At 44.2% G+C, this 57,671-nt stretch carries 51 protein-coding genes, 2 riboswitches and 1 other annotated feature (2 of these 54 cut by a window edge); of the genes, 33 read left to right on the top strand and 18 right to left on the bottom strand.

Going from position 1 to position 57,671, the window contains the following annotated elements:
* Positions 1-331, bottom strand: the 5' portion of a protein-coding gene (gene metR, locus FKN93_RS05060; RefSeq protein ID WP_154167889.1) for an HTH-type transcriptional regulator MetR. The gene continues 581 nt to the left of window position 1, outside the view; the window shows 331 of its 912 coding nt (coding positions 1-331); it begins with the start codon at positions 329-331; the stop codon falls past the left edge of the window.
* A 257-nt stretch (positions 332-588) separates the two neighbouring features.
* Between metR and metE the strand changes: the two genes are divergently transcribed.
* On the top strand, positions 589-2,880 hold the full coding sequence (gene metE / locus FKN93_RS05055) for a 5-methyltetrahydropteroyltriglutamate--homocysteine S-methyltransferase (protein WP_170904611.1): 2,292 nt from the start codon (positions 589-591) through the stop codon (positions 2,878-2,880).
* A gap of 101 nt (positions 2,881-2,981) precedes the next feature.
* On the opposite strand, the gene FKN93_RS05050 is transcribed toward metE, so the two are convergent.
* Positions 2,982-3,149, bottom strand: a complete 168-nt coding sequence (locus FKN93_RS05050; RefSeq protein ID WP_004395053.1) for a hypothetical protein — start codon at positions 3,147-3,149, stop codon at positions 2,982-2,984.
* Positions 3,150-3,444: 295 nt separating this feature from the next.
* On the opposite strand from FKN93_RS05050, the gene htpX reads away from it, so the two are divergent.
* From htpX to FKN93_RS05005, 9 genes are all read left to right on the top strand, one after another.
* Complete coding sequence (gene htpX, locus FKN93_RS05045) at positions 3,445-4,308, top strand: protease HtpX (protein ID WP_158143772.1); 864 nt, start codon at positions 3,445-3,447, stop codon at positions 4,306-4,308.
* A 191-nt stretch (positions 4,309-4,499) separates the two neighbouring features.
* Entirely contained in the window at positions 4,500-4,919 is a 420-nt protein-coding gene (locus FKN93_RS05040; RefSeq protein ID WP_158138566.1) for a nuclear transport factor 2 family protein, read from the top strand.
* Entirely contained in the window at positions 4,916-5,641 is a 726-nt protein-coding gene (locus tag FKN93_RS05035) for an SDR family NAD(P)-dependent oxidoreductase (protein WP_170904610.1), read from the top strand. The genes FKN93_RS05040 and FKN93_RS05035 overlap by 4 nt, the downstream gene beginning before the upstream one ends.
* Positions 5,642-5,656: 15 nt before the next feature.
* A complete protein-coding gene (locus FKN93_RS05030) occupies positions 5,657-6,934 on the top strand; it encodes an NAD(P)/FAD-dependent oxidoreductase (RefSeq protein ID WP_170904609.1) in 1,278 nt (425 codons plus the stop codon).
* The gene (locus FKN93_RS05025) at positions 6,934-7,716 is read left to right on the top strand and encodes a DUF1365 family protein (RefSeq protein WP_170904608.1); all 783 of its coding nucleotides are present in this window, start codon (positions 6,934-6,936) and stop codon (positions 7,714-7,716) included. The genes FKN93_RS05030 and FKN93_RS05025 overlap by 1 nt, the downstream gene beginning before the upstream one ends.
* On the top strand, positions 7,716-8,954 hold the full coding sequence (locus FKN93_RS05020; RefSeq protein ID WP_170904607.1) for a cyclopropane-fatty-acyl-phospholipid synthase family protein: 1,239 nt from the start codon (positions 7,716-7,718) through the stop codon (positions 8,952-8,954). The genes FKN93_RS05025 and FKN93_RS05020 overlap by 1 nt, the downstream gene beginning before the upstream one ends.
* Entirely contained in the window at positions 8,954-9,457 is a 504-nt protein-coding gene (locus tag FKN93_RS05015) for a DUF2878 domain-containing protein (RefSeq protein ID WP_154167899.1), read from the top strand. The genes FKN93_RS05020 and FKN93_RS05015 overlap by 1 nt, the downstream gene beginning before the upstream one ends.
* Positions 9,432-10,019 (top strand): hypothetical protein, encoded by a 588-nt coding sequence (locus FKN93_RS05010; protein WP_249374151.1) that lies wholly within the window; start codon positions 9,432-9,434, stop codon positions 10,017-10,019. The genes FKN93_RS05015 and FKN93_RS05010 overlap by 26 nt, the downstream gene beginning before the upstream one ends.
* Positions 10,016-10,543 carry a DUF3833 domain-containing protein gene (locus FKN93_RS05005; protein WP_170904606.1) on the top strand — a complete coding sequence of 176 codons (528 nt, stop codon included), beginning with the start codon at positions 10,016-10,018 and terminating at the stop codon, positions 10,541-10,543. Before FKN93_RS05010 ends, FKN93_RS05005 begins: the two co-directional genes overlap by 4 nt.
* Before the next feature lie 65 nt (positions 10,544-10,608).
* Here the strand turns inward: FKN93_RS05005 and purB are convergent, their stop codons facing one another.
* The 3 genes from purB to mnmA are packed head-to-tail and all read right to left on the bottom strand — an operon-like array spanning position 10,609 to position 13,792.
* On the bottom strand, positions 10,609-11,979 hold the full coding sequence (gene purB / locus FKN93_RS05000) for an adenylosuccinate lyase (protein ID WP_170904605.1): 1,371 nt from the start codon (positions 11,977-11,979) through the stop codon (positions 10,609-10,611).
* A 56-nt stretch (positions 11,980-12,035) separates the two neighbouring features.
* Positions 12,036-12,653 carry a high frequency lysogenization protein HflD gene (gene hflD / locus FKN93_RS04995; protein WP_004395062.1) on the bottom strand — a complete coding sequence of 206 codons (618 nt, stop codon included), beginning with the start codon at positions 12,651-12,653 and terminating at the stop codon, positions 12,036-12,038.
* A gap of 20 nt (positions 12,654-12,673) precedes the next feature.
* Positions 12,674-13,792, bottom strand: a complete 1,119-nt coding sequence (gene mnmA, locus FKN93_RS04990) for a tRNA 2-thiouridine(34) synthase MnmA (protein ID WP_154167903.1) — start codon at positions 13,790-13,792, stop codon at positions 12,674-12,676.
* 311 nt (positions 13,793-14,103) lie between these two features.
* Here mnmA and FKN93_RS04985 point away from each other — a divergent pair, with 311 nt between their 5' ends.
* The gene (locus tag FKN93_RS04985; RefSeq protein ID WP_170904604.1) at positions 14,104-15,408 is read left to right on the top strand and encodes an inosine/guanosine kinase; all 1,305 of its coding nucleotides are present in this window, start codon (positions 14,104-14,106) and stop codon (positions 15,406-15,408) included.
* 199 nt (positions 15,409-15,607) lie between these two features.
* On the opposite strand, the gene FKN93_RS04980 is transcribed toward FKN93_RS04985, so the two are convergent.
* The gene (locus FKN93_RS04980; protein ID WP_004395065.1) at positions 15,608-16,021 is read right to left on the bottom strand and encodes an H-NS family nucleoid-associated regulatory protein; all 414 of its coding nucleotides are present in this window, start codon (positions 16,019-16,021) and stop codon (positions 15,608-15,610) included.
* A gap of 461 nt (positions 16,022-16,482) precedes the next feature.
* Positions 16,483-16,710: riboswitch (Lysine riboswitch) on the top strand.
* A 114-nt stretch (positions 16,711-16,824) separates the two neighbouring features.
* Here FKN93_RS04980 and FKN93_RS04975 point away from each other — a divergent pair.
* The 9 genes from FKN93_RS04975 to hisIE all read left to right on the top strand — a co-directional run bounded on the left by FKN93_RS04975 (position 16,825) and on the right by hisIE (position 25,896).
* A complete protein-coding gene (locus FKN93_RS04975; protein ID WP_158138558.1) occupies positions 16,825-18,414 on the top strand; it encodes a Na+/H+ antiporter NhaC family protein in 1,590 nt (529 codons plus the stop codon).
* A gap of 133 nt (positions 18,415-18,547) precedes the next feature.
* Positions 18,548-18,684: a sequence feature (His leader region), on the top strand.
* A gap of 40 nt (positions 18,685-18,724) precedes the next feature.
* Positions 18,725-19,621: an ATP phosphoribosyltransferase gene (gene hisG, locus FKN93_RS04970; protein ID WP_154167907.1), complete on the top strand. Its 897-nt coding sequence runs from the start codon at positions 18,725-18,727 to the stop codon at positions 19,619-19,621.
* Positions 19,622-19,625: 4 nt separating this feature from the next.
* Positions 19,626-20,924 carry a histidinol dehydrogenase gene (hisD, locus tag FKN93_RS04965; RefSeq protein ID WP_154167909.1) on the top strand — a complete coding sequence of 433 codons (1,299 nt, stop codon included), beginning with the start codon at positions 19,626-19,628 and terminating at the stop codon, positions 20,922-20,924.
* Positions 20,924-21,964: a histidinol-phosphate transaminase gene (hisC, locus tag FKN93_RS04960; protein WP_158143780.1), complete on the top strand. Its 1,041-nt coding sequence runs from the start codon at positions 20,924-20,926 to the stop codon at positions 21,962-21,964. The genes hisD and hisC overlap by 1 nt, the downstream gene beginning before the upstream one ends.
* A gap of 62 nt (positions 21,965-22,026) precedes the next feature.
* Positions 22,027-23,100 carry a bifunctional histidinol-phosphatase/imidazoleglycerol-phosphate dehydratase HisB gene (gene hisB / locus FKN93_RS04955; protein ID WP_170904603.1) on the top strand — a complete coding sequence of 358 codons (1,074 nt, stop codon included), beginning with the start codon at positions 22,027-22,029 and terminating at the stop codon, positions 23,098-23,100.
* A complete protein-coding gene (gene hisH / locus FKN93_RS04950) occupies positions 23,100-23,711 on the top strand; it encodes an imidazole glycerol phosphate synthase subunit HisH (RefSeq protein ID WP_170904602.1) in 612 nt (203 codons plus the stop codon). Before hisB ends, hisH begins: the two co-directional genes overlap by 1 nt.
* Positions 23,712-23,771: 60 nt before the next feature.
* Positions 23,772-24,509, top strand: coding sequence for a 1-(5-phosphoribosyl)-5-[(5-phosphoribosylamino)methylideneamino]imidazole-4-carboxamide isomerase (hisA, locus tag FKN93_RS04945; RefSeq protein ID WP_170904601.1), 738 nt, complete (start codon positions 23,772-23,774; stop codon positions 24,507-24,509).
* The gene (hisF, locus tag FKN93_RS04940; protein WP_154167915.1) at positions 24,491-25,264 is read left to right on the top strand and encodes an imidazole glycerol phosphate synthase subunit HisF; all 774 of its coding nucleotides are present in this window, start codon (positions 24,491-24,493) and stop codon (positions 25,262-25,264) included. Before hisA ends, hisF begins: the two co-directional genes overlap by 19 nt.
* A complete protein-coding gene (gene hisIE / locus FKN93_RS04935) occupies positions 25,261-25,896 on the top strand; it encodes a bifunctional phosphoribosyl-AMP cyclohydrolase/phosphoribosyl-ATP diphosphatase HisIE (RefSeq protein ID WP_170904600.1) in 636 nt (211 codons plus the stop codon). Before hisF ends, hisIE begins: the two co-directional genes overlap by 4 nt.
* A gap of 46 nt (positions 25,897-25,942) precedes the next feature.
* On the opposite strand, the gene FKN93_RS04930 is transcribed toward hisIE, so the two are convergent.
* Positions 25,943-26,626: a pseudouridine synthase gene (locus tag FKN93_RS04930; RefSeq protein WP_170905909.1), complete on the bottom strand. Its 684-nt coding sequence runs from the start codon at positions 26,624-26,626 to the stop codon at positions 25,943-25,945.
* 311 nt (positions 26,627-26,937) lie between these two features.
* On the opposite strand from FKN93_RS04930, the gene FKN93_RS04925 reads away from it, so the two are divergent.
* The gene (locus tag FKN93_RS04925) at positions 26,938-29,166 is read left to right on the top strand and encodes an NADP-dependent isocitrate dehydrogenase (protein WP_158138555.1); all 2,229 of its coding nucleotides are present in this window, start codon (positions 26,938-26,940) and stop codon (positions 29,164-29,166) included.
* 31 nt (positions 29,167-29,197) lie between these two features.
* Here FKN93_RS04925 and FKN93_RS04920 read toward each other — a convergent pair whose 3' ends face one another.
* Complete coding sequence (locus FKN93_RS04920; RefSeq protein ID WP_170904599.1) at positions 29,198-30,529, bottom strand: IS4 family transposase; 1,332 nt, start codon at positions 30,527-30,529, stop codon at positions 29,198-29,200.
* A 132-nt stretch (positions 30,530-30,661) separates the two neighbouring features.
* Positions 30,662-30,883, bottom strand: coding sequence for a cold shock domain-containing protein CspD (cspD, locus tag FKN93_RS04915; protein ID WP_004395077.1), 222 nt, complete (start codon positions 30,881-30,883; stop codon positions 30,662-30,664).
* 694 nt (positions 30,884-31,577) lie between these two features.
* On the opposite strand from cspD, the gene clpS reads away from it, so the two are divergent.
* Positions 31,578-31,898 carry an ATP-dependent Clp protease adapter ClpS gene (clpS, locus tag FKN93_RS04910; RefSeq protein ID WP_040904233.1) on the top strand — a complete coding sequence of 107 codons (321 nt, stop codon included), beginning with the start codon at positions 31,578-31,580 and terminating at the stop codon, positions 31,896-31,898.
* Between the two features lie 39 nt (positions 31,899-31,937).
* Positions 31,938-34,202 carry an ATP-dependent Clp protease ATP-binding subunit ClpA gene (gene clpA / locus FKN93_RS04905; protein ID WP_170904598.1) on the top strand — a complete coding sequence of 755 codons (2,265 nt, stop codon included), beginning with the start codon at positions 31,938-31,940 and terminating at the stop codon, positions 34,200-34,202.
* Positions 34,203-34,374: 172 nt separating this feature from the next.
* Here clpA and infA read toward each other — a convergent pair whose 3' ends face one another.
* The 3 genes from infA to aat all read right to left on the bottom strand — a co-directional run bounded on the left by infA (position 34,375) and on the right by aat (position 36,110).
* On the bottom strand, positions 34,375-34,593 hold the full coding sequence (infA, locus tag FKN93_RS04900) for a translation initiation factor IF-1 (RefSeq protein ID WP_004395079.1): 219 nt from the start codon (positions 34,591-34,593) through the stop codon (positions 34,375-34,377).
* Between the two features lie 84 nt (positions 34,594-34,677).
* Positions 34,678-35,379: an arginyltransferase gene (locus tag FKN93_RS04895; protein WP_154167921.1), complete on the bottom strand. Its 702-nt coding sequence runs from the start codon at positions 35,377-35,379 to the stop codon at positions 34,678-34,680.
* A complete protein-coding gene (gene aat / locus FKN93_RS04890; protein ID WP_154167923.1) occupies positions 35,376-36,110 on the bottom strand; it encodes a leucyl/phenylalanyl-tRNA--protein transferase in 735 nt (244 codons plus the stop codon). Before aat ends, FKN93_RS04895 begins: the two co-directional genes overlap by 4 nt.
* Before the next feature lie 33 nt (positions 36,111-36,143).
* On the opposite strand from aat, the gene FKN93_RS04885 reads away from it, so the two are divergent.
* Both FKN93_RS04885 and aroA read left to right on the top strand, forming a co-directional pair.
* The gene (locus FKN93_RS04885) at positions 36,144-36,599 is read left to right on the top strand and encodes a glycine zipper 2TM domain-containing protein (protein ID WP_040904237.1); all 456 of its coding nucleotides are present in this window, start codon (positions 36,144-36,146) and stop codon (positions 36,597-36,599) included.
* 133 nt (positions 36,600-36,732) lie between these two features.
* Positions 36,733-38,013 (top strand): 3-phosphoshikimate 1-carboxyvinyltransferase, encoded by a 1,281-nt coding sequence (gene aroA / locus FKN93_RS04880; RefSeq protein ID WP_154167925.1) that lies wholly within the window; start codon positions 36,733-36,735, stop codon positions 38,011-38,013.
* 59 nt (positions 38,014-38,072) lie between these two features.
* On the opposite strand, the gene FKN93_RS04875 is transcribed toward aroA, so the two are convergent.
* The gene (locus tag FKN93_RS04875) at positions 38,073-38,324 is read right to left on the bottom strand and encodes a YciN family protein (RefSeq protein WP_158138553.1); all 252 of its coding nucleotides are present in this window, start codon (positions 38,322-38,324) and stop codon (positions 38,073-38,075) included.
* 417 nt (positions 38,325-38,741) lie between these two features.
* Between FKN93_RS04875 and topA the strand changes: the two genes are divergently transcribed.
* From topA to FKN93_RS04855, 4 genes are all read left to right on the top strand, one after another.
* Positions 38,742-41,372, top strand: coding sequence for a type I DNA topoisomerase (topA, locus tag FKN93_RS04870; protein ID WP_004395085.1), 2,631 nt, complete (start codon positions 38,742-38,744; stop codon positions 41,370-41,372).
* A gap of 433 nt (positions 41,373-41,805) precedes the next feature.
* Positions 41,806-43,023, top strand: a complete 1,218-nt coding sequence (gene glgC / locus FKN93_RS04865) for a glucose-1-phosphate adenylyltransferase (RefSeq protein ID WP_170904597.1) — start codon at positions 41,806-41,808, stop codon at positions 43,021-43,023.
* 10 nt (positions 43,024-43,033) lie between these two features.
* Positions 43,034-44,479, top strand: coding sequence for a glycogen synthase GlgA (gene glgA, locus FKN93_RS04860; RefSeq protein WP_170904628.1), 1,446 nt, complete (start codon positions 43,034-43,036; stop codon positions 44,477-44,479).
* Positions 44,480-44,692: 213 nt separating this feature from the next.
* Entirely contained in the window at positions 44,693-45,517 is an 825-nt protein-coding gene (locus tag FKN93_RS04855) for an alpha/beta hydrolase (RefSeq protein WP_004395089.1), read from the top strand.
* A 238-nt stretch (positions 45,518-45,755) separates the two neighbouring features.
* Here FKN93_RS04855 and FKN93_RS04850 read toward each other — a convergent pair whose 3' ends face one another.
* From FKN93_RS04850 to elyC, 3 genes are all read right to left on the bottom strand, one after another.
* Positions 45,756-46,346, bottom strand: a complete 591-nt coding sequence (locus FKN93_RS04850; RefSeq protein WP_170904596.1) for a TfoX/Sxy family DNA transformation protein — start codon at positions 46,344-46,346, stop codon at positions 45,756-45,758.
* Between the two features lie 113 nt (positions 46,347-46,459).
* A riboswitch (cyclic di-GMP riboswitch) is annotated at positions 46,460-46,542 on the bottom strand.
* Positions 46,543-46,747: 205 nt separating this feature from the next.
* Positions 46,748-47,758, bottom strand: a complete 1,011-nt coding sequence (gene purR / locus FKN93_RS04845) for an HTH-type transcriptional repressor PurR (protein ID WP_154167931.1) — start codon at positions 47,756-47,758, stop codon at positions 46,748-46,750.
* A gap of 382 nt (positions 47,759-48,140) precedes the next feature.
* On the bottom strand, positions 48,141-48,947 hold the full coding sequence (elyC, locus tag FKN93_RS04840) for an envelope biogenesis factor ElyC (RefSeq protein WP_154167933.1): 807 nt from the start codon (positions 48,945-48,947) through the stop codon (positions 48,141-48,143).
* Between the two features lie 115 nt (positions 48,948-49,062).
* On the opposite strand from elyC, the gene cmoM reads away from it, so the two are divergent.
* From cmoM to mukB, 4 genes are read left to right on the top strand one after another with little or no spacing between them, the layout of a single operon-like run.
* Positions 49,063-49,857 carry a tRNA uridine 5-oxyacetic acid(34) methyltransferase CmoM gene (cmoM, locus tag FKN93_RS04835; protein ID WP_170904595.1) on the top strand — a complete coding sequence of 265 codons (795 nt, stop codon included), beginning with the start codon at positions 49,063-49,065 and terminating at the stop codon, positions 49,855-49,857.
* Positions 49,854-51,191 carry a chromosome partition protein MukF gene (gene mukF, locus FKN93_RS04830; protein ID WP_161426348.1) on the top strand — a complete coding sequence of 446 codons (1,338 nt, stop codon included), beginning with the start codon at positions 49,854-49,856 and terminating at the stop codon, positions 51,189-51,191. The genes cmoM and mukF overlap by 4 nt, the downstream gene beginning before the upstream one ends.
* Complete coding sequence (gene mukE / locus FKN93_RS04825) at positions 51,172-51,900, top strand: chromosome partition protein MukE (RefSeq protein WP_004395095.1); 729 nt, start codon at positions 51,172-51,174, stop codon at positions 51,898-51,900. The genes mukF and mukE overlap by 20 nt, the downstream gene beginning before the upstream one ends.
* Positions 51,897-56,354 (top strand): chromosome partition protein MukB, encoded by a 4,458-nt coding sequence (mukB, locus tag FKN93_RS04820; RefSeq protein WP_170904594.1) that lies wholly within the window; start codon positions 51,897-51,899, stop codon positions 56,352-56,354. The genes mukE and mukB overlap by 4 nt, the downstream gene beginning before the upstream one ends.
* Before the next feature lie 95 nt (positions 56,355-56,449).
* Here mukB and FKN93_RS04815 read toward each other — a convergent pair whose 3' ends face one another.
* The gene (locus tag FKN93_RS04815; RefSeq protein WP_170904627.1) at positions 56,450-57,430 is read right to left on the bottom strand and encodes an alpha-L-glutamate ligase-like protein; all 981 of its coding nucleotides are present in this window, start codon (positions 57,428-57,430) and stop codon (positions 56,450-56,452) included.
* On the bottom strand, positions 57,426-57,671 hold the 3' end of the coding sequence (locus tag FKN93_RS04810) for an inactive transglutaminase family protein (protein ID WP_170904593.1). Its footprint extends 1,263 nt past the window's final position; 246 of the gene's 1,509 nt are visible here — the last part of the coding sequence; its start codon lies off the right edge, out of view; it ends in the stop codon at positions 57,426-57,428. The genes FKN93_RS04815 and FKN93_RS04810 overlap by 5 nt, the downstream gene beginning before the upstream one ends.

The raw sequence follows: 57,671 nt of genomic DNA, 5'->3' as shown, positions 1-57,671 counted from the left end.
ACGCAGGCATCAACCATTGAAAGCATGAATGACACTCAATCGCCATGTGTAATCGGCCATTAACGTCTTCTTTTAGACTAGCCAGTTCATTTTCGGCTTTCGCCAGTCTCGGCAGTATTTCATCGGCGACTTTCAATAAAATATCTCCTTCAGAGGTAAAGCGCACAGGACGCGTTTTACGCAAAAAAAGTTGCCCACCAATTCGCGCTTCGAGATCTTTAATTTGATGCGATAGAGCCGATTGCGTTAAGTGGAGACTCGTCGCTGTTGCGGTTAGCGATCCTGTCTCACGTAACGACACTAAGGTTTTTAAATGTTTAAGTTCTATCATGCGTCACCGTCATCGTTTTATCTTTATTCTGGTCTATTGCTATTTAACTTACGTTGTTTTTTTGGAGCTGTAAACATCTAGATGGCTATTTGGCATTTAAAGAAGTGAAGTTATCGAACATCAACATGAATTTATTTAATAAACAAGTTGAATAATTGGCGATTGTACCGGCCATGGATTAGCGAGATAGTTTGGACATCCGGACATCTTTGGTGCGATGGATGTCTGCAAAAATGAATTATAAAAGGATAACAACCATGGCAACGACAACACATATTCTCGGCTACCCACGTATCGGTGAAAAACGTCAACTGAAATTCGCTTTAGAGCAATACTGGCGCGGCGACATTACTCAACACCAATTAAAACAAGTTGGTAGTGACATTCGTCAACAAAACTGGCAATGGCAAAAAGATGCAGGATTAAGTTTTGTCACAGCTGGCGATTTTGCTTGGTATGATCATGTGTTAACGACCACCTTGTTACTTGGTCATGTGCCTAAGCGCCATCGTGATGGTTCGCCTGATCTGGATACCTTATTTCGTGTCGGTCGTGGTCAATCGCAAAATAGCTGTGGTTGCAGTGGCAGCGCCGCCTCGGATATGACCAAGTGGTTTAATACCAATTACCACTATATTGTGCCAGAGTTTAGTGCTGATGATAGTTTTGAAGTCAGTTGGCCGCAGCTGTTTGATGAAGTTAATGAAGCGATTAAAGCTGGTCATCAAGTTAAACCCGTGTTGCTAGGGCCATTAAGCTACTTGTATTTAGGTAAAGAGGTCGAAGAAGGATTTGATCGCCTAAGCTTATTACCAAGACTATTAACGGCGTATCAAGCTATTTTGGCTAAATTAGCCAAACAGGGCGTGACGTGGGTACAAATTGATGAACCGATTTTAGCCCTTGAGTTAGAGCCAAAATGGCAAGATGCGTTTAAATTAGCTTATCAAGTTCTGCAAGGAGAGGTGAAACTATTACTCACCACGTACTTTGATTCGGTAGTTGATAGCTTAGATAAAATTATTGAATTACCGGTCAATGGTTTGCACATCGATCTTTCAGCCGCGCCTCAACAGTTAAATACCGTGGTTGAGAAGTTACCTCAAGATTGGGTGTTATCGGCAGGGGTGATTAATGGTCGTAATGTATGGCGTGCAGATTTAGCCGCATTATTAACGTTATTACAACCCGTAAAAGAACAATTGGGTGACAGGCTCTGGTTGGCCAGTTCTTGCTCTTTATTACACAGTCCGGTGGATTTGGATTTAGAGTCAACTCTATCAGCGGAGGTGCGCAGCTGGTTTGCTTTTGCCAAGCAAAAAATTACCGAAGTGGCTTTACTCGCGAAAGCGCTCGATGGCGATCAAGCGGCGATCTTAGCTTGTGATACTTACAGCTTACCGATTGTCGCGCGAAAAAGTGCCCTGCATGTTAATAAGCCTCAAGTGCAAACACGTTTAAAGAGTATTAGCCAAACACTGGCAGAGCGCAGTGCACCATACAGTGAGCGAGCCTATCATCAGCAAGAAGTATTAGGTTTACCATTATTACCGACGACGACGATTGGTTCTTTCCCACAAACGGGCGATATCCGCGCTGAGCGCAGTGCTTATCGACAAGGTAAATTAACTCAAGATCAATACGAGCAAGCGCTTAAAGGGCATATCGCCGATGCGGTGCAGCGTCAGGAAGCATTAGGTTTAGACGTATTAGTACATGGTGAAGCTGAACGTAATGACATGGTGGAATATTTTGCGGAAAACCTCGCTGGCTTTCAAACCACGCAATTTGGTTGGGTACAGAGTTATGGCTCGCGCTGCGTTAAGCCGGCAATCGTAGTGGCCGATATTGAAAGAGAGCAGCCAATAACAGTAGGTTGGTCGACTTATGCTCAGTCATTAACCAGCAAGCAAATGAAAGGGATGCTAACTGGGCCTGTGACCATTTTATGTTGGACATTCCCACGAGAAGATATTTCTCGTCAGCACATTGCTCAGCAATTAGCACTGGCTTTACGTGATGAAGTTGCCGATCTGCAAGATGCGGGCATCAATATTATTCAGATTGATGAGCCAGCGATTCGTGAAGGTTTGCCGCTGAAAAAGCGCGATCATCAAGCGTATTTACAGTGGGCTGTGGAGGCTTTTAAGATCTCTGCGGCGGTGGCGCGCCCAGAAACACAGATCCATACTCATATGTGCTACAGCGAATTTAACGAAATTATTGATTCTGTCGCTGCGTTAGACGCCGATGTAATTACCATCGAAACCTCACGTTCTAATATGGAATTGCTTAAAGCATTTGAGGTATTTAATTACCCGAATGCGATTGGTCCTGGTGTGTATGATATTCATTCCCCTAATATTCCTTCACAACAATGGATAGAAGGTTTACTCCGTAAGGCGGCGGAAAAAATTCCGGTTGAACGTTTGTGGGTTAATCCGGACTGTGGCTTAAAAACGCGTAATTGGCCAGAGGTGGAAGCGGCATTAAACAACTTGGTGCTTGCAGCAAAAGCACTACGTAATGAGTGGCAAACAAAAGCTTAACACTTCGGTTGAGGGATGTTTTTCTGTTGAATATAAAAAAGCCGCCATGGATTTAAATGGCGGCTTTTTTGAGAACGTTCATTTTTTGATGGTTCTCAATCTTATTTATCTTGTGATAGACCGAGTAACGATTGTTGGATATCACTGACTGGTGTTTGCATGGTTGGCTGAGTGGTAATGCCCAATTGCTGTTTTGCTTCTTCAACGGTTAATCCTAGATGACAACACAGTAAATCGATTGCCATTTGGTAGCTATTGACTTCGGCCATGGTGGTAGTTTCCTTTGCTTGCTGTGATATATCCGCTTTTTAGCTGAATCTGCAAATAGTTTGCTTATAGCCATTGACTTAGATCAATCTAATCGCTTTAACTACGCTCCTCAATAAGACCAAAGTCTAACTTTTTACTGATCGGATCTGTTGGTTAATTTCTCGGACATTAAATGTTGCAATTTAGCACTTAACCTTGAATATTAAATCGATAACACTATCTCTATATAAAAGTAAAAGTTGACTGATATATCATCGGTACAATTAATCAAAACATCCTATTTGGAGAGAAGTAATGAAGCGAGTATTTTTATTCTTAGCAACCAACCTAGCCGTTGTGCTGGTGCTCAGTGTTGTTCTGAATATCGTTTATGCAACAACAGGCATTCAGCATGGTAGTTTGTCTGGCTTGCTAGTTTTGGCAGCGGTATTTGGTTTTGGTGGTTCATTTATTTCACTTCTTATGTCAAAAAGTATGGCTCTGCGCTCGGTAGGAGGCAGAGTCATTGAAACGCCACGCAATGAGATGGAACATTGGTTACTGCAAACCGTCGAGCGTCAAGCGCAGCAAGCGGGTATTGGTATGCCGACCGTGGCGATTTATGATGCTCCTGATATGAACGCATTTGCTACAGGTGCCAAGCGTAACGACTCGTTAGTCGCTGTATCGACCGGTCTATTGCACAACATGACTCGTGATGAAGCAGAAGCGGTATTAGCCCATGAGGTAAGCCATATTGCTAATGGGGACATGGTAACTATGACATTGATGCAAGGCGTGGTGAATACCTTCGTGATATTCCTATCGCGTTTTATCGCTAATATTGTTTCTTCTCGCAACTCAGATGAAGGGCAAGGTAGCAATATGATGGTTTACTTTGGTGTCTCTATGGCTTTGGAATTGGTGTTTGGTTTCTTAGCGAGCTTTATCACTATGTGGTATAGCCGCCATCGTGAATTTCATGCGGATGCAGGCGCTGCTCAACTAGTGGGTAAACACAAAATGATTGCCGCTTTAGAGCGTTTGAAAATGAGTCACGAGTCGCAGTTAGAGGGGTCGATGATGGCGTTTGGTATTAACGGTAAGCGTACGGTTATGGAGCTATTGATGAGCCATCCACCGTTAGATAAACGTATTGCCGCATTACGTAACTCATAATCCATTATTTATCATTCATTAACCAGCCTTCGGGCTGGTTTTTCTTTTTTATCGATTGATCGTTTTATCTCTTCATGTCGTATCTCATTTTTATAAAGTTGTACAAATTTTTTTTCGTACAACTTTATAAAATGCACTATCTTATCATTATATTGTACGAAAAATTATTTTGTATAACTACGAGGTTCCACATGGATGTTCAAACGGTTGGTCAATTCTACTGTCAGCTCAGCAAGCATACTTTGCATCGTTTGCCTGAAATTTACCATCAACACGTGGTTTTCGCTGACGCTGCACACCGTATTGAAGGTCTAGAAAGCTTACATCAGTACTTTGTTAACCTTTATCAAAATGTGCAGCGATGTGAATTTACTATTCATGAACAACATCAAATTGAACAAACGGCTTTTCTCGTCTGGACGATGCACTTACAGCATCCTAAGCTTGCCAGTGGTCGAGTGATTGATGTTCAGGGTATGAGCCAGATTAAGTTTCAAGACGATAAAGTCATTTATCATCGAGATTATTTTGATTTAGGTGAAATGCTCTACGAGCAATTACCGCTGCTGGGTAGCTTAGTTCGCGCGGTGAAACGGAGGTTAGGCCAATGAATGGTGTCTTGATCACCGGAGCCAGTTCAGGCATAGGTTTGCAGCTTGCTAAAGATTATGCTCAACAAGGTTGGTCGGTGATTGCTTGTGGGCGTAATTTGACGGCATTGCAAACATTACAAGCCGAGTATCCCACGATTGAAATTCTGATTGCCGATGTCACTGATCGTCATGCCACACTCAACGCTTTATCTTCTTTGACGGTGGTTCCAACCCTTTGGATTCTCAATGCCGGAAGTTGTGAATACATTGATGATGGCGTCATGGACTCTGCATTATTAGGCCGCGTTTTTGAGGTTAATGTACTGGGTATTGCGCACTGCATTGAGGGCATTCAACCTTATCTAACTCAGGGACATCGAGTGGCTTTTGTTGGCTCTATCGCCAGTGAGCTTCCCCTGCCAAGAGCGGAAGCTTATGGTGCTTCAAAAGCAGCAGTCAACTACTTGGCTCGAACGTTACGATTAGATTGGCAAGCCAAGGGGGTAGAGGTTACGACCATCTTCCCGGGTTTTGTCACTACACCTTTGACCGATAAAAATACCTTTCCTATGCCGATGATCATTACCGTCGAGCAAGCCTCTTTGGCGATCAGGCAAGGACTGGCCAAAGGTAACCAGAGCATATATTTTCCTGCGGTATTTACTTGGATCATTCGTTTAATTGCGGCACTGCCTTACCGCTGGCAGCACGCTATTGTCAAACGATTAGTTGGCGCATAGAAGGACAACATAACAATGAAAATTGCCATTATTGGAAGTGGTATATCAGGGCTCACTTGTGGGCATTACTTGCATCAACAGCATGATGTAACGATTTTTGAAGCGAATGATTATATTGGTGGGCATACCGCCACAGTAGATGTTGAACTGAACGGCCAGTCTTATGCGATTGATACGGGGTTTATCGTGTACAACGATCGCACGTATCCAAACTTTATCAAAATGATGAATGAGATTGGCGTACGTGGCGTCGCAACACAAATGAGTTTTAGTGTACGTAATGATGCCAATGGCCTTGAGTATAATGGCCATACCATCACGACGTTGTTTGCTCAGAAGCGTAATTGGTTTAAGCCAAGTTTTTATCGTTTTATCCGCGAAATATTACGCTTCAATCAACTCGCTAAAGCCGCGGCGGCTGATGCAGAGCATAGTGTTCAAACTCTCGGAGAATTTTTGCATCATCATCAATTCTCTGATTATTTTTGTGAGAATTATATTTTACCGATGGGAGCGGCGATATGGTCCTCTTCATTGGCCGATATGCGTGCTTTTCCTTTGACGTTTTTTCTGCGTTTTTTCCTCAATCATGGCTTATTAGATATTACTCATCGTCCTCAGTGGTATGTGATTGAAGGGGGCTCTCGAGCGTATATTGAACCGTTAACCCAAGGATTTCGCGATAAGATTCGTCTCAATGCTCCTGTTGAGTGGTTGCGACGGAGCGGACAAGGTATTGAACTGCAAGTGCATGGCAAAATTGAACACTTTGATGAGGTGATTTTTGCTTGTCACAGCGATCAAGCCTTGGCTTTATTATCGGATGCTAATCATCTTGAGCGTGAATTACTCGGCGCGATGGGTTATCAAGCCAATGAAGTGATTTTACACACGGATACCAGCTTATTACCAAAGCGAAAAGCGGCTTGGGCATCGTGGAACTATCGCTTGGCAGGGGACGTGGATCAAGAGACCCGTTTGCCGGCTTTAACTTACAATATGAATATATTGCAGCATATTGATAGCTCAGAAACGTTCTGTGTCACCTTAAACAGCAGCGAAAGTATTAATCCCAATAAAGTGCTGCGTAAATTTACGTATCATCATCCGGTATTTAACCGTGCCGCGATTGCTGCCCAGCAACGCAAAGCAGAGATCAGTGGGGTTAATCACACCTGGTTCTGTGGTGCCTACTGGCATAACGGTTTTCATGAAGATGGTGTTAAAAGTGCATTAGATGTTGTAACCCGCCTTAGCGCGCAGACCAATACGGCTCAGCAAGGGGCTGCGTAATGCACAGTCAAGATAACGCGGTAAGCAGTGCCTTAATGGTTGGACATGTGCGTCATCGGCGTTTATCGCCAGTGGCGCATGATTTGACCTACCCACTCTTTATGCCTGCGATTGACCTCGATCAGTGGTCTGAGCTTCAGCAAAACGTGTGGGGGTTGGGTGAGAAATGGTGGCATTGGGCACGTTTTCGTCGTCAAGATTATCTTGGTCAAGGTGATTTGAAAGCTGCGGTGCAAGATAAAGTTCATGAACTCACTGGTGAGCGTATCGAAGGTAAAGTATTGGCAGTGGTCCATTTACGTTACCTCGGTCTCTATTTTAGTCCAGTCAATTTTTATTACTTATATGACCATCAAGGAGAATGGCGTTATTTATTGGCAGAGGTCAGTAATACGCCATGGAATGAGCGTCACTACTATGCGTTACCGGCAGAGGCGGGGGTGGATAATCAGCATTGGCAACATGATAAAGCCTTCCATGTTTCACCATTTAACCCAATTGATCAGCAGTATGTTTGGAAGCTAAAGCCGCTCAATCAAGGCTTAATGGTGCATTTAGAGTGTCATCGTCAGCATAAAGAATTCGATGCGACGCTGACCTTAAAAGCGCGGCCTTTTACGTCTGCTCAATTACTTAAGCTATTAATGAAAACGCCAATCATGACAATTAAAGTGATGGTGGGAATCTATTGGCATGCGTTGAAGTTATGGATAAAAGGAGCACCTTTTTATGCTCATCCAGATTCATCGTCAGTAAACAAAAATAATAAGGAGAAACGCTAATGTCACACTCTTCTTCTTTGGATATGCCCAAGACGCTAACTGTGTTACAAAAAGGGGCGCGGGCAATGGTATTCAAGTCTCTCAACCTAATGCAAATTGGCTGTTTAACCATCAAAGAATCGTTCAATGAAGTGGGTATTGAACAGTTTGGTCCAGCCCAAGAGGGGCAGATCCACGCGACGGTAGAGGTTAAACATCCTCATTTCTATGCTCGTTTACTCAAAGGTGGCAGTATCGCCGCCGCAGAAGCCTACATGGATGGCTGGTGGGATAGCCCCGATTTAACCGCAGTGATGGAATTAATGGCGCGAAATTTAGCCGCGCTCGATAAGCTGGAAGCGCAAAGTAGTATTGTGATGCGCTGGCTCAATCAAATGGGGCACTGGTTAAAGCGTAATTCCCTTGGTCAAGCTAAGCAAAATATTGAAGCGCATTATGATCTTGGTAACGATCTGTACCAAACCTTTTTAGATAAAAGAATGCTGTACTCTAGCGCACTTTATCTAAACAGTACTGACAGTTTAGAGCAAGCACAACTGAATAAAATGGAGCGTTTGTGTCAGCAGTTGCAATTGCAAGCCAGCGATCATGTGTTAGAGATCGGGACAGGCTGGGGAGCGATGGCGATTTACATGGCACAAACTTATGGTTGTAAAGTGACCACCACGACCATTTCTGAAGAGCAGTTTGCCTACACACAGGCATTAGTTGAGTCGCTGGGTTTAACGGACCAAATTACCTTATTAAAACAAGATTATCGTCAGCTCACGGGACAGTTTGATAAATTAGTCTCTATTGAGATGATTGAAGCGGTTGGTAAAGCTTACTTAAAATCTTATATCCAACAGTGTAATCAATTATTGAAGCCACAAGGCTTATTGGCGATTCAAGCGATCACGATTACCGATCAACGTTATGACTATTACAGTAATAATGTTGATTTTATTCAAAAATACATCTTTCCTGGTGGTTTTTTACCCTCGATTACTGCCTTAACTCAAATGGCAACTCGGTTTAGCAATTTGGTGGTGCGCAATGTTTTTGATATTGGGTTAGATTATGCGCATACCTTAGCCGATTGGCGTTTGCGTTTTGAAGCGGCGTTACCAGAGGTGCAACGGTTAGGCTACGATGAACGATTTATTCGTATGTGGCGTTATTATTTGTGCTATTGCGAAGGTGGTTTTCAGGCTCGGACGATCAGTACGATTCATATGACCTTCCAGAAAGGTGCTTAATGCGCAAACTACTGCTGCCTTCATTACTGTTTGAAGTTATTTGGTGGTCTGCTGTCTGGGGCCAGACCGACTGGCAATGGTTGACTTTAGTGTTGGTCATCATCGCTTGGCTTAGTATGGCATACACTCAGTTAACCTCACTTTTCCCAGTAATGCTGTTGGCCGGAGCGGGAGTGCTATTGGATATCATCAATGGTGCCATCGGCCTGTTTGTTTTTCCTACGGAGCATCCTATTCCATTTTGGTTGGTTATCTTATGGTGTGGTTTTGCATGGTACGCTCGGTTGCTTATCCCTGCGATTCAACACCACTCGCCACGTTGGATTATCATTTTAGGTGGCTTGGGTGGCGCTGTCAGTTATTGGGCCGGTTATCGATTTGCGGCAGTGGATTTTCAATGGACGGTTCTGACCGTAATGGGCATTTTATTTGTCCAATGGGCAGGGCTCACATGGTGCTTATTAAAGGTGTTTAGTCATGCAAGGAACGCTCAGCGTGTATAAATGGGGTATTCGTATTTCGCTCTTGGTCGTCATGATGTTGTCTATTTCGCTGAGAGCAGAAGCGGATAAACCACAAGGAGAAAGGCAGGAGGTGTGGCGTGATTGGCCAGTGGTTGGACAGGCTACGCTATCGTGGTTATTTTGGGATGTTTATCACTCCCAGCTACGTTCTCCCGATGGTCAATACCAGAAGCAGCCCGGTCAAGAGGTGGCGACTCATCCTTTGGCTTTAGAGATCCATTACCTACGTGCGATTCGTCGTGAACAGCTATTGGAGGCCACCGAAAAGCAGTGGCAAAAACTCGGTTACTCTGCGGCAAACATTGAGTCATGGATGGCCCAGTTAAGTCACCTATTTCCAACGGTAGAAAAAGATCAGCGCCTCGTTTATCTCTCGGACGGTCAGCATGGACAGTTGTGGTATTTTCCAACACCAACAGATAAACACGTTCGTGGCGAGGTGATTGACCCCCAAATGAATGAGGCATTTTTGGCCATTTGGTTATCACCACGGAGTGATTACCCTAGATTAAGAAATCAACTGGTAGGAAAGCGCGGATGAAAAAGTATTGGCAAGCTCTTTGGTTAAGTGTTGCACTGGTGTTGGTCGGCTGTTCAACAGAGATCAATGATTATCAGGATGTAGAGCCAAAGTTTGATCTGTTCAACTATTTTACAGGCACAACCCACGCTTGGGGGATGGTGCAAGATTATACCGATAAACAAACACGACGTTTTGAAGTTTTGATCGAAGGCTCGGTAGAGGGGGATGTACTGACTCTGGTTGAAGACTTTATTTTCGATGATGGTGAGGAGAGTCAACGTATTTGGGTGATCACTCGCACCGGAGAGGGTGAATATCGCGGTAAAGCTGATGATATTATTGGTCAAGCTCAAGGTAAAGAAGTCGGTAATGCATTGCACTGGCGTTACTCATTTTTATTGAGCACCGAGAGCCGTGATATTGAAGTGTTGTTTGATGATTGGATGTATCGACAAGATGATCGTCACATGTTTAACCTCACCAAAATTAAGAAATTTGGCATTGAAGTCGGTAAAATCACCCTATTTTTCCAAAAGCAGTAACGGGGTGCATCAACAAAAAAAAGGACTTCAATGTGAAGTCCTTTTTAGTCTAATCAGTTCACCACTTAGAGTTGATCCGTTAGCTCAATCGCATAACCAATATAGCTCGCTGGTGTCATCTGTTTAAGACGAGCCTTCTCTGCATCAGGCAGTGCTAAGCCATCAATAAACTGGCGCATGGCTTCGCCGTCAACACGTTTACCTCGGGTTAACTCTTTTAGTTTTTCGTATGGTTGATCAATACCGTAGCGGCGCATCACGGTTTGAATAGGTTCTGCCAATACTTCCCAGTTTTTGTCAAGTTCAGCCAAAAGCGCGTCACGATTGACTTCCAGTTTGCTGATGCCTTTTAGGGTTGAAGCATAAGCAATGATCGCATAACCCACACCGACTCCAAGATTACGCAATACGGTAGAATCGGTCAGATCGCGTTGCCAGCGTGAAATCGGCAATTTTTGCGCAAGATGGGTAAAGATGGCGTTAGCTAAGCCTAAATTACCTTCCGAGTTTTCAAAGTCGATGGGGTTGACTTTATGAGGCATGGTTGAAGAGCCAATTTCACCCGCAACAGTTTTTTGCTTAAAGTGACCAAGAGCAATGTATCCCCAGATATCACGATCAAAGTCGATGAGGATAGTATTAAAACGGGCAATAGCGTCAAAGAGCTCGGCAATATAATCGTGTGGCTCAATCTGCGTTGTGTAAGGGTTCCAATTGACGCCTAACGACGCACAGACAAATTCTTCACTGAATTTATGCCAATCAATTTCAGGGTAAGCAGAAAGATGCGCATTGTAGTTACCGACAGCACCGTTAATCTTGGCTAAAATTTCAATATTAGCGATTTGCTTATATTGGCGCTCCATGCGATAAGCGACATTAGCCATCTCTTTGCCCATGGTAGAAGGCGATGCTGGTTGACCATGGGTGCGAGAAAGGAGGGGGATATCACGATACTCTTCAGCTAATTGACGAATAGCATCAATAATACGACGAATATCCGGAAGAATGACCGTATCACGCGCTTCTTTAAGCATCAACGCATGCGAAGTATTATTGATGTCTTCAGAGGTGCAAGCAAAGTGGATAAATTCGTTAACGGCGTGAAGTTCTGGAACTGTCGCGACTTTCTCTTTCAAGAAGTACTCTACCGCTTTCACATCGTGATTGGTGGTCCGTTCAATATCTTTGATACGTTGCGCATCTTGTTCGCTAAAGTTTTCAGCAAGTTGGTCAAGGAATTGATTGGCTGCTTGGCTAAACGCAGGGACTTCTTTAATTTCTGCTGTGGCAGCCAGCTTCTGTAGCCAGCGTATTTCAACGATAGTACGGTACTTGAGGAGACCATATTCACTGAAGATACTGCGCAACGCAATCGTTTTACTTCCGTATCGGCCATCTACCGGTGAAACAGCAGTCAATGCTGACAGTTCCATGTTATTCTCCTGGAGTGTGAGTTAAAAATGAAGGTGAATAAGAGTTAAGCCAAGCGTTATAGTCTTGCTAACAAGATCTGAGCTTGTTCGATCATCTTTTTACGACCAAAAATCAAATGGCGGCGTTTACCACCGACTTGACGCCAAAGCACAGCGCAGCGGATACCGGAAAGTAGCAAAGCACGTACTTTTTGTTGATTCGCGGTTTGTTGCAATACCGTTGGAGTGCCCGTTACTTGAATGCGAGGACCAATAGGACTGATCACATCAAGATAAACACTAGCAAGATTACTGATCATGGTGTCATCAAGCAGATCAAAATGTTCTACTTGACGCTCTAACATCTGCAAACGGTCGCCAAGTTGAGCCATGGCATCGCGTCGCGTATGTAATTTACGTTCTAAAGCCATCAAACTAATCAGATAACGAGTCACCTCACCTCCTGATGGCGTGCTATCAATCCCATTCACTAGACATTGAAGGCCAACTTTTAAATTGGCCTCATTACCGAAAACATCCACGGTATTATTGGGATTAAGGTTGACGATGGCTTGGAGTGAGGTTGCAAACGCGTCTGAATCACAGTGACCGTTTTTTGCCACTTGTTGAACCAAAGCCACGGCTTGGCACATTCCAGCAAAGGCGATAGTACGGTCGTAGTTGGTGTTAGCCACGTAAATACTCCTACAGTTAACTAAGAAATGCGCTGTTCAATAATCCCACCACCGAGGCAGACTTCGCCTTGATAGAAAACGGCAGATTGTCCTGGGGTAACCGCAATTTGTGGTTCATCGAACATCACTTTGATGTTTTGTTCATCAAGCGGAATAATAGTGCAAGCTATATCCGTTTGACGATAACGAGTTTTGACCGTGCAGCGTGTTGGCTCGGTGATGGCTTGACGAGAAACCCAATGTAGCTGAGAAGCCATTAACCCCTGAGATTTTAACAACGGATGATCCGCGCCTTGCACGGCAATCAAAACATTACGTTGTAAATCCTTTTCTGCCACATACCAAGGTTGCTCACTGCCGTCTTTCAAACCACCAATATGTAAGCCTTTACGCTGTCCTAGGGTGTGATACATCAGTCCTTGGTGTTCACCAATCACTTTGCCTTCCGGCGTTTCAATTTTACCCGGTTGTGCAGGTAAATAGCGAGATAAGAAGTCGGTAAATTTGCGCTCACCAATAAAACAGATTCCTGTGGAATCTTTCTTCTTGGCGGTAATGAGACCTTGCTCTTCAGCAATACGACGAACTTCAGGTTTTTCTAGTTCCCCGACAGGGAATAAACTTCTTGCTACTTGTTCGTGACTCAGGGTGTATAAAAAGTAACTTTGGTCTTTATTACTGTCTAAACCACGCAGCATTTGTGGCTTTTCACCTTGAGTTGGGAAAGTACGGCGTACATAATGACCCATAGCGATATAATCAGCGTCGAGGACTTCATCCGCAAACTCAAGAAAGGCTTTGAATTTAATTTCTTTATTACAGAGGATATCCGGATTAGGCGTTCTGCCAGCTTTGTACTCAGCTAAGAAATACTCAAAGACATTATCCCAATATTCTGCAGCAAAATTAATGGTATGCAGATAAATGCCTAGCTTGTCACAGACCGCTTGAGCATCCGCTAAATCTTCAGCGGCAGTACAGTACTCCTCGTTATCATCTTCCTCCCAATTCTTCATAAACAAGCCTTCGACTTGATAGCCTTGTTGTTGTAAAAGATAGGCTGAAACGGAGGAATCCACGCCACCTGACATGCCAACAATCACTTTCTTTTGGCTGTTTGCACTGCGGTTATCTGACATAACGTAATACCACTTAATTAACTTGGGTTCAGATTCTAACAGAAAGAATTTTTCGAGGACAGATCCGCGACCGCAATCACACTTCCCTTGCTGATTATCTGAGCTATTTGCGACCATTTTGTCATGATGGCGGGTGCATCAGGTGAGCGCTGAGACAAAGTGCGAAGCAAAGATTCGCAAAGGTGCATAAGTCAACACAGACAAAAATAAAAACCACAACGAAAACGTTTGCCTTGTTTCTGTTAGTTGCTGTTTTAGTGGAGAGCGAGTTAGAATCGCCCATCTTTTTATTCCCAAGCCGAATTGACGCTATGAAATTTCCTGGCCAACGTAAATCTAAACATTATTTTCCTGTCCATGCTCGCGATCCACTGGTTATCCAAGCGCAAGAAAATAAAAAAATGTCCCGTACACACATTATTGGAATTGATCAAACTTTGGTCGACATTGAAGCGAAAGTGGATTCTGAGCTGATTGAGCGTTATGGACTAAGTAAAGGCCACTCTTTAGTGATCAATGACGAGGCGGCAGAAGCGCTTTATCAGGAATTAAAAAGCAATCAATTAATTAGTAGTGAATATGCTGGTGGGACGATCGGTAATACACTACATAACTATTCGGTACTGGCAGATGATCGCTCTACCTTATTAGGGGTAATGAGCCAAGATATTAAGATTGGTAGCTATGGCTATCGTTATCTTTGTAATACTTCTAGTCGCGTTGATCTTAATTATTTACAAGGTGTCGACGGTGCGATTGGCCGTTGTTTTGCCTTAATCACCGAGGATGGTGAACGAACCTTTGCGATCAGTGAAGGTCAAATGAACCAATTAAATCCAGATAATATTCCAGAGAAAATTTTCCGTACCGCTTCTGCTTTGGTGATTACGGCTTATTTAGTACGTTGTAAAGCGGGCGATCCGATGCCAGATGCGACAATGAGAGCGATTGAGTATGCAAAAAAATACGACGTACCTGTAGTATTAACCCTCGGGACTAAATTTGTTATTCAGGAAGACCCGGAGTTTTGGCAGCGATTTTTAAGTGAACACGTCACAGTGTTAGCGATGAATGAAGATGAAGCGCAAGCCTTAACGGGAGAACAAGACCCACTAGCCGCTTCTGATAAAGCGTTAGATTGGGTTGATTTAGTACTTTGTACAGCAGGTCCTGTGGGTTTATTTATGGCCGGTTACACCGAGGATTCAGCGAAACGTGAAACCTCTCTACCTTTATTACCGGGTTCAATTGCAGAATTTAATCGTTATGAATTTAGTCGCCCAACCAGTCGTCTTGGTTGCGAAAATCCTATCCGAGTTTATTCGCATATCGCTCCTTATATGGGCGGACCAGAAAAGATTAAAAATACCAATGGTGCAGGTGATGCCGCACTGTCGGCTTTATTGCATGATATGGCGGCGAATAAGTACCATAAAGAAAATGTACCTAATTCAAGTAAGCATCAATATCAATTTTTGACATACTCTTCTTTTTCTCAAGTGTGCAAATATTCTAATCGAGTCAGTTATGAGGTATTAGTACAACATTCACCTCGTTTATCTCGTGGCTTGCCTGAGCGAGAAGATAGCTTAGAAGAAGCCTACTGGGAACGATAAAAACACAAACACACAGCGGCAGATTATTTGCCGCAGTGAATAATAAAGGCTCCTAGTAGGAGCCTTTATTGTATGACAGATCAATTCCCTTTTGTTAACGAAATACTCACTAATCGAGAGTTAGGCTCCAAGGTTGATGAATGCGATTATCAGCAGATAAATACCAAGCCGTTAGTTAACAAAGAGGAAATAAAAGAGTTTAGATAGCAAACTCTTCTAATGATTTACCTTCATCCAATGCTTTTTGAATGGCTAAAGGCGTACGTCCTTGACCTGTCCATGTTTTTTCAACGCCATTGTCCATGTATTTATATTTAGCTGGACGTGGTGCACGTTTACCTTGTTTCGTCTTAGCTTTAGTTTTGGTTTCTCCAGCAAGCGCAGAAATTAACGCGCTCACATCAATACCTTCTTTAGCTATTTGTTCAGCAATCGCAGAGAGCTTAGCTTCTTGTTCTGCCATTGCCGCTTTTTCTTGTTCTTCAAGTTCTTTACGCTCTTGTACTACGGTCGTTAATTTATCGAGCGCTTCTTCAAGCTGTTCTAGAGTCAAATCACGAGCATATGCACGTAGGCTACGAATATTTAATAGCGTTTTAGTTAGTTCAGACATTACTGTTTCCTGTGAGATAAAATGGTTTACCGCTTAATATTAAACCTAGTTATTTGTTCTAGCAATATTAGGATGATGATAATAACACGAATATTGAGTAAAAAAAGATTAACAAGCCGAAGATTAATATTATTGGCTTATAGTATAGCCGGTTAATATGACCATATTTGAGCATAACGTTAACCATAAACAGGTTTTTTTCAAGTCTATTTACTATTTTTAGTGATATTCATTGCATAATCATCTGTCGCTATCAGCTTATGCCATCATTAATTTTAAATCGAGAATAGTGCTGCCATAAAAATCGATGATTTCACGGGTTACTGACCAGTAACGGCAAGCGGTAGAGCATCAAAAAGAATTAAACCTTACTATAGGTTGCATTGAGATGGATGATAAGTACAATGCGATGACCTAATGCGGGAGTCATGGATTACTTAAGATGATTAAGTAAGCGGATTTCTCGATGTAGAGGTGCGGTATTGAAAAGTAACTAGGGTTGGGGTGATGCCAATGAATCCAAGTGAAAGGCCTTACCGCCGAAGTAAGTCGTCGATCAACACGGCTTGCTGGGGTTGTTATCGAATAGGGACAACACTGCCATAGTCTAAGTACCGTACGCGTTTGGTGAACATAACCAACCTACCGTTCGGTACTGTGTTGTTAAACTATGGAGCGCTACTGTAGGGTTGGGTGAAGTGTTCGCTTCCCTTTCGCTTAGTTCAACATAAGCTGTGATGATCAATATCGTCCAGTTTGTCTGCAGTAGATCTCTTGCCATTTATTATTGGTTTTTGAAGATCATGAATGTAATTGATTTTGCTTCCTCGCCTTTGTCTTTGTTACCACCCTTGGTTGCATTGGGCTTAGCAATTATTACCCGTCGAGTGTTGTTGTCTCTTGGCGTTGGTATTTTAATCGGTGCTTTACTGCTCGCTAACTATTCCGTCACTGATGCGGTTTCTTATACCAGTGGTCAAGTATTCAGTGTGTTTATCGCTGATGGTGGTATCAATACTTGGAATATGAGTATTGTTGGCTTTTTATTATTATTAGGCATGATGACCGCGCTATTGACGTTATCTGGCGGTACTCGTGCGTTTGCCGAATGGGCGCAAGTTCGCGTAAAAAGCAAACGTGGAGCTAAATTATTAGCGGCTTTTCTTGGTGTATTTATTTTTGTCGATGACTATTTTAATAGTTTAGCGGTCGGTTCTATTTCAAGACCAGTCACGGATCGTTTTTATGTATCACGTGCCAAACTGGCTTATATTTTAGATTCGACGGCTGCGCCAATGTGTGTCGTGATGCCCGCTTCCAGCTGGGGTGCATACATCATGACGATTATCGGTGGTATTCTCGTCTCGCATGGTATTACTGATTATTCACCGCTTGGTGCTTATTTACGCCTTGTACCAATGAACTTTTACGCTATCTTCGCCTTGCTTATGGTATTTGCGGTAGTGTGGTTTCAAATGGATATTGGCCCGATGCGTCGTCATGAAATTAATGCGTCGCAAGGTCGAGGATTTGATAACGATCAGGACAATGATAGTCCCGCTGCTCATCAATTAAATGAAGAGTTAGACATCCCGGAAAGTGAAAACGGTAAAGTGTTGGATTTGGTGTTACCGATTGTGCTGCTGATTATCGCTACTATTGGTGCCATGCTCTACACCGGTGGACAAGCTTTAGCAGGTGAGGGGATGGCTTTTAATATTCTCGGAGCCTTCGAAAATACCGATGTAGGCACCTCATTAGTTTATGGTGGCTCTACGGGATTATTGGCGGCATTAGTAACGGTATTCAAACAAAAAATGCCATTACGAGACACATTGATGACGATGTGGATTGGTGCTCGTTCGATGTTTGGTGCGATCTTGATCCTTATCTTTGCTTGGACGATTGGTTCCGTGATTGGTGACATGAAAACCGGGGCTTATTTGTCTTCATTGGTGCAAGGCAATATTAATCCTCACTGGTTACCAGTGATGCTCTTTTTATTATCAGGTGTGATGGCGTTTTCAACCGGAACCTCATGGGGGACCTTTGGGATAATGTTACCGATTGCCGGAGACATGGCTGCGGCGACTGACATTGCATTGATGTTGCCGATGCTTAGTGCGGTATTGGCGGGAGCGGTGTTTGGTGACCATTGCTCACCGATTTCAGATACGACCATTCTCTCTTCAACAGGAGCACGTTGTAACCATATCGATCACGTTGCAACCCAATTGCCTTATTCACTTTCAGTGGCCTTTATTTCTGCGATTGGTTTTGTGGTGTTAGGGATGACGGCTTCGGTCCTAGCTTCTCTGGCGGCTTCAAGCGTGGTGTTTATCATCGTTTGTTTTATATTATCGTGGTTATCTAAAGCGAGAATGGTTCGTTAATCGCGAGCATTGACGATAAATTAGAAAAATTTGCAATTTGCAGTTGCAAATATGGTCAAGCTTAGTTAGTGTTGAAAACAGTCGAATTAAGCCATAGAAAGATAATCAGTATGCGTAATTTTGTAATGAATATTCATCACCATCATCATCCCTAGCCAGTCTTTCGGGAGATGTACGCATACCCGGGAGGCAGGATGCTCCCGGTGGTTAAATCAAAGTATATTTAGATTTTAAACCCTTGGGAGAGCACTCTTCCAAGGGTTTTTTTACGGTTTGATTTTAACGCGATAAATAACAAAGGAATGAACGAATGCCAACACAACGCCTAAGAATTGCTATCCAGAAGAAGGGTCGCTTAAGTCAAGAGTGCCAAGATTTATTGAAAAAATGTGGGGTGAAATTCAACATCATGGGCGAGCGACTCGTAGTTCACTCGCTGAATATGCCGATTGATCTCCTGCTCGTTCGAGATGACGATATTCCCGGATTGATCATGGATGGCGTGGTTGATTTAGGGTTTGTCGGTGAAAATGTCCTCGAAGAGACTCGCTTAGATCGCCGCGCGCTGAATCAGCCAAGCCAATTTGTCAGCCTCCGTCGGATGGACTTTGGTGGATGTCGTCTGTCGATCGCCATGGATAAAGATCAAACCTACACTGGCCCGCAAGACTTGAAAGGTAAACGGATCGCGACGACTTATCCGCAATTACTCAAAGCCTACATGGATGAACAGGGAATCGATTTTAGTACCTGTATGTTAACTGGCTCAGTAGAGGTCGCTCCTCGCGCAGGTCTTGCTGATGCGATCGCCGATTTAGTCTCAACGGGAGCCACTTTAGAGGCAAACGGATTAAAAGAAGTAGAAGTGATCTTCCAATCCAAAGCCATGCTTATTCAACGTTCAGGCGATTTCACGGCCGATAAAGCGGCATTGATTGATAAATTGCTGACTCGCATGCACGGCGTGCAACAAGCCAAAGAATCAAAATACATCATGTTACATGCTCCGGTTGAGCAGCTCTCCAAAATTACTGCGTTGTTACCCGGTGCTGAAGACCCGACCGTACTACCGCTCTCGGCAGATAAAAGCAAAGTGGCAGTGCATTTGGTGAGTTCGGAGAACTTATTTTGGGAAACGATGGAGCAGCTCAAAGCCTTGGGAGCCAGTTCTATCCTTGTGTTACCGATTGAAAAAATGATGGAGTAAGGAAATGAGAACGGTTGTTTGGCCATCACTGAGTGAAACTCAGCAAGAATCGGTTTTAGAGCGCCCAGCGATAAGTGCAGGAGCCAATATTACCGCCACGGTACAAGATTTGATCAGCCAAGTTCGCCGTGAAGGGGATAAGGCGTTGCTGGCACTGACGGAAAAATTTGATCGAGTGAAACCCGACACCTTGCGTGTCTCGCAAGCAGAGATTGACGCCGCCAGTGAGCGTTTATCCGCCGAGATGAAGCAAGCTTTGCAGCAGGCGTACAGTAATATTGCCAAATTTCATAAAGCGCAAAAATCGCAGCCTCTGAGAGTAGAAACCATGCCTGGTGTCGTTTGTGAGCAAGTGACTCGTGCTATTAATAAGGTTGGTTTATATATTCCCGGTGGCAGTGCGCCGTTACCTTCAACGGTACTAATGCTTGGCGTTCCAGCGCAAATTGCGGGCTGTCGAAAAGTGGTGCTTTGTTCACCGCCACCAATTGCCGATGAGATCCTCTATGTCGCCAAATTATGCAATATCGATGAGGTGTATAACGTCGGCGGTGCTCAAGCGATTGCGGCGATGGCGTATGGCACGGAAACCGTAGCTAAAGTCGATAAAATCTTTGGTCCTGGTAATGCTTATGTGACCGAAGCTAAGCGGCAAGTGAGTCATGACTTTCAGGGCGCAGCGATGGATATGCCTGCTGGTCCGTCAGAAGTGTTAGTGATCGCTGATGAGACAGCGGACGCTGAATTTATTGCTGCTGATTTACTCAGTCAGGCCGAGCATGGGCCTGACTCACAAGTGGTGTTAGTGACGCCATCGCCAATGATTGCCGATCGTGTGACTGATGCTGTGCAGCGTCAGCTTAAAACGTTAACTCGGGCAGATATTGCTCAGCAAGCGTTGGCTTCCAGTTTAATCATTATTGCCGATTCGCTGACCCAAGCGGTGGCGATCTCTAACTATTATGGTCCAGAACATTTGATTGTTCAGACCAAAAATCCTCGTGAGCTCGTGCCACTGCTCGATAACGCAGGGTCGATATTTTTAGGCAATTGGTCACCAGAATCGGTCGGGGATTACGCTTCAGGCACCAATCATGTGCTGCCAACTTATGGTCATACACGGACCTATTCCAGTTTAGGTTTGGCAGATTTTACTAAGCGTATGACAGTTCAAGAGCTGACAGCGGATGGCTTAAAGGCATTAGCACCGACAGTGGTTGCCATGGCTAACGCGGAAGGATTAGATGCTCACCGACGTGCGGTCACGATCCGTATAGAGAAATTACAAGAGGCGAAAAACTGATGGAAAAATTGGCACGCAAACAAATTCAGGCTTTAACGCCTTATTTATCGGCTCGTCGCATTGGCGGTAGTGGCGATGTGTGGCTGAATGCCAACGAATCTCCGTTCGATAATCACTATAAAACCGACTTTGCTCGTCTTAACCGATATAGCGATTGTCAGCCACAAGCACTGATCCAAGCTTATGCTGACTACGCTGGAGTTAAGCCTGATCAAGTACTCACTTCACGCGGTGCTGATGAGAGTATTGAGCTATTGATCCGCACCTTTTGTGAGCCGAATCAAGATGCGATTCTTTATTGTCCCCCGACTTATGGCATGTATGCGATCAGCGCTGAAACCTTTGGAGTGGAGCGTAAACAGGTTCCGCTTAGCGCAGATTGGCAACTCGATTTAACCGCGATTGAGGCCAACCTTGAGCAGGTGAAATTAGTCTTTGTGTGCAGCCCGAATAACCCGACTGGCAACCTTATTCGGCGTGAAGATATCATCGCTCTATTAGAAATGACTCAAGATCGGGCCATTGTGGTGATGGACGAAGCCTATATCGATTTTTGTCCAGAAGCATCAACGGTCGATTTACTGCAAACCTATCCTAATCTGGCCATTTTACGTACCTTGTCGAAAGCATTTGCATTGGCGGGCCTACGCTGTGGTTTTACTTTGGCGAGTCCAGCGATCATTAATCTGTTACTTAAAGTGATTGCTCCTTATCCGGTTCCGGTACCAGTAGCGGATATTGCCCTGCAAGCTTTATCGCCATCAGGTTTAGCGCGTACTAAATTTCAGGTATTGGATCTCAGTGCGAACCGCGCCTATTTACAAGTCGGTTTGCAAATGGTGCCCGGTGTCGAGGTCTTTGAAGGCTGGGGTAATTACTTATTGGTTAAGTTTCCCGATGGCGATGCGCTATTTAAAGCCGCTTGGGAGCATGGGATTATTTTACGTAACTCGCCAATCGACAATGCAGTACGAATTTCTGTCGGCAATCGCGAAGAGTGTGAAAAAGTCGTCGCCTTTGTGCGCAATTATTACCAATAAATGACATTAACGGGCATCAAGGCGCAATAACCTTGAGTGCAGAATAAGAAAAGGATATTCCTGTGAGCATACAACAAAAAATTCTCTTTATTGACCGCGATGGCACCTTAATTGTCGAGCCTCCGGTCGATTTTCAAGTGGATCGTTTAGATAAGCTTAAGTTTGAGCCTGATGTGATCCCCAGCCTGTTGGCACTTCAAGAGGCGGGTTATCGTTTGGTCATGGTCACCAATCAAGATGGTCTTGGCACCGACAGTTATCCGCAAGCAGACTTTGATGCGCCGCATACGATGATGATGGAGATTTTTCAATCACAAGGCGTGAAATTTGATGAGGTGCTGGTTTGCCCTCACTTTGAACAGGATAATTGTGCCTGTCGTAAACCTAAATTGGGTTTGGTGAAGTCTTATTTGCAAAGTGGCCAGATCGATTTTAAACATTCAGCGGTGATTGGCGATCGAGTGACCGATCTGCAATTAGCAGAAAATATGGCGCTGCAAGGGATTCAATATCATCCACAAAATTGCAATTGGCGGCAGATAGTCAAGCAGTTAACGGTCAAAGCGCGCACCGCTCAGGTGGTACGAAAAACCAAAGAAACCGACATTCAAGTCGCGGTTAATCTCGATGAAACAGGCGGTAATCAGATTGAAACTGGTTTAGGTTTTTTTGATCACATGCTGGATCAAATTGCTACCCACGGTGGGTTTCAACTTAAACTAACCGTTAAGGGCGATTTGCATATTGACGATCACCACACGGTAGAAGATACCGCTTTGGCATTAGGCCAAGCCTTAAGAGAAGCCTTAGGTGATAAGCGAGGTATTGGCCGTTTTGGTTTTAGCTTACCGATGGATGAATGCTTAGCACAGTGCGCTTTAGATTTATCGGGTCGTCCTTACCTTAAATTTGACGCGCAATTTAGCCGTGAACAAGTCGGGGATTTGTCGACGGAAATGGTCTACCACTTTTTCCGCTCTCTCACTGATACCTTAGCCTGTACTTTGCATTTATCCTCAACCGGTGACAACGATCATCATATTATTGAAAGCTTGTTTAAAGCCTTTGGCCGCACTCTGCGCCAAGCGATTCAAGTGCAAGGTAATGAATTACCGAGTAGCAAAGGAGTGCTGTGATGAAACCTAAGGTGGTCATTATTGATACGGGATGTGCCAATATCGCTTCAGTACGCTTTGCAATTCAACGACTAGGTTACGATGTCACTTTGTCTCGCCAGCCAGAGGAGATCCTCGCTGCGGATAAGCTGTTTCTACCTGGCGTAGGTACCGCGAGTGAAGCGATGCATAACCTCAAACAGAGACAATTAGTGGACTTGATTCAGCGCCTTGAGCAACCGGTACTTGGGATTTGCCTAGGGATGCAATTGATGGGCAGACGCTCACAAGAGCATGGCCAACAAGCTCAGCAGGCGGTGGATTGTCTTGGCTTAGTGAACGGCGATGTGCAGCGTATGCAAACTGAAGATTTACCACTTCCCCATATGGGCTGGAATACGGTGACCGCTCAGCAAGGTAATCCGTTATTTGCGGGTATTGATGCCAATGAGTATTTCTATTTTGTCCACAGCTTTGCCATTCCAGTCGCTGATTACACCATTGCTGAATGTGATTACGGGCAGCCGTTTAGCGCCGCTATCCAACAGGGCAATTATTATGGTGTGCAGTTTCACCCTGAGCGCTCGTCAAAAGTGGGCGCAAAACTGATTGATAATTTTTTGAAACTGTAAGTTTGAATGGTTAAGGATCGCGGCTTAGTCGATGGACTCAGCCAGCATTAAGGATAAGTGATGATTATTCCCGCATTAGATTTAATTGATGGTCAGGTGGTACGCCTCTACCAAGGTGATTACGGCCAAGTGACTGAATACAAAGTGGACCCCGTTGAGCAATTTAATTTATATCACCAAGCTGGGGCCAACTGGCTGCACTTAGTGGATTTAACCGGTGCAAAAGATACCTCAGCACGGCAGCTTGAGCTGATCAGTAAGCTATTAGCCAGTACGCCGGCCAATATCCAAATTGGCGGAGGTGTACGCAGTGAGCAAGATGTTATCGATTTACTGACGGCTGGAGCTCAGCGTGTGGTTATCGGCTCGACAGCGGTTAAGCAGCCGCAGTTGGTCAAGCAGTGGATGGAAAAATATGGCGCTGAGAAAATCGTCCTCGCCCTAGACATCAATATTGATCAAGAGGGCGTGCGCCGAGTGGCGGTCTCTGGCTGGCAAGAAGATTCTGGGGTAACCATTGAAGCACTATTAGACGATTATCTCACTGTCGGCTTGCAGCATGTATTGTGTACCGATATTGCCCGTGATGGGACCTTAAATGGCTCCAATGTCGAGTTGTATATCGATTTATGTCAGCGTTACCCTCAGGTCCAGTTTCAATCTTCTGGGGGGATTGGCACCCTCGCTGATATTGCTGCACTTAAAGGCAGTGGCGTGGCGGGTGTAATTGTCGGTCGAGCATTATTGGATGGTAAATTTACCGCTCAGGAGGCATTTTCATGTTGGCAAAGCGAATAATTCCTTGTTTAGATGTGCGTGATGGGCAAGTCGTGAAAGGGGTCCAGTTTCGTAATCATGAGATTATTGGTGATATCGTGCCACTCGCTCAGCGTTATGCACAAGAAGGTGCCGATGAGTTGGTTTTTTATGATATCACCGCCTCCAGTGATGGAAGGGTGGTCGATAAAAGCTGGGTTGCCAAAGTTGCTGAGGTCATTGATATTCCTTTTTGCGTCGCTGGCGGCATTAAAACGGCGCAAGATGCGGCGCGGATCTTAGAGTTTGGTGCTGACAAAGTTTCTATTAACTCACCGGCGTTAGCTGATCCTAACTTGATCACTCAATTAGCCGACAAATTTGGTGTGCAGTGTATTGTGGTCGGGATAGATTCTTATTTTGATCAGGCAACGGGGCAATATCAGGTCTATCAATTTACCGGTGATGAAGCGCGCACTAAAGCCACGCAGTGGCAAACGCAAGATTGGGTGCAAGAAGTCCAACAACGCGGCGCGGGGGAAATCGTACTCAATATGATGAATCAAGATGGGGTGCGTAATGGTTATGATTTACAGCAGCTGAAAATGATCCGTGCGGTATGCCAAGTGCCGCTGATTGCATCAGGAGGCGCGGGGACTATGGCGCATTTTGCCGATGCGTTCCAAGTTGCCAACGTTGATGGCGCGCTCGCGGCATCGGTATTCCATAAACAAATCATTAATATTGGTGAGTTGAAGCAATATTTACATCAACAACAGATAGAGGTAAGACGATGAGCCAAACGAAACAAACTGAGCGGCCACTGGTTGAGTGCATTGATTGGCAAAAAGTCGATGGTCTTATCCCTGCGATTGTGCAAGATTTTGACTCTAGCCAAGTATTGATGATGGGTTACATGAATCCAGAGGCGCTTGAGGTGACACTAACTACTAAGCAGGTGACTTTTTATTCGCGCTCCAAACAGCGCTTGTGGACTAAAGGGGAAGCCTCTGGCCATGTTTTACACCTAAGAAATTTGGCCCTCGATTGCGATCAAGACACCCTGTTAGTCAAGGTCAATCCGATTGGTCCCACTTGTCATACTGGCACCACGACTTGCTGGGACGGTGATAGCCAAGAAGAATCACAAATGGTTTGGCTTCATCAACTTGAGCAATTATTGGCGGCTCGTCAATCTGCCGATCCTGAGTCATCCTACACCGCTAGCCTTTACGCGAGCGGCACTAAGCGCATTGCGCAGAAAGTCGGTGAAGAAGGGGTTGAAGTCGCGCTTGCGGCGGCGACGGGTGATAAGGCGGAGCTGATCAGTGAATCGGCGGATCTTATCTATCATCTGTTAGTGCTATTACAAGACCAAGGCTTAGCCCTGAGTGATGTGATTGATAAATTAAAGCAGCGTCATCAGTAATCACAATCTGACCATGCCTCTCATCAGAGCATGGTCAGACAATTATTTACAGATCGATTTCGCGCCATTCTCCGGGTTGGAGCGTTTCTAAGGTTGTGTTACCAATCGAATAACGAATCAGACGTAGAGTGGGAAAGCCGATGTGAGCGGTCATGCGTCGTACTTGTCGATTGCGACCCTCGGTAATGGTAATCGCTAACCACGTGGTGGGGATTGCCGCGCGAAAGCGCACTGGTGGATGACGCTCCCATACCAGTGGTGGCTCGATAATCTCAACCTGAGCCGGTAACGTTGGGCCATCTTTAAGCGTCACACCGCGGCGCAACTGCTCTAAATCGGCTTCTTGTGGTTGCCCTTCAACTTGCACCCAATAGGTTTTTGGCGCTTTAGCTTTAGGTTGAGTTAATCTTGCTTGTAATACGCCATCATTAGTTAAGATCATTAATCCTTCGCTATCACGATCGAGTCGCCCGGCGGCATAAATGTCTTTTATCGTAATAAAATCAGCCAGTGTTTGTCGCCCTTGACCATCGGTAAATTGGCTTAAGGTATCGTAAGGTTTATTAAAGGCGATGACTTTTCGTTCGTCAGACGATCGTGGTACAGAAGCGATTTTCTTTCGCTTGAAGCTGGGTCTTTCAGCGAGTTTAGGGCGTTCGGCGCGTTTGAATTGCGCAGGTGCGCTGGTCGTTGAGGAACTGGAAAGCGTACGACGTGAGCGGGATGACATGTTAAGCACCTTGCAAATATGTAAATGAGTTGTGTTTGAATGTTTTATCTGACGCAGAAATAGGCTATGCTTTGCGCGCCTGAAAACAAGATTGAACGACGGAATGATAGACTATTATCTTGTTTTTGTTTAATTATAGCCAATAGAGAATTTCTCACCGTGAGACTCAACCAGCACATCCATCGTGAGAGTTAACCTTATAATAGTGAGACAAACGTGGCCAAGTTTTGAGGATGTAAAACTAGCTTGTTCACGGACATTCACATCGCACTATTTCATCCCATAGTGCGGTTAGAACAAAGGGAAAGTTCATGCCTACAGAAAAACCAACCATCATCTATACCATCACTGATGAAGCGCCGGCGTTAGCGACGTATTCATTACTGCCAATTATTCAATCATTTACGGCATCATCAGGGATCAGTGTTGAGACCAGAGATATTTCGTTAGCCGGGCGTATTCTTGCCAGCTTCCCTGAACACTTGAAAGAGAATCAACGAGTCAGCGATGCTTTATCTGAGTTGGGCCAGTTAGCACAAACCCCAGCGGCGAATATTATTAAACTACCAAATATCTCAGCGTCGATTCCTCAGTTGAAAGCCGCGATAAAAGAGCTGCAAGATAAAGGTTATGATCTTCCCGATTATCCTGCAGAACCGAGCACTTACGAGCAGGAAGCGATCAAAGCCACTTACGATAAAATTAAAGGCAGTGCGGTAAACCCAGTACTACGAGAAGGTAACTCGGATCGTCGTGCGCCAACATCAGTGAAAAATTACGCCAAGAAAAACCCGCACTCAATGGGCGCTTGGTCGAAAGATTCCCGTTCTCACGTGGCGAGCATGGATGATAAAGATTTCTTTGGCAGTGAAAAATCGTTAACGGTTGCCGGTGACACTCAGGTCTCGATTGAGTTTGTCGCTCATGATGGCACTCGTAAAACTTTGAAAAAGCCATTTGCTTTGCTGGATAAAGAAATTATCGACACCAGCGTGATGAATAAGAAAGCTTTAGTGGCGTTTTACGAAAAAGAGATCGCCCAAGCTAAACAGCAAGATATTTTGCTTTCTTTGCATCTCAAAGCGACGATGATGAAAGTCTCTGATCCGGTGATTTTTGGTTATGCGGTTAAAGTTTATTACCAAGATGTATTTGCTAAATACGGTGAGCTGTTTGATCAACTCGGTGTTGATGTTAATAATGGTCTTGGCGATGTTTACGCTAAAATTCAGACCTTACCACAAGCGCAGCGTGAAGAAATCGAGTCTGCCATTCAAGCGGTATACACCACTCAACCTCCGTTAGCGATGGTTGACTCAGATCGTGGTATCACCAATTTACACGTGCCAAGCGATATTATTGTTGATGCTTCAATGCCAGCGATGATCCGCTCATCAGGTCAAATGTGGGGACCGGATGGTAAACAAAAAGATACTAAGGCGTTGATCCCTGATCGTTGCTACTCAGGGGTGTATCAAGCGGTGATTGATTTTTGTCGTGATAATGGCGCTTTTGACCCAACGACCATGGGTAGTGTGCCTAACGTTGGTTTAATGGCACAAAAAGCCGAAGAATATGGTTCACACGACAAAACCTTTATCCTTGATGCTGATGGCGTTGTGCAAGTCATTGATCAATCAGGTAAAGTATTGCTTGAACAGGTTGTCGAAGCGGGGGATATCTTCCGTATGTGCCAAGTGAAAGATGCACCGATTCAAGATTGGGTTAAATTAGCCGTTAATCGTGCTCGCGCAACGGGAGTGCCAGCGGTATTCTGGCTCGATGACTCTCGCGCCCACGATCTTGAGCTGATTAAAAAGGTTAAGCAATACTTGCCGGATCACGATACCCATGGTCTAGACATTAAAATTATGTCGCCAGTACAAGCTACACTCTATACTTTGGCGCGCATGAAAGAAGGCAAAGACACCATTTCAGTAACCGGTAATGTACTGCGTGATTATCTGACTGATTTATTCCCGATCCTTGAATTAGGAACGTCAGCGAAAATGCTATCCATCGTTCCGCTAATGAACGGTGGCGGTCTGTTTGAGACCGGAGCGGGTGGCTCTGCACCGAAGCACGTACAACAAGTGCAGAAAGAGAATCACCTACGTTGGGATTCTTTGGGTGAGTTTCTCGCTCTTGCTGCCTCACTGGAGCATCTGAGTGTGGTCACGGGTAATCCGAAAGCCCAAGTATTGGCTGATACCTTGGATGTAGCAACAGGCAAGTTTTTAGATAATAACAAATCACCGTCACGTAAAGTCGGCGAGTTAGATAACCGTGGCAGCCATTATTACCTTGCTACTTACTGGGCAGAAGCCCTTGCTGAGCAAAAGCAAGATAGTGATTTAGCCACGGAGTTCGCTCCCATTGCTCAGCAATTGAAGGCGCAAGAGCAACAGATTATTCAAGAACTTAATCAGGCGCAGGGCGTGCCGGGTGATTTAGGTGGCTATTACGCCCCTGAGTTTGCCAAGGCGTCTACTTTGATGCGTCCTAGCCAGACGTTAAATAAGATTATTGACCGCGCTTAAACAACAAAACCCGCCGAAAGGCTAACTCCTATCACTTAACGTGTTTGGAACGAACTGGGTAGCGAGTTTTACTCATACGAACGGTCCTGGATTTGGGCCGTTTTTTTCGTTCTGGCAGAATGTAACGCTTTACTCGCTCTCGCATTGCCCTCAGCTTTTTAGGGATTGAGCCGGGTGAGGCTATCGCACACCACATCAGTTCATCTTGGATATCTCGAAGTGCCATCATAAAGCTTATCCGAAGAGGTGATACCTTGGCTTCTTTCGCAATGCGGCTGATTTCTAAGCGAACCAGATTGTAAGCAATCAGTATTCCCCATACCTCTTGTTCTATCCCTTCTACAGACTGGCTTCGGAGAAGAAGTTCATCCTCTAGCATGTCGTGCTTTATCTCTCCATAACTGCTCTCAATTTCCCAACGTTCGAAGTAGACATCCAACAGGGATTGAAGGTCATATTGGCTATCTGTTAAAGAGGTGAGTACGCCTTTTATATGGGCAGGTTGCTCTGATTCAGGATATAAGGCCAATCTCGCTTGCCATTTCTCTGGGAGAGTTGGGTCTTGCTTGCGCGCATGTTGTGAAACATCCATTTCGACAATCAAATCTCGTCCCTCCTTGTCTAGTTTCCTAATGACCTCATACTGTGTATTCGATTTTATTGGGGTCATCCAGTGACTAGAGCCGTGTTGACGCTGCCAGTTAATCATTAGCTCGGCACTTAAATAACATCGGTCAAAAATTGTGAGGGAGTTAGGCATTGTTGATGAGATTAACTGTTTAGCGTAGCTCACTTCTCCTGTTGAACTAGGACCAAAAGCGACATCATGGAGTAAACGACTACGAAGAGAGCAAAGCGCGCATAGCCGAACAACAGGGTATTCGGTGTGACGATTTTTACTGTGCTTAACGTACTGATAGTGTTTAGCAAGTGCCTCGGTATCATGAGTTCTAAATTGCGTCCCATCGACTGAAAACAGTCTTAAACCAAACCATTTATCCTCACTATCTTCGGACTGGGTCCAGTGCTGAGCCGTCATAGTGAATAGGGCTTTTAGTGGTTCTGCCGTAAGACGTTTTCTGGCTTGAGGAATAGCACTTGGCGCAATGGATTCACCTAAAGAGTTAGATAGTTTTAAGTCTAACTTGTCCAAAACGTCAGTAATCGGTCTGTCGCGATATAAGCCAATACCGACTAGTAGCCAAACGACCAACTCAGCAGGTAGCTTTCGTCTTCTCATGCTGGCTTTATTCGTTTCATCAAGCGCTTGATTTATCCATTCTAATGGAAGCTCTTTTTGAAAAAGCGCAAGTGAATCAGGAGAAGCGAAGTCATCAACATCAATAAGCCAGTGAGCCAACATAAAAAATACCCTCAAACATGGAATGCTTGAGGGTATTTTCAACCAACCACAGGATCGTTCAACTGATCATTTGCTTAACTGATCGGTGTTAGCCGAAAGGCGGGTTAGTTTTAGACACAAGTTGGCAGCGAATTATTTACTTGGTTGGCCTTCAATCGGTACCACATTACTCGCATGATAGCCTTTAGGGCCCTGTTCCACTTCATAAGCAACCTGTTGGCCCGCCTTTAATGTGCGATAGCCATCCATTTTGATCGTTGAATAATGAGCAAAAATGTCTTCATTTCCGCCTTCCGGACAAATAAAACCAAATCCTTTAGCGTTGTTGAACCATTTTACTGTACCTGTAGCCATGCTATACATCCCTCATGCATTGTATTACTGATGTTGTTAACGCTTACCTTGTTTATCGACAATCTCCAATAAACAAGGCATCAATCTTCGCTTTTTATTCCGTTAGCGAAGCGGTTGTTAAGTGAATAACCATTTAGCCGCTGCCAAATTTTTAGTCACTAATTGACCAATGTAGCCAATGATTGAGCGCAGTCAATAGTAAAAAGACATAAAAATCGTCACTTTTATAGGTAAATCACTTAACTAGCCTGCTATTAAACGCATATTTATCAAATACACGCTGGCGTTGGGGTATTGATAGTGTCTCAGCAGCATTGATAATGTGATCCTCAATCGCTAAGAGATAGATGCGTTGTTTAGGATTTCCCTCCAGATCTCAGTTGATCGATTGAAGGGGTTATTAACGTAAGATGATGTAATGAGAAATTTAGCGTGTGGATAAATGCAATTTGATTTGCAAATAGCAATGCATAATGTGATATCTGGTGCATAGTGGTGGGCAAATTTTACACATTTGAACCTAGCGGATAACCGGAAAAGTGAGGTTTTATTTGCAGCGATACCATTGCTAGATTAGTCTCTAAGTAAGGGTTGTTTTTCACCTGAGCAAGCCACCAGTAAAGTTTATTTACTGCGCTGATGAAAAGGGTAACAATGAGTAATACAACGAGAAACGCTCCTAAATACGACGGTTATGAGTAGAAATTTTGAATGGGTCACTCCAGGCTCTGACTTACTGGAGAAAGAGAAAACCGCGGTTAAACCCCCGGCAATGTATCATGTGGTACTCAATAACGATGATTATACTCCGATGGACTTTGTCATCGAAATACTGGCTCGGTTCTTTTCAATGGACATGGAACGAGCGACGCAAGTCATGTTGAGAGTTCATTATGAAGGAAAAGCCATTTGTGGCACGTATACTGCAGAGGTAGCAGAGACGAAGGTGGCACAAGTCGCGACATACTCAAGAGAAAATGAGCATCCCCTCTTGTGTACCATGGAGCAAGCTTAGACTTGCAACAACAATCTGGTTGTTCCTCAAGGAGGCCTTATGCTTAACAAAGAACTAGAATCGAGTCTCAATGGCGCGTTCGCTCGAGCGCGAGATAAAAGACATGAATTTATGACCGTCGAGCACCTCCTACTTGCATTATTAGAAAATGATGCAGCGAAGGATGCACTCGTCGCTTGTCAAGCCGATATCGATAACTTACGTCGCGAGCTTGATCAGTTTATTGATCAAACTACACCCTTAATTCCTAATAATGATGAAACACGCGAAACTCAGCCTACATTAAGTTTTCAACGTGTATTACAGCGCGCTGTTTTCCATGTTCAATCTTCTGGTCGCAGTGAAGTCACGGGTGCTAACGTACTGGTTGCCATTTTTAGTGAGCAAGAATCTCGCGCGGCGTACCTATTGAAAAAGAACGATATCAGCCGTCTCGATATTGTTAACTACATTTCTCATGGCATCACGAAAACATCTGGTGCCGAAGATTCGTCAGGGGATGCCTTTGGTAGCAGTAGCCCTGAAGAATCAAATTCTGATGAACGTTTAGAAAGCTTTGCTTGCAACTTAAATCAGCTTGCCAAACAAGGCCAAATTGACCCTCTAATCGGCCGAGATAAAGAGCTTGAGCGCACTATTCAAGTATTATGTCGTCGTCGCAAAAATAACCCTTTATTAGTGGGTGAGGCCGGAGTAGGTAAAACTGCGATTGCTGAAGGTTTAGCGTGGAGGATTGTTGAAGGTGAAGTACCTGAAGTCATCCAAAATAGCGTGATTTACTCTTTAGATATTGGTTCGTTATTAGCCGGGACCAAATACCGTGGTGATTTTGAAAAACGTTTTAAAACCATTCTAAAACAGTTAGAAAAAGAAAAAGATGCAATTTTATTTATCGATGAAATTCATACCATCATCGGTGCTGGGGCGGCTTCTGGCGGACAAGTTGATGCGGCTAATTTAATCAAACCTTTGCTGAGTAGTGGTAAGCTACGTTGTATCGGCTCAACGACTTATCAGGAATACAACACCATATTCGAAAAAGAGCGTGCGTTATCCCGTCGCTTCCAGAAAATTGATGTTGTCGAGCCTTCCATCGATGATACAACAAAAATTTTGATGGGCTTAAAACCAAAATATGAAGCTCACCACGATGTTCGTTATACCAATAAAGCGTTGCGCGCAGCGGTGGAGCTCTCGGCTAAATACATTAACGAGCGTCACTTGCCAGATAAAGCGATTGACGTCATTGATGAAGCTGGGGCGAGAGTTCGATTGATGCCTGCAAACCGACGCAGAAAAACGGTCGGTGTGGCAGAAATTGAAGCCATGGTTGCTAAAATGGCTCGCATACCCGAAAAGTCAGTTTCTTCTTCAGATAAAGATATTTTGAAAAATCTGGATAAGAAGATGAAGATGCTGGTATTTGGTCAAGACAAAGCTATTGAAGTGTTGAGCGAGTCGATTAAGCTGACTCGTGCAGGATTGGGTGCGGAAAATCGCCCTGTCGGCTCCTTCTTATTTGCAGGCCCAACAGGGGTCGGTAAAACTGAAGTCACTGTTCAGCTATCTAAGTTGCTTGGTATCGAGTTACTGCGCTTTGATATGTCGGAATATGGTGAGCGTCACTCGGTCAGTCGTTTAATTGGTGCGCCTCCTGGTTATGTTGGTTACGACCAAGGCGGATTATTGACTGATGCAGTGATTAAACATCCTCATGCTGTCGTGTTATTGGATGAGATAGAAAAAGCGCATCCCGATGTATTTAACCTATTACTCCAAGTGATGGATAATGGGACGTTAACCGATAATAATGGCCGTAAAGCCGATTTTCGTAACGTTATCTTAGTCATGACCACCAACGCTGGGGTTGCGGAAACGGTTAAAAAATCGATTGGTATGATTCAGCAGGATCACAGCCATGACGCGATGGCGGAGATCAAGAAGGTCTTTACGCCAGAGTTTCGTAACCGTTTGGATCATGTAATTTGGTTCAATAGCCTTGATGAGCGAGTGATTCACCAAGTCGTTGATAAATTTATTGTTGAACTACAAGTGCAGCTTGATGCTCGTGGTGTTTCTCTTGAAGTGTCAGAAGATGCACGCCACTGGTTAGCCGTGAAAGGGTATGATCGTGACATGGGGGCTCGCCCGATGGGTCGAGTGATTCAAGATCAGTTGAAAAAACCATTGGCTAATGAATTACTGTTTGGTTCGTTAGTCGAAGGTGGAACGGTCAAAGTGGATTTAGCTGATGATCAATTAACGTTTCAGTATATGAGTTCTCGTGAAAAGGTCGCTCATTAAGCGTAATCCTTTGCTCAGCGAAACTCACGATTGAATGAAATTAAGTTAATAAAAAAGCGCACAGAGTATCGTGCGCTTTTTGTTATCCGTGTATCACCCGATCCATGATTCACTCTCAGGCAACAAAAACGGAGCATTAAGCTCCGTTTTTGTTGCATTCGAAAATCAGTGATTAACGAGCACGGAAGACGATGCGACCTTTAGAGAGATCGTACGGTGTCATCTCGACAGTAACTTTGTCTCCAGTAAGAATGCGGATATAGTTTTTGCGCATTTTACCAGAAATGTGAGCCGTCACTGTGTGACCATTTTCTAGCTCAACACGGAACATTGTATTTGGAAGAGTATCAAGGACAGTGCCTTGCATCTCAATTACGTCTTCTTTAGCCATTTAATCCTCTTTAGAAATTTGGCGAAAAATAATCAACGGCGTATTTTGCCGTTAAAAAATCAATATGTAAACTTGGGGCGTATTCTACCCTTGCCAACGCTGTTTGACTAGCTTTTGATGTGCTCTGAAGCGTACTTTGTAGTTCATCGCTGGGCATTCATCAATTTGATATCCCAAATAAAGCCACTGTTTGTTCATGGTTTTAGCAAGCTCAAGTTGACTAAGAACGCCCAATGTTCCTAAAGATAGGGAACTATCGGGATCAAAGAAGGTGTAAAATGCACTCGCACTACTCGGGAGAATATCGGTGATAGCGACAGCGACTAACTGATCATCCAAATAGAGATGTAAGTATTGTGTATCTAACCAGTCCGAATTAGCAAATTTAGCAAATTCATCACGGCGAGGAGGATACATAGTACCGCTGTTATGACGCGCTTCGATGTAACGAGAATAGAGCGTAAACCAATCTTGATCCATCTCTGGTTTTAATTGCCACCGATAACGAGATTGTACTTGTTTGAGCAGGCGTTTTTGACTTTTCGATGGGGTGAACTCACTCACTGATACGCGCAGAGCTTGGCAAGCTTGGCAATGATCGCAATGAGGCTTATAGATAATGTCACCACTGCGTCGAAAACCATTGGCTAGCAGTAGCTCATAGTTTTCTGGGCTCTGCATGTGAGGCTCCATTGCAACGGCGACTCGCTCCATACGATCGGCTAAATAACTGCAGGGATGATTACTGGTTAAACCAATGCGTATTTGCTGTAAATCAGAACTCATAGCGACTCCTTCGATGAGTCGTTAACGGTAAGAGATAACCATTGAGGTTGAAAGCAGTGATCTGTTACCTGACCTTGCTTTAAGGATAGCAATGAATCTAAAAATTGGTCACGTGGTAATTCAACGGCACCTAATGAGCGAAGATGTGGGTTCATGACTTGGCAATCGATTAATTGTCCACCACAGCGTGCAAAATGGACACAGAAATACCAAAAACCGATTTTTGATGCGTTATCAGCTAAACTAAACATCGATTCACCACAAAAGAGCTGCCCGACTTGAATGCCGTATAGCCCACCCACTAAGGTATCATCACGCCATACTTCAACGGAATGGCAAATGCCTTGCTTGGCAAGTTGTTGATAGGATGAACGCATATCCGCATTTAACCAAGTTTGCTCAGCAGGACGTACTGCTGCACATAATTCAATCACACGTGCCGTATCATGATTTAAACTGACTCGATAAGTGTGTTTGCGTTGAAATTTTTGCACACTTTTTGCTGGTTTAAAGGTCTTAGGAAAAAACACGGCACGCGGGGAGGGGCTCCACCAAAGAATGGGTTCACCAGGGCCATACCATGGGAAGATACCATTGTGGTAAGCTGAAATAAGACGATCGGGATGCAAACTCCCACCAAAAGCCAGTAGGCCATTAGGCTCATCTGAGGCAAGTAAAGGCGAGGGGAAATCGAAATTATCACTCGCTAATTCAGTGAGATAGAGTGCCATTACTTAACCAACTTATCCTAATAGGAGTAAAAAATGACAAAGTGGATATGGATCTTATTGATTTTTCCTCTGTTTGCCAATGCTGCGTATCAACGAAATCAGGCGAGACCGGTTAATGATGTCGTTTTTGGGCAAGTAGAAACCGTCCGTTATATTACCCAGCAAGAGATTATACATTCAAAATCAAAGGGCTGGGAAACATTGCTTGGTGCGGTAGTTGGAGGTCTTGTCGGTCATCAGTTTGGTGATGGTCGAGGTAAACAAGTTGCCACGGCGGTTGGTGCAGCAGCTGGTGCGGGTGTTGCTCATCATCATGGAAATAAAACTCATCTTATTGAGTATAAATTGGTTGAGCTATTGATTAGAACGAACGATGGTCAATTGATTGATGTTATTCAAGATCTCGATAACCAAATGATCTTTAACCGAGGTGATTTAGTAAGAATCTTGTACTTCTCAGATGGTGTGAGAGTGGATAAAGAAAGATAAGCAAGATTTTTTGTATTGAGCGGGGGATAAAGACTAGCGAGGATAAAAGATTTTGGTTAGTCTGCCAGTATCAAGAATTTTACTGCCTTCAATATTAATGGTTATGATGACAGTGCAAGGAAATACACGTTTAATGGAAAGTCTTACCTTACAGCCTATTGCAAATATTAATGGTGAAGTTAATTTGCCAGGTTCAAAAAGCGTTTCAAATCGAGTGCTTCTGTTAGCCGCATTAGCCACCGGAACGACACGCTTAACCAATTTACTCGACAGTGATGATATCCGCCATATGCTCAATGCATTGAGCCAATTGGGTGTTAAGTATCGGCTTTCAGCGGATAAAACACAGTGCGAAGTAGAGGGGTTAGGTCAACCCTTTGTAATCGATGGTTTACAAGAACTCTTTCTCGGTAATGCCGGGACGGCAATGCGCCCATTGGCTGCAGCATTGTGCTTGGGGCGTGGTGAGTTTGTTCTCACGGGTGAGCCACGAATGAAAGAGCGACCAATAGGCCATTTGGTGGAGGCTTTGCGTCAAGCGGGGGCAAATATCGAGTATTTGGAAAATGAGCATTATCCTCCATTGCGTATTCAAGGAACCGGATTAAAGGCGAGTCATGTTTCGATTGACGGTTCTATTTCCAGCCAATTTTTAACGGCCTTCTTAATGTCGGCACCATTAGCAGAAGGCACCGTGACTATTGATATTGAAGGCGAGTTAGTTTCAAAACCGTATATCGATATTACGTTACATCTGATGCAACAATTTGGTGTTCAGGTGATCAATCACAACTATCAGCAATTTGTGATTCCTGCCGGTCAATCGTATGTTTCTCCGGGTGATTTTCTGGTTGAAGGCGACGCTTCTTCTGCTTCTTATTTTCTTGCTGCTGCCGCGATAAAAGGCGGTCAAGTTAAAGTAACGGGTATTGGTAAAAATAGTATTCAAGGCGATGTCCAGTTTGCTTATGCGTTAGAGAAAATGGGCGCACAAATTGAATGGGGAGACGATTATGTGATTGCTCGTCGTGGAGAGTTAACTGCAGTCGATTTAGACTTTAATGCTATTCCTGATGCTGCGATGACGATTGCTACGACGGCTCTATTTGCTAAAGGGTCAACGGCGATTCGTAATGTTTACAATTGGCGAGTTAAAGAGACCGATCGGTTAACCGCGATGGCAACAGAACTGCGTAAAGTCGGTGCTCAGGTCGAAGAAGGTGAGGACTACATTATCATCACTCCGCCAAGCCATTTACAACATGCGACAATCGATACCTACGACGATCATCGCATGGCGATGTGTTTTTCTTTAGTCGCGCTTGGTGAGACACCAGTGACGATTAATGATCCAAAGTGTACATCAAAAACTTTCCCTGATTATTTTGAGAAATTTGCCCAGTTATCTCACTGAGTTAATTAGGAAAATAAATGTTCAGCGTCACTACGGAAAAAGCCTCAATATAGAGGCTTTTATTGTTTTTTAAGGGTAAATTGTTTTGAAAGATGATGAGCTAAATATTTAAACATATTAAAAACGGCGGTTGTTTTTTCACTTGGCAGACCTTGAGGGTCAAGAAAATACTCACCTTTAAATACCAATACGCCGTCTTTTTCTTCTACGCTGGTCGTGCGCATTCCCTCTATATAGCTATCGTGTTCTTGAATTAATTGATTGGCTATGAGTAATAAATCGAATTCATTGATGGGTTGTTTGGTCTGCATATTGTTCTCTTTATTTTAGGTTGTTCTTTGATTTACTTGCTCTCGGTATTACGTTTCTCTATGCTGCTGCCCAGTAGATAACGACTGTCTAGCAATTGATAACGTGATTGTAGAATTGTGTCATGTAAAAACCATGATCATAAACAGGAAATGGATAAAAGACAATTTTGCTTGATTTTGTGATTAACAACATATTTTCTAGATTAATGGTCGCGCCTAAAACAGACTCTCTTTACTATGAGGCTAATTTTGTCTTGCGAATGCGGTTTCGTCGATTTGTCGAGCAAACAAGCGTTTTTTTTCAAAAACAGGTTGATCTTCTGCTTAACTGGCTCGATAGTAAAAAAAGAAGCAATATTTTTAGAACATCATGCGATTTATTACTCGCAGTGTGATTAAGGGCATTTGAATCAAATTATGGGTAAATCACTCGTTATAGTGGAATCGCCAGCCAAGGCTAAAACAATCAATAAATACCTTGGTAAAGACTTTATTGTTAAGTCTAGTGTCGGTCATGTCCGCGATCTGCCTACGGCAGGTCAAACTACTACCACGGCTAAAAAAGCGACACCAGCAGCGAATAAAGCACTTTCTTTGGAAGAAAAAGAGCGTTTAAAAAAAGAAAAAGAACGGACCGCTCTGATTAAGAAAATGGGAGTGAATCCTTTTCAAGGTTGGGAAGCGAACTATCAAATTCTCCCAGGCAAAGAAAAAGTGGTGGCTGAGCTACAGAAATTAGCTAAAGACGCCGATTGCGTTTATCTCGCAACCGATTTGGATCGCGAAGGAGAAGCTATCGCTTGGCACCTACGTGAGATCATCGGTGGTGATGAAGAGCGCTATAAGCGGGTAGTGTTTAACGAAATTACTAAAAATGCCATTCAGCAAGCCTTTGAGCAACCGGGAGAGCTGAACATGGATGGCGTTAATGCTCAACAAGCGCGTCGTTTTATGGATCGCGTTGTAGGCTTTATGGTCTCGCCATTATTATGGAAAAAAGTGGCTCGTGGCCTTTCTGCTGGTCGTGTGCAGTCGGTAGCCGTAAAACTTTTAGTTGAGCGTGAGCGTGAGATCAAAGCGTTTATTCCTGAAGAGTTTTGGGATATTCATGCGGACACAAAAACCAGTACGCAAGATGATTTTCGTTTGATGGTGGCTCAACAAGCGGGCTCTGCTTTTAAGCCGACCAATGAGGCTGAAACTCAAGCCGCGCTTTCAGTGTTACAAAAAGCGCGCTTTGAAGTTTGTAAACGCGAAGATAAACCTACCAGCAGTAAGCCTAGTGCACCTTTCATCACCTCAACGCTTCAGCAAGCCGCCAGTACACGCTTAGGCTATGGCGTGAAGAAAACCATGATGTTGGCACAACGCTTGTATGAAGCGGGTTACATTACTTATATGCGTACTGACTCGACTAATTTAAGTGGCGAGGCGGTAGAATCAGCCCGTCAGTTTATCGAGCAGCAATTTGGTCCACAATATCTGCCACAACAAGCGATTGTCTATGGTAGCAAGAAAGGGGCTCAAGAGGCGCACGAAGCGATTCGTCCTTCCGACGTTAATGTCAAAGCCGATGACTTACAAGGGATGGAAGCGGATGCACATAAGATTTATGCTCTGATTTGGAATCAATTTGTCGCTTGTCAAATGACCCCCGCCCAGTACGATTCAACCACCATCAGTGTTAAAGCAGATGAGTATACGTTGAAAGCGAAAGGACGGATTTTGAAGTTCGATGGCTGGACTCGCGTACAGCGTCCACTCGGTAAAAATGAAGATCAAATTTTACCCGCAGTTCAAGTCGGTGAAGTACTTACTCTTGAGAAACTTGATCCTAAGCAGCATTTTACCAAACCGCCAGCACGTTTTACGGAAGCCGCATTAGTCAAAGAATTAGAAAAGCGTGGCATTGGGCGTCCATCGACCTACGCATCGATCATTTCTACCATTCAAGATCGTGGTTACGTGAAAGTTGATCAGCGCCGTTTTTATGCAGAGAAAATGGGCGAAATCGTGACCGACCGTCTCGATGGTAGTTTTACCGATCTAATGAACTATGATTTTACTGCTCGGATGGAAGAAAAACTTGACCAAATTGCAGAGGGTGAAGCGAATTGGAAACAAGTATTGGATGCCTTCTTCGTTGATTTTAGTGGTGATTTAGAGCAAGCCGAGCAAGACGAAGATCACGGTGGTATGAAGCCTAATCATATTGTCATGACTAATATTATGTGCCCAACCTGTTCTCGTCCTATGGGGATCAGAACGGCTTCAACGGGGGTCTTCCTCGGTTGTTCAGGTTATGCATTGCCTCCGAAAGAACGTTGTAAAACGACGATTAATTTGGGCGATGAAGATGGCATTATCAATGTTCTTGAGGAAGATGTCGAAACGGCAGCGTTACGAGCGAAAAAACGTTGTCCGATTTGTGAAACGGCGATGGACGCTTATCTGATTGATGGTCAACGTAAACTACATGTTTGCGGTAATAACCCAAACTGTGAAGGTTATGTCGTTGAAACCGGTGAGTTCAAAGTTAAAGGTTACGACGGTCCCGTTGTTGAGTGTGATAAATGTTCATCAGATATGGTGTTAAAAACTGGACGTTTTGGTAAGTACATGGACTGCACCAATGACAACTGTAAGAACACTCGAAAGATATTGAGAAACGGCGAAGTTGCTCCTCCTAAAGAAGATCCGGTTCATTTCCCTGAACTGCCGTGTGAAAACTCAGATGCTTATTTTGTACTACGTGACGGTGCTTCTGGACTATTCTTAGCCGCCAGTAATTTTCCGAAATCTCGTGAAACACGAGCGCCTCTTGTTGAAGAGTTACAGCGTTTTAAACAACGTTTACCTGAAAAGTACCAATATCTAGCGACGGCTCCCACTCATGATCCCGATGGGCTTGCTGCGGTGGTACGGTTTAGTCGTAAGAGTAAAGAGCATTACGTACGCACCGAAGTAAATGGTAAACCTTCCGGTTGGACGGCAATCTATGACGATGGTCACTGGCAAGTGACGGACAAACGAAAGTCAGCCAAATAAGAGAAATTTTTCTTATCGATAAAAACATTGAGGCAGCCATTGGCTGCCTCAATGTTTTCCGAGTGAGTCATTTTTAATGGGGAATCGGTGTGCTTTTTCAAGCAAAATTATTCCCCAATTTTCATCCTATTTTTCCCATCATCAATAAATAGTCGTTATTTTTCGTTACCAAAAATGAAACATAAAAATGCAATTTCATAACGTTATGATGCCTTAATTGTGAACAAGATTAGGAGTTCAACCGATTGGCTGTTTTACTGGCTCAAAATAGACAATTGCCATTTGTATTTTTATGCAAACGCTATAAAGTAATACACAACCAATTGCACTTTTCGTGGTTGGCCGAAAGGCCGTAATAAACTAAGGATAGTATCGTCATCCCCCCAATAATATTGACATGACGATAATCAATAAAACTTAATGGAGAATAACAATGACCGGTGTACTAGGAATGATTCTGGCTGGTGGTGAAGGCTCAAGATTGAAGCCTTTAACTGAATCGCGTACTAAACCTGCCGTGCCATTTGGTGGTAGTTATCGCTTGATAGATTTCGCCCTAAACAATTTTATTAATGCAGATTTAATGCGAGTGTATGTATTAACCCAGTTCAAATCGCAATCCCTTTATCTGCATATGAAAAAAGGCTGGAACGTCTCTAGCTTGCGTGGCAGCTTTATTGATTCCATACCTGCCCAGATGCGTGATGGTAAACGTTGGTACGAAGGAACGGCCGATGCTATTTATCAGAACTTACGTTTCATTGAAATTTCTGAAGCCGATGATGTCTGTATCTTTGGTTCTGATCATATCTATAAAATGGATATTCGTCAGATGCTTGATTTCCATCGTCGAATGGAAGCCAAACTGACCGTCTCTGCCATTCGTATGCCTCTTGCCCAAGCGTCACAATTTGGGGTGATAGAGGTAGATGTTACGGGGAAGATGATTGGTTTTGAAGAAAAACCTCAACACCCTAAATCGATACCGGGCGAGCCTGATTGGGCATTAGTATCAATGGGTAACTACATTTTTGATACCGATACGTTATGCCGTGAATTACGTGAAGATGCGGTAAACCCAGAGTCTAGCCATGATTTTGGTAAAGATATTATCCCTAAAATGTTTCCGCAGGGTGAAGTCTTCGTTTATGATTTCTCAACCAATAAAATCAAAGGTGAGAAGGGCGAAGCCTACTGGCGTGATGTCGGCACGATTGAATCTTATTGGTCTGCGCATATGGACTTATTGCAAAAAGATGCGCCATTTTCTCTTTATAACCGCAGTTGGCCTTTACATACTCATTATCCACCGTTGCCACCAGCGACCTTTGCTAATGAAGGAGAGAAAAAGGTTTGTATTACCGATAGTTTAATTTCAGCGGGAAGTTACATCCAAGGTGCAAAAATTTATAAATCGGTGTTAGGTTTTCGAACCAATATCGGTGCAGGTTCATGGATCAGTGAATCGATTATTCTTGGTGATGTCAAAATTGGCGCTGGTTGTACGATTAAACGCACGATTATCGATAAGGACGTCGAAATTGCTCCAGGAACGGTGATTGGGGAAGATCTACAATTAGATAAGCAGCGCTTCCATGTCTCTGATGAAGGCATTGTAGTCATCGAAAAAGGAATGAAAGTTGGATTCTAATCTTGAAAAAATGAATATTTGGTTTGTTGTATCCGAAGCAGAAGGCTTAGTGAAGAGCGGAGGCTTAGCCGACGTTGCCAAAGCTTTACCAAAAGCATTACAGGAGTTAGGTCACCAGGTAGCCATTGTGCTACCTGCTTATCGTTCAATTCCAAATAAAATGGATTTACCCATCATACTCGAAACCGAGTTAACCCACTGGCCTCATACTCGCTATCAAGTAAGGCAGGGTGAGCTCGATGGTGTTGTGGTTTACCTGATTGATTGTGATGTTTACTTTGATCGACCAGAAATGTATGCGGAGCACAATCAAGCTTACACGGACAACGGTGAGCGTTTTGGTTTTTTCTCGGCGGCGTGTCTGGATATTTTGCCCAAGCTGAATATTAAGCCAACCATCATCCATGCCAATGATTGGCATACAGGTTTAGTGCCTTTTTTATTAAAAACTCGCTACCGTGAAGACCCACACTTTTTCGGCGTTAAGTCGGTGCTGACTATTCATAATGCCATTTTCAAAGGTATTTTTTCCTATTACCAATTGGAAGTTATCCCCGAGTTAAATCTCTCTGGGATGGAGTTTCTACAGTACGGACATGATCATGTTAGCATGCTACGAGCTGGTATTGCTTTTGCCGATAAAATCAATGCGGTGAGTCCTAATTATGCTTCTGAACTGTTGACGCCGTTAGGTTCTCACGGATTGGTGGATGATTTTGTGCGCCGTGCGCGAGATCTGCATGGGATTGTCAATGGATGCGATTATTCTGAATGGAGCCCTTTGACGGATCGTTATATTCCTCAGACTTACCATGCGGAACGACAATCGCTCACTCGAGGAAAATCAGCCAGCAAGCTTGCCTTGCAGCAAGAGTTAAATTTACCACAAGTGACGACACCGATGTTTGGCATGGTATGCCGTTTGACTCATCAAAAAGGATTTCATTATTTATTGCCTATTCTTGAGTCGTTTTTGCGTAATCAGGTACAAGTGGTGATCGTCGGCACCGGTGAACCGGAGATTGCGGCGGCATTACATAAAATTGCTGCGCATTATCCTGATAAGTTAGGGTTTGTTGAGACTTACAGCAATCGTTTGGCTCATTTAGTTGAAGCGGGCTCGGATTTTTTTCTCATGCCCTCAGAATTTGAAGCTTGTGGACTAAACCAAATCTACAGTATGGCTTATGGTACTTTACCTATCGTACGCGAGGTTGGGGGTTTAAAAGATACCGTACAAGATTATGATAAATACCCTCAGCAAGCGACGGGGTTTGGTTTTCAAGAGCCGTCACCAGCGGCATTATTGATCACGATGCAGAGGGCGTTGCTGTTTTATCTACAGCAGCCTGAAGAGATGCTTAACGTTCAAATACGAGCGATGAGCAGAGATTTTGGCTGGCGTGAGTCTGCTCTTGAATACCTTAAAATGTACCGCTTAGCCATTTTTGACTAAATGTCTATGAAGACGGGAAGCGTCAATGCTTGTTGATCGGCTACCATCGTCTTTTCTTTTCTAATCACTTTCCTTTATACCGATGGGGAGCTTCCCCGTCGGTTTACTAATCGCCCGTTTAACAACAATAGATTTTTACAACTCAAAAACGATTTTTGACACTAAAATATGCTAATCTCTCAGTATCAATGATTTTGATTTTCTGTGGTATCCATGTCTCAATCTTTACTGTTTCATAAAGTTTATCCACATCCAACCAGCCGAGAATGGGTGGTGTTTGTGCATGGGGCGGGTGGAAGCTCGTCTATTTGGTTTAAGCAGATCAAAGCGTATAAGCAGCATTTTAATCTGCTATTGATTGATTTACGCGGCCATGGAAAATCTCATCGTCTTATCAAAGATCTGATTGCTAATCGATACACCTTTAAGACAGTAACCATTGATGTACTTAAGGTGCTGGATCACTTAAAAATAGCTTCAGCCCATTTTGTCGGGATGTCACTGGGGACCATTATCGTGCGTAATATTGCCGAATTGTCCGCCCAGCGAGTTCGCTCTATGGTATTAGGTGGCGCTGTCACTCGTTTGAATATCCGCTCTCAGCTTTTGGTGAAGTTAGGCCATCTCAGTAAACATCTCATTCCCTACATGTGGTTATATCGACTGTTTGCTTATATTGTCATGCCGCAACGCAGTCAGAAAGAGTCTCGTCATCTGTTCGTTCGAGAAGCTAAAAAATTGTGTCAGCAAGAGTTTAAACGTTGGTTTACATTGACTGCCGAAGTCAATCCATTGATGCGTTATTTCAAAGATCGAGAGTTGCCTATTCCCACCTTGTATTTAATGGGGGAGCGCGACTATATGTTTATTCGCCCAGTACGCGAAATGGTCGCCGCGCATCGACAGAGTGAACTGTTGGAACTCCCAAATTGTGGTCATGTTTGTAATGTCGAACAACCGGAGTTGTTTAACCAGCTGTCGATTCAATTTATCCAGCGGCAAAGTACAGCAACGACTTTATCTCATTCAGTGACTTAATCTCAGTATAAACTGATTGAATGGTACGATTGTTGGGCAGCTATGCTTGTCTTAAGCCAATCATGTTGTTGATTTATATTGATAGAGATTAGAGAAAATGGTTGGCGAGCTGTCAGCTTCAATTGTGCAAACGATATCGAAATGATTAAGGTCAAGGAATCATGATGCTTATTAGGAGGCGTTATGATTGGTAGATATACCCGCTACTGACTCTCAGTGAGCGGGCTAGATATCAAAATTAAAACAGGTTTTTTTTCAATTCTTCACGGCGACTTGGAGGGATAACCGACCAATGTTTACCTTCGATTGCTCCTTCTAACGCCCACAATAACTCTAAACTGACATCAGATGAGTGACTTTGTCTGATCGCCTGATAAGCGGCGACAGCACCCGTTTGTTGTAACTGATCAACGGAATGAATACCTGCTTTTTTGAGCATTCTTTCGGTTGCTAAACGTAGGTTAGGCAGATCTTTAAGACGAGTGGGTTTAGTCTGCTCTTGCTGCTCTCGCTCCGATTTGGCTTGGTATAAGGCGACGGTTGCTTCCTGCAAAATGGTCGTTGGATCAAGCCAACAGGTATCAGGTAAAGCAAAGTACTTAGTTACCACAGGAAAGCCCCGTTTTTTATAAACGTAGGGCAGATAGCCTCTTTCGGTAAAAACTTTAGCGGATTCATCGTCAGCTCGAAGATGGAGTTGATTGTTGACGACTAAAGCGAACATAGTGTCATCGACAAAAATGCCGAAGCCACCAAACATTGAGCGCGACTTGACCTGGCCAAGCAGTTCGAATAGCCGCATTGAATCTTTTAATACCGGTTTATCCATGCTGTCATTCTCGGTGTATTAAGCAATTCGCCAGCAAAATCAGGTCCGAGAAAATAGCAAAACGTCAAAAAGCATAATAGAGGGAGTTGACTGCTTGTTTGGGCTATTTTGTCATCGGCAACCCCGCTACCTACCACTATGGTTTAGGCCGGAGGCTTTGCGTCCCATCTTTTCAAATGGTTTGCCCTGTGCGTGACACGTTTCATTATTGACAAAATAGTATAACTTGGATGTATAAAATAAACAAATCATTGAATAAATATCACACTCAGTGATTGTTTATATGATGTTTGTTTCATTTTGATTTGAATTAGGCAAAGATTGCCCCCCAATCGTGGCGCTAAGGCTACGATTGGGTTTGAAGTCTTTTTTGCTCAATAATGGGTCAATGAAGTGGTTATCTATTTAGCGGTGAGTTTTTTGACTGAGTCACGTTCCACGATTTCAGGGTGCATTTCAAAAATACGTCTTTCGTGTTCTTTATCTTTGATGCGCTCCAACAATATTTCAAACGCATTCTTCCCAACACGGCGTTTAGGTTGATGAACCGTGGTCAGTGGCGGAGAAAAATATTCGGCTAACTCAATATTATCATAACCAATGACTGACATATCGTCTGGTACGCGTATGCCACGTTGCTGTAAACGGCTGATCAGACCTAATGCCATGGTATCATTAAAGCAGAATACCGCGCTCGGGCGTGTATCCATAGCAATGATTTTATCCGCGGCTAGAACGGCAGTATCGCATTCGAAATTGCCTTCTAAAATCCAATCTTCTTTTACCGTTAGGTTGGCTTCTGCCATGGCACGCCGAAAGCCTGCGATACGTTCTTGACAGGCGGCTTTAACAAAGTGACCACTTAGACAAGCAATTTCAGTGTGCCCATTTTCGATCAAATATTTCGTTGCTAGATAACCCCCTTCTTCAGAGTTATCAATGATCTTATCGGCTTGTGATGTTTGCGGGCCCCAATCCATAATAACTTTAGGGATCGAGGGATGACTCTCTAACATCTCAAGTAACTCTTCCGTTAAATCGGAGCACATGACCAACATACCGTCGACCCGCTTTTCAGCAAGCATGCGAATATAGTCACGTTGTTTCTCGTAGATACCACCAGTATTGCAGAGGATCAGCGTATAGCCTTGGCGATAGCAATAGCTTTCAACACCATCGATCACTTCAGAAAAGAATAGATTGGTGGATTGAGTCACCAGCATACCGATCGTACGCGTGGTGTTACATTTTAAGCTGCGTGCGACGGCGCTTGGTGCATAATTCAGCTGTTTAACCGCGTCCAAGACTTTTTCTTGAGTGGTTTCTGCCACAAAACGTGTTTTATTGATGACATGAGATACGGTTGTTGTCGATACGCCTGCTAGGCGTGCAACGTCTTTAATCGTAGCCATAAAATTATCCTGTCGGTGACTGCTCGGCGTTAGGTAACTAGAGCAGTAGTTATGTCCCGAAAGTGCAATCGCCCTGTTAGGAGATCGTGATAGGAGAGAGGTTTGTTTTAAGCACTGTCGATGCTGCCTTTTTACAACGTCTCATTCTTCGGGTATAGGCTAACGTCAGCCTAAAAGTAATAAAAACACAAAAACCGCTGTTAAATAGCGGCCTATTGGTTACATTTAATCTTGTTAATAACCAGCAAGATTCTAGACTGCAACGCAGTAACTCGCAATCAAATTCGGCCCATAATCCTTCCAATTGATGTTAAATGTGCACAATGTTTATCAAGTTGTGCACCAAACCACTTTTTCGACGGTGCCGCTTATAACAAGAATATCAATCACCCTCTACGGCAGGCGATGATTCATTCAATTTGGGTTCATGGCTCACCCAATCGCGCATGGCTTGCCATATTAGCCCCATGGTTTCATACCAATACCGCTCAGTTTGTTCTAAATAGAGCGCTCTCGGGATATATTTATCCCAAGCTTGGCTGATATTCGTTTGGGCAAGATAATTTGTCGGCGCAGGGATAGGCGTTAGCCCTGCAGATTGAAATTCATTCATTGCACGGGGCATGTGGCTGGCCGAGGTGACCAGAACCAGAGTGCGCTGCTGAACAAAAGCGGCCGCTTGTCTTGCTTCTTCCCACGTATCTTGCGCCGTCTCGAGCAAAATAATGTCTGATTTTGCGACACCAAGCGCAAGCGCCACTTTAGCCAGCATGCGTGCATGACTCATTTCACTCCCCCCTGCATAACCCGATAGGATCAGTTTTGCGCCAGGGTACATCCGCATTACTCGAATTCCTTCGCTAAGACGCATTAACGCGGCTCGGGTAAGTTCAGAGGTTGGTGGAATGCTATCATCGACGACATGGCCATTACCTAAAACCATAACATAATCGATAGTGCCCTCAATGGGTAAAAAAGCGCTGTACTGACGCTCTAAAGGCATTAATAAGCGACTGGATACTGGTTGAAAAGAAATAACCAATAAACTAGACAAACAAAATAGAACCACTAAGCAGCCAGTCTTTCGCTTTGCGGTAAACATAATCAGCATCAAGCCGATAAAACCAATCATCAGCAGTGCTGGTAATGGCATCAGTAGAGAAGAAACGATTTTTTTCAGCTCAAACATAGATTAAATAGTCCGAAAAAACAGCACTTGATAATAAAATCAGCGAAAGGTCCTTTATTCCTGCCATTCCTATGACAGAATAGCAGCACGATTTATTATCATAACTCAAGCCACTGTGACTGAAGATCGCAATTTCGACGATATTGCCCACAAATTTGCAAAAAATATTTACGGCTCTGACAAAGGCGAGATTCGTCAAGTCATTGTTTGGGATGATCTCATGCAAATTTTGACCCATTTTAACGGTCAGACAACGCCCCTGCATATTTTGGATGCGGGAGGGGGCTTGGCGCAAATGTCGCAAAAACTCGCCATGCTTGGCCATCAAATCACCTTGTGTGACCTCTCGCAAGAGATGCTCGATTTAGCCAAACAAGAGGTGACCGACCATGGATTACTGGAGAGATTTCGCTTTGTGCATTCTCCCGTACAATCTGTGCAGCAACATTTGACTGAGCCCGTTGACATCATCTTATTTCATGCGGTGATGGAGTGGTTGACTGAACCACAAGAGGCTTTACAGCAGTTGTTAACACTGGTGCGTCCTGGCGGTATGGTTTCGGTGATGTTTTACAACCAACATGGCTTAGTTTATAAAAATGCGGTATGTGGCAATATTCCGCATATTTTAAATGGCATGCCACATCGTAAACGATTTAAATTACAGCCACAAAAAGGGCTGCTCCCTGCTGATGTGTATCAGTGGATTGAACATGCTGGATGTCAAATTATGTGTAAGTCAGGCATTCGTTGCTTTAGCGATTATATCGGCAATATGACCAATATGGGCGAGTTTGAGTTTGCAGACCTTTTGGCATTGGAGCAACAATTTTGCCGCCAAGAGCCTTATCTATCTTTAGGACGCTACATCCATGTTTGGGCTAGGAAACAACCACAGGAAGAACAATGAGTGATATGACTCACAATGCGACTGAACAACCGATTGATGAACTCGTCAGTTGGGTGAAGCAGCACGATTTTTCTTTGAACTTACCTGCTGAACGGCTGGCGTTTTTGATAGCGATTGCGGTATTGAGCCATGAAAAATTCGATGAAGAATTAGGGGAGGGGGAATTGCATGATGCGTTTGCGATTGTTAGCCGCCTATTTACTGAAACGGGTGATGTCTCTGCATTTCGGGCTAATAACGCCATTAATGAGCTCGTCAAACAGCGTTTGCTGAGTCGTTTTACTAGTGAGGTCACCGATGGCGCGAGCATTTATCGCTTGTCGCCTTTGGCGATTGGCATTACCGATTATTATGTTCGTCATCGTCAGTTTTCGAAATTAAAACTCTCTATTCAACTTTCCTTGTTAGCGGATGAAATGGCTAAAGCCGCCAACTCCGCTCAGCAAGGGGGGACACCTGCGCATTGGAAAAAGAATGTTTACGGGGTATTAAAATACTCGGTGAGTGAAATCTTTGATCGCATCGATCTCAACCAACGCGTTTTAGACGAGCAGCAGCAATCCGTGAAACAACAAATTGCCGATCTATTGAATAAAGATTGGCGAGAAGCGATTCATAACTGTGAAAGTTTATTGTCTGAAACCTCATCGACGTTACGAGAGCTGCAAGATACGCTTCAAGCCGCAGGCGACGAATTACAAACTCAAATTCTTGATATTCAAGAGATTGTTTACGGCGATCCAGAATTAGAGTTTATCGATGAAGTGCTGTTTGTGCTGCAAATGAAATTAGACCGAATCATCAGTTGGGGGCAACAGGCGATCGATTTATGGATTGGTTATGACCGCCATGTGCATAAGTTCATTCGCACGGCGATAGATATGGATCAAAATCGCGCTTTCAGCCAACGTTTACGCCAGTCGCTGCACGATTACTTTTCTCAACCTTGGCTACTCACTTATGCCGAGGCCGAGCGTTTGTCTGATTTACGCGATGAAACTCTGATGTTACGAGATGAAGAAGTGACCGGCCACATTCCCCCCGCTGTCGAATATGAAACGTTTCAAAAGGTTCACGATGAGCTTGCAGAGCGTATTGCTGGGATGCTTCAGAGCCATAAACAACAGGGCCAACCGATCAACCTTGGTCATGTGCTGCGTGATTATCTTGCCGCACACCCAAGAACTCATCATTTCGATCTAGCCCGTATTGTTGTCGACCAAGCCGTTCGCTTGGGTTATTCACAATCCGACTACCAAGCCATTCAACCTGATTGGCAAGCGATTAACCAATTTGGTGCAAAGGTACAAGCTAATGTCATTGACCGATATTAACCACTATATGCCAGAGAATCTGGCTAAAGCGATTGTTAACCCGCTTTTTCCGGCTTTAGACAGCCAATTACGCGCAGGGCGCCATGTGTCCAGCGATGATTTAGATAACCATGCGTTTCTCAGTGATTTTGAGCCAGAGTTAGCACTTTTTTATCAGCGCTATAATACTGAGTTAGTTCGTGCGCCCGAGGGCTTTTTTTACTTACGTCCACGCTCTACCTCATTGATCAATCGCAGTGTTTTGTCTGAATTAGATATGCTGGTTGGTAAGGTGCTGTGCTTCTTATATCTAAGCCCAGAGCGTCTTGCCCATGAAGGTTTATTTACGTATCAAGAACTCTATGAAGAGTTATTGAGTTTGACCGATGAGAAGAAATTGATGAAGCTTGCGACCAATCGTGCGCAAGGTTCAGATTTGGATAAAGAGAAACTGTTTGAAAAAGTCCGCACTTCGTTACGTCGTTTACGCCGCCTAGGGATGATTATCCACCTTGGCGAAACCACCAAATTTAGAATTACCGAAGCGGTATTTCGTTTTGGAGCCGATGTGCGTATTGGCGATGATTTACGTCAGGCGCAATTGCGTTTGATACGAGATGGTGAAGCCGTTGTTCATAGTCAAGAGCCCAGTCAGCAAAGCTTATTGGATACGGTATCTGCTGACGAACAACATGAAGATCAACCGACATTATGGGAAGATGAAGCATGATTGAAAGAGGTAAGTATCAATCGCTGACCATGATCAATTGGAACGGCTTTTTCGCACGTACTTTTGATATTGATAATTTGGTGACGACGTTATCGGGCGGCAATGGGGCGGGTAAATCAACCACGATGGCGGCGTTTATCACCGCATTAATTCCCGATCAAAGTTTACTGCATTTTCGAAATACCACAGAAGCGGGCAGCTCTCAAGCCTCTCGTGATAAAGGCCTGTACGGTAAATTACAACCTGGCGCCTGCTATGCGGCATTGGATGTGGTCAATTCTCGCCATCAACGCTTACTGTTTGCAGTAAAACTTCAACAAGTTGCCGGCCGTGATAAAAAAGTCGATATTAAACCTTTTGTGATTCAGGGTTTACCTAGCCATATCAAACCGACGGATATTTTGATTGAAAGTGTTTCTGATCAACACGCTCGAGTGAGACAGCTCAATGAAGTCAAAGATGCCGTTCATGCTATTGAAGGTGCGCATTTTAAATCGTTCAGTTCCATCGTCGATTATCATAGCCACATGTTTGAATTTGGTGTGGTACCGAAAAAACTGCGTAATAGCAGCGACCGATCAAAGTTTTATCGCCTCATTGAAGCGTCTTTGTACGGCGGTATTTCCAGCGCGATTACTCGTTCATTACGCGATTACTTACTGCCACAAAATGGTGGGGTGAAAAAAGCGTTTCAAGATATGGAGTCAGCGCTGCGAGAAAACCGCATGACGCTGGAAGCGATTAAAAACACCCAAGCCGATCGTGATCTGTTCAAACATTTAATCACCGAATCGACCCAATATGTTGCCGCAGACTACATGCGTCACGCCAATGAACGTCGCAGTAAAGTGCAGCAAACGTTGACGTTACGCCAAGAATTATTCAGCGCTCGAGATACGCTTCTGGAACACAATCGGCTATTGAATCAAGTGCACGAAGAGCTGGAAACGCTGCTTGAACAAGAAGCTGCGCTGGAACAGGATCACCAAAGTGCAGCCGATCATCTGCAGTTAGTACAAAATGCCCTTCGTCAGCAAGAAAAAATCGCCCGTTATCAAGACGATCTTGAAGAGTTGAGTCTGCGTCTTGAAGAGCAGCTAATGGTGGTTGAAGAAGCGCAAGAGCGCTTAGTGATGGTTGAAGACCAAGCCACTGCGGCTGAAGAGGAAGTCGATAGTCTGAAAACTCAGCTTGCAGATTATCAGCAAGCGTTAGACATTCAGCAAACGCGAGCTTTGCAGTATCAACAAGCAATGCAAGCCTTGGCAAAAGCACGTCAGCAGCTCGCTGATGATAGCTTGACGGCAGAAAGTGCTCAGACGGTGATGATTGAGCTGAGCGCACGCCAAGAGTCAACCACCCACGAATTACTGGCAGTTAAACATAAGCTCGATATGTCTTCGGCCGCTTCCGCGCGGTTTAACGAAGCCTTGCATTTAGTGAGCCGCGTTTTAGGTGAGGTGACTCGTAGCCAAGCGGCAGAGCATGCAAACCAATTACTCGCTCAAGCGCAGCAAGCACAGCAACTCGTACAGAATGAAGCGCTTTGGTATGAACAGCAGCGCGATTTACAGCACCGTATCGAACAGCAACAATCTGTGCGTCAATCGGTGACTGATTATCACCAGCAATTTCAGGTGATGATTGATGAACCATCCCAATTGCAGCAAGAACGCGAGAAGCATCTCGCTCTGTTAGAAGAGCTTGATGAGGCACAAGAAGTGCTACGCGATCAGCGTAGTCAACAGCGCGGTCTTGAACAAGAACAACGCAATGCTATCAAACAGTTGGAGCTAAAAGCGCCAGCTTGGCATCAAGCGATAGAAGCATTACAGCTATTGCGTGAGCAAAGTGGGGCGGGTTTAGACAGTCGACAGTCGGTAATGACTGAGATGCAAAGCATTTTAGAGCGTGAAAAACACCAATCGGCTCAGAAAGATGCGTTAGCTCAACGTCGTGAGCAATTAGAGAAAGATATCGAACGCTTGGCTTCACCGGGCGGATCGAATGATCCTCGCCTTAAAGGCCTTGCCGATACCCTTGGTGGCGTTCTACTTTCTGAAATTTATGATGACATAACGTTAGAAGATGCGCCGTACTTCAGTGCTATGTACGGTCCGGCTCGTCACGCGATTGTGGTCTCTGATCTTTCAGGCATCAAAGAAAAACTGGTCGAGTTAGACGACTGTCCAGAAGATCTTTATCTGATTGAGGGCGATATTGATGCGTTCGATGATAGCTCATTTAATGCCGCAGAATTAGAAGGTGCGGTCTGTGTTCAGCTCAATCAGCGTCAAATGCGCTATTCCCGTTTTCCAAAAATCCCACTGTTTGGGCGTGCAGCTCGTGAGCAACGTTTAGAGCTACTGCGCGATGAGCGTGATGAAGTTGTCGAAGCGCATGCTAAGGCCGCGTTTGATTCACAAAAGTTACAGCGCTTATACCGCAGTTTTAATGATTTTGTTGCTCAGCATTTGCAGGTGGCGTTTGAGCCGGATCCTGAACAAGCACTCAGTCAAGCTCGTGACGCGCTCAATCATCTTGCTCGCCAGTTAGTCGAGTTAGAGCATCAACAACAGCAACAAACCAGTCGACGTCAACTGAGTAAACAGGCATTAGCACTATTAGAGAATATTGCGCCTCATTTACGCTTGTTGTCTGAATCTGGATTAACCCAACGAGCCGCAGATATTGACGCCAAGTTAGCTCAGTTAGTGGAAGCGAAAGCTTGGCTTCATGCTCATGGTAAAACGGTTGAACAACTGGCGCCGATTGCTTCAGCGTTAGAGGTTGATCCTGAGCAGTTTGAAGTCCTAGAACAGCAATATCTTGCTGCGGATCGCGGACTGCAACAACTCAAAACACAAATTTTTGCCCTCGCTGATTTGGTTGAACGTCGCCACCACTTTGCTTACGCAGATTCGGTGGATCTTCTCAATCAAAGTAGCGAACTCAGTGAGCAGTTAAAAGCCAAGTTAGTTCAAGCTGAGAGCCTGCGTCAGCGTACTCGCGAAGAGTTAAAACAAGCGCAAGGACAATTCAATCAGTACAACCAAGTGTTGGCATCGTTGAAAAGTGCTCATCAGGCTAAATTGGAAACAATGCAAGAGTTTAAGCAAGAGCTACAGGAGTTTGGCGTACATCCAGATGAAAACGCATTATTCAGAGCTCAGCAGCGCCGTGATGAGCTGCATGAACGTTTGCACAGCTCTCGTAGCCGTAAGAGTCACTATGAGCGGACAATCACCTCAACCGAAATTGAGATGAAATCGCTTGCCAAGCGATTGAAAAAATTAGAAAAAGAGTATCAAGATTTACGTACTTTCGTAGTTAATGCCAAAGCTGGGTGGTGTGCGGTTCTTCGTTTAGCCCGCCAAAATGATGTTGAACGTCGTTTGCATAAACGTGAATTGGCTTATTTATCGGCTGATGAGTTACGCTCCATGTCGGATAAATCACTCGGGGCGCTACGTCTTGCCGTGGCGAATAATGAGGCGCTGCGTGATGCGCTACGTCTCTCGGAGGATAATGCTTATCCTGAACGTAAAGTACTGTTTTACATTGCGGTTTATCAGCACTTACGTGAGCGCATTCGACAAGATATTATTCGTACCGATGATCCTGTTGAAGCGATTGAAGAGATGGAAGTCGAGCTAGCTCGCCTAACAGAAGAGCTGACTCAGCGGGAAAACCGCTTAGCGATCAGCTCAGATTCGGTGGCGAGCATTATTCGTAAAACCATTCAACGTGAACAAAACCGTATCCGGATGCTTAACCAAGGGCTTTCGAATATTGCTTTTGGGCAAGTGAATGGCGTGCGCTTAAATGTCAAAGTTCGTGAAAGCCATGAAGTTCTGCTCAGTGGTTTAGCCGAGCAGCAGGCTCAACATAAAGATCTGTTTGAAAGCTCACGTTATACCTTCTCAGAAGCGATGGCGAAGCTATTCCAACGAGTGAATCCCCATATCGATATGGGGCAGCGTTCACCACAAATATTAGGTGAAGAGCTACTCGATTATCGTAACTATCTTGAGTTGAGTGTTGAAGTTAATCGTGGTTCAGATGGATGGTTACAAGCCGAATCGGGCGCATTGTCAACGGGTGAAGCCATTGGTACTGGCCAATCTATCTTACTGATGGTCGTACAGAGCTGGGAAGAAGAGTCTCGTCGTCTACGCAGTAAAGATATTATCCCATGCCGTTTATTGTTCTTAGATGAGGCAGCACGTTTAGATGCTAAATCAATAGCAACGCTATTTGAACTGTGTGAACGTTTGGATATGCAATTATTGATTGCGGCGCCAGAAAATATCAGCCCAGAAAGAGGGACCACCTATAAACTGGTGCGTAAGGTATTTAAAGATCATGAACACGTGCATGTCGTAGGATTACGTGGCTTCACCAGTGAAAAAACGAAAAATGAGTCTCTGCCGCTAGCCGATGCGCTTAGCTAGGGTTTAGCCACTTATCAATAAAAAGCGCCTTAAGGATAAGGCGCTTTTTTATGGTTCCGCGGAACGGTTTTTTGAAAGAGTAACACAACGGGGGATTAAACGTTATTTAGTCCAAATTGTTTCGCGGCATAAGCGACTCGCTCAGCTGGGGTCGGATAAATCAACGGTGAGCCGATACTTTCAATATGCTGTAATCTTGGCAGTAATCCTGCGCCATTAGCGGTTTGAATCGCTAAACCTGGGCGGGCATTAAGCTCAAGCACCATTGGGCCTTCTTCTTTATCCAGCACCATATCAGTCCCAATATAACCTAAACCGGTCATTTCCCATGCACTGGCCGCTAAGGTTAGTAAGCGTTCCCAGTGGGGGACCGTGAGCTCAGATAATGATTTTCCGGTATCGGGATGATGGGTCACTGGTCGATTGAACTGTACAGCACGTACCGCTTTACCAGATCCGAGATCAACGCCCACTCCCACCGCTCCTTGGTGTAAGTTAGCTTTGCCATCTGAAGCAGAGGTAGAAAGCCGCATCATTGCCATTACTGGGTAGCCTTTAAAGACGATGATCCGTACATCGGGAACGCCTTCATAACTGAAACCATCAAAGCAGTCATCAAATTTAATTAGGTTTTCGACCACCGCGACGTCATTTTTACCGCCCAGTGAGAAAAGACCTGCTAAAGCGTTGCTAATGTGTCGCTCAACATCCTCTTTATTAATCGTCGATCCAGAAGGTTTGGTGTAAAGGCCATCTTGGTGGGAAGTGATGACTAAGATACCTTTGCCGCCACTGCCTCGTGCCGGTTTGATGACAAACCCCGGCCACTCCTTAACCATTTCGTGGATGCGTTTAACATCCCCTTGGTTGCTGATCACACCAATCAGTTTGGGCACCGTACAACCTGCGCGTTGAGCAATCAGCTTTGTTTGCAGTTTATCGTCGACCAGAGGGTATTTGGAGCGATCGTTATAGCGACCAATATAGCTATGATTACGCTTATTCAAGCCCATGATCCCCTTACGGCGCAATTTGAAAGGGGAGGTGTATTCAGAAAGAGAAAAAAACATATTAATCTCCGTCTACCAAGGGTTTAAAGCGACGTAGTTCGGTTAAGCGATAACCGGTATACGTTCCCAATAATAAAATGCCCGCTAAGACAATTAACTGTAATCCAATAAAGTTGAAGGTTAAGTGCTGCACATAAGGGTTAGTCATGGCTAAATAAATCAGCACGGCAGTCAATAAAGAGCCACCACCTTGCAGAATCACTTCTTTAGCGCCTTCCTCTTCCCAGAGGATTGACATCCGTTCAAT

It is taken from the genome of Vibrio sp. A8-1 (assembly GCF_013048685.1).
Lineage (GTDB): Bacteria > Pseudomonadota > Gammaproteobacteria > Enterobacterales > Vibrionaceae > Vibrio > Vibrio metschnikovii.
Note: the sequence above shows the minus strand (reverse complement) of the source record. Positions and strands in the feature narration are given on the sequence as shown.

What these genes read in the sequence shown, in the direction of transcription:
- metE (WP_170904611.1), top strand. Translation starts at nt 589, where the DNA reads ATGGCAACGACAACACATATTCTCGGCTACCCACGTATCGGTGAAAAA.
- FKN93_RS05050 (WP_004395053.1), bottom strand. Translation starts at nt 3,149, where the DNA reads ATGGCCGAAGTCAATAGCTACCAAATGGCAATCGATTTACTGTGTTGT.
- htpX (WP_158143772.1), top strand. Translation starts at nt 3,445, where the DNA reads ATGAAGCGAGTATTTTTATTCTTAGCAACCAACCTAGCCGTTGTGCTG.
- FKN93_RS05040 (WP_158138566.1), top strand. Translation starts at nt 4,500, where the DNA reads ATGGATGTTCAAACGGTTGGTCAATTCTACTGTCAGCTCAGCAAGCAT.
- FKN93_RS05035 (WP_170904610.1), top strand. Translation starts at nt 4,916, where the DNA reads ATGAATGGTGTCTTGATCACCGGAGCCAGTTCAGGCATAGGTTTGCAG.
- FKN93_RS05030 (WP_170904609.1), top strand. Translation starts at nt 5,657, where the DNA reads ATGAAAATTGCCATTATTGGAAGTGGTATATCAGGGCTCACTTGTGGG.
- FKN93_RS05025 (WP_170904608.1), top strand. Translation starts at nt 6,934, where the DNA reads ATGCACAGTCAAGATAACGCGGTAAGCAGTGCCTTAATGGTTGGACAT.
- FKN93_RS05020 (WP_170904607.1), top strand. Translation starts at nt 7,716, where the DNA reads ATGTCACACTCTTCTTCTTTGGATATGCCCAAGACGCTAACTGTGTTA.
- FKN93_RS05015 (WP_154167899.1), top strand. Translation starts at nt 8,954, where the DNA reads ATGCGCAAACTACTGCTGCCTTCATTACTGTTTGAAGTTATTTGGTGG.
- FKN93_RS05010 (WP_249374151.1), top strand. Translation starts at nt 9,432, where the DNA reads ATGCAAGGAACGCTCAGCGTGTATAAATGGGGTATTCGTATTTCGCTC.
- FKN93_RS05005 (WP_170904606.1), top strand. Translation starts at nt 10,016, where the DNA reads ATGAAAAAGTATTGGCAAGCTCTTTGGTTAAGTGTTGCACTGGTGTTG.
- purB (WP_170904605.1), bottom strand. Translation starts at nt 11,979, where the DNA reads ATGGAACTGTCAGCATTGACTGCTGTTTCACCGGTAGATGGCCGATAC.
- mnmA (WP_154167903.1), bottom strand. Translation starts at nt 13,792, where the DNA reads ATGTCAGATAACCGCAGTGCAAACAGCCAAAAGAAAGTGATTGTTGGC.
- FKN93_RS04985 (WP_170904604.1), top strand. Translation starts at nt 14,104, where the DNA reads ATGAAATTTCCTGGCCAACGTAAATCTAAACATTATTTTCCTGTCCAT.
- FKN93_RS04980 (WP_004395065.1), bottom strand. Translation starts at nt 16,021, where the DNA reads ATGTCTGAACTAACTAAAACGCTATTAAATATTCGTAGCCTACGTGCA.
- FKN93_RS04975 (WP_158138558.1), top strand. Translation starts at nt 16,825, where the DNA reads ATGAATGTAATTGATTTTGCTTCCTCGCCTTTGTCTTTGTTACCACCC.
- hisG (WP_154167907.1), top strand. Translation starts at nt 18,725, where the DNA reads ATGCCAACACAACGCCTAAGAATTGCTATCCAGAAGAAGGGTCGCTTA.
- hisD (WP_154167909.1), top strand. Translation starts at nt 19,626, where the DNA reads ATGAGAACGGTTGTTTGGCCATCACTGAGTGAAACTCAGCAAGAATCG.
- hisC (WP_158143780.1), top strand. Translation starts at nt 20,924, where the DNA reads ATGGAAAAATTGGCACGCAAACAAATTCAGGCTTTAACGCCTTATTTA.
- hisH (WP_170904602.1), top strand. Translation starts at nt 23,100, where the DNA reads ATGAAACCTAAGGTGGTCATTATTGATACGGGATGTGCCAATATCGCT.
- hisA (WP_170904601.1), top strand. Translation starts at nt 23,772, where the DNA reads ATGATTATTCCCGCATTAGATTTAATTGATGGTCAGGTGGTACGCCTC.
- hisF (WP_154167915.1), top strand. Translation starts at nt 24,491, where the DNA reads ATGTTGGCAAAGCGAATAATTCCTTGTTTAGATGTGCGTGATGGGCAA.
- hisIE (WP_170904600.1), top strand. Translation starts at nt 25,261, where the DNA reads ATGAGCCAAACGAAACAAACTGAGCGGCCACTGGTTGAGTGCATTGAT.
- FKN93_RS04930 (WP_170905909.1), bottom strand. Translation starts at nt 26,626, where the DNA reads ATGTCATCCCGCTCACGTCGTACGCTTTCCAGTTCCTCAACGACCAGC.
- FKN93_RS04925 (WP_158138555.1), top strand. Translation starts at nt 26,938, where the DNA reads ATGCCTACAGAAAAACCAACCATCATCTATACCATCACTGATGAAGCG.
- FKN93_RS04920 (WP_170904599.1), bottom strand. Translation starts at nt 30,529, where the DNA reads ATGTTGGCTCACTGGCTTATTGATGTTGATGACTTCGCTTCTCCTGAT.
- cspD (WP_004395077.1), bottom strand. Translation starts at nt 30,883, where the DNA reads ATGGCTACAGGTACAGTAAAATGGTTCAACAACGCTAAAGGATTTGGT.
- clpS (WP_040904233.1), top strand. Translation starts at nt 31,578, where the DNA reads ATGAGTAGAAATTTTGAATGGGTCACTCCAGGCTCTGACTTACTGGAG.
- clpA (WP_170904598.1), top strand. Translation starts at nt 31,938, where the DNA reads ATGCTTAACAAAGAACTAGAATCGAGTCTCAATGGCGCGTTCGCTCGA.
- infA (WP_004395079.1), bottom strand. Translation starts at nt 34,593, where the DNA reads ATGGCTAAAGAAGACGTAATTGAGATGCAAGGCACTGTCCTTGATACT.
- FKN93_RS04895 (WP_154167921.1), bottom strand. Translation starts at nt 35,379, where the DNA reads ATGAGTTCTGATTTACAGCAAATACGCATTGGTTTAACCAGTAATCAT.
- aat (WP_154167923.1), bottom strand. Translation starts at nt 36,110, where the DNA reads ATGGCACTCTATCTCACTGAATTAGCGAGTGATAATTTCGATTTCCCC.
- FKN93_RS04885 (WP_040904237.1), top strand. Translation starts at nt 36,144, where the DNA reads ATGACAAAGTGGATATGGATCTTATTGATTTTTCCTCTGTTTGCCAAT.
- aroA (WP_154167925.1), top strand. Translation starts at nt 36,733, where the DNA reads ATGGAAAGTCTTACCTTACAGCCTATTGCAAATATTAATGGTGAAGTT.
- FKN93_RS04875 (WP_158138553.1), bottom strand. Translation starts at nt 38,324, where the DNA reads ATGCAGACCAAACAACCCATCAATGAATTCGATTTATTACTCATAGCC.
- topA (WP_004395085.1), top strand. Translation starts at nt 38,742, where the DNA reads ATGGGTAAATCACTCGTTATAGTGGAATCGCCAGCCAAGGCTAAAACA.
- glgC (WP_170904597.1), top strand. Translation starts at nt 41,806, where the DNA reads ATGACCGGTGTACTAGGAATGATTCTGGCTGGTGGTGAAGGCTCAAGA.
- glgA (WP_170904628.1), top strand. Translation starts at nt 43,034, where the DNA reads ATGAATATTTGGTTTGTTGTATCCGAAGCAGAAGGCTTAGTGAAGAGC.
- FKN93_RS04855 (WP_004395089.1), top strand. Translation starts at nt 44,693, where the DNA reads ATGTCTCAATCTTTACTGTTTCATAAAGTTTATCCACATCCAACCAGC.
- FKN93_RS04850 (WP_170904596.1), bottom strand. Translation starts at nt 46,346, where the DNA reads ATGGATAAACCGGTATTAAAAGATTCAATGCGGCTATTCGAACTGCTT.
- purR (WP_154167931.1), bottom strand. Translation starts at nt 47,758, where the DNA reads ATGGCTACGATTAAAGACGTTGCACGCCTAGCAGGCGTATCGACAACA.
- elyC (WP_154167933.1), bottom strand. Translation starts at nt 48,947, where the DNA reads ATGTTTGAGCTGAAAAAAATCGTTTCTTCTCTACTGATGCCATTACCA.
- mukF (WP_161426348.1), top strand. Translation starts at nt 49,854, where the DNA reads ATGAGTGATATGACTCACAATGCGACTGAACAACCGATTGATGAACTC.
- mukE (WP_004395095.1), top strand. Translation starts at nt 51,172, where the DNA reads ATGTCATTGACCGATATTAACCACTATATGCCAGAGAATCTGGCTAAA.
- mukB (WP_170904594.1), top strand. Translation starts at nt 51,897, where the DNA reads ATGATTGAAAGAGGTAAGTATCAATCGCTGACCATGATCAATTGGAAC.